The organism is Alteromonas sp. S015 (assembly GCF_036864485.1).
Lineage (GTDB): Bacteria > Pseudomonadota > Gammaproteobacteria > Enterobacterales > Alteromonadaceae > Alteromonas.
This window is the reverse complement of sequence record NZ_JAZETO010000002.1, coordinates 403,698-461,368: the sequence shown is the minus strand read 5'-3', so window position 1 is coordinate 461,368 and position 57,671 is coordinate 403,698. Positions and strand designations below refer to the sequence as shown.

Here is a 57,671-nt window from a genome sequence, read left to right as displayed (position 1 = left end):
ATCCAAACAGAATATAAATGTGACAATTTGTAATCGGGTACTGTTTCATTCGAAGCAGTTTGATAATCTTAGTAGCTTAATTTTGATAAAGGGGCTTTTTGTGTTTTCGCGCTTTTTTCTTATTTTATTGTTCGCGAGCGCTTACCATGCCTCAGCACTGGCCTGTGAAAACAAACTTGTATGTATTGAAGAAGGTAATTGGTCGGTTGGCGTGGCCTTCGGCGCTGGCGTTCGCACCAATCCGTTAGTAGATGGCGATGCTATTCCCTTAATTATATTGCCAGACGTTGCATGGTATGGTGAACACGCATACTTTGACAACGGGGAGTTTGGTTATCAGTGGCAGCCCAATCAAGATTTAACAACCGAAGTGTTCCTTCGTGTCAATACCGAACGGGCTTACTTCTCATTTTGGCAACCTAGCAATGTCTTTTTACTAACAAACAGTGTCGATAGTGTCAGTACGCCAAGACCAGGCGAAGATATACAAGGGCCATCTCGATATATTTCTGTTAATGATATAGCACGACGGGATTGGTCTCTGGATGCAGGTTTTCGAACTAATTGGTTTAACGGCAGAGATAGATGGTCGTTTACTTTAAGTCATGATGCGCTTAGTGTTCACAAAGGTTTTAGCGCGACAGGCCGATATCAGCATGATTTCAAGTGGCAAGACTGGGTGTTAACTGCGCATTTTTCCGTTACATATAAAAGCAGTAACTTAGTAGATTATTATTATGGCATCAAGCAACGTGACACCGAAGATAAAACACTTTGGTATAGCGCCGGTAGCACTCTCCAATTTAGCGGAGGTTTGCTTTTCATTAGGCCCATAAACCAGCAGTGGCACTGGCTAGGTAGAACCCAAATCTCGTCATTGGGCAGTGGGATGACTAATAGCCCACTGGTTTCGAAACGTTTTGTTGCTAATATATTCTTTGGCGTCGGTTATCGGTTTTAAGGTTAGTAATGCGTATTTTCTTGTTAGCAATTCCATTATTGCTTCATTTCCCGATTTACGCCAAAGATAAGAATTCCGCGCGCTTTTCAGCATACCCCAATGAGTGTATTACTGCTCAGAAAGGTGAAATTTGCATTTTACCCATTACACTAACCTACCCAGAAATGAGTTCGAGAGAACACTGTTTACACATAAACAATCGCCTATTAGGTTGTTGGTTGCCCGATAAGCTCCCCACTGACTTAAGCATAGAGTTATACGCCGATTCTACGCTCACACTTATGAGTGAAGATGAAAATAAAGCCCCTTTTGTCACATTAAAGGTCAAATACCGACAGGCCTCTACACACCGACGGCGTGTTAGAAATCCATGGAGTTTATTCTGATGAAGAAGCTAGTTTTGGTTGAAGATGACGAACGTTTAGCAGCATTAGTCGTTGAGTACCTCGAACGCAATGGTTTTAATGTTTCCCGTCTAGCCTGCGGTGAAGGCCTTATAGAGTTAGTAAAAACAGTGGTTCCCGACATAGTTATACTTGATGTCATGTTGCCCGGGGAAGATGGATTTGCTTTGTGTAACCGATTGCGACAATTTTATACCGGCCCTTTGCTCTTTATGACCGCAAAAAATGAAGACTTTGACCAAGTAATAGGGCTTGAAATTGGTGCAGATGACTACGTTGTTAAACCGGTAGAGCCTCGTGTGCTTTTGGCGCGGATCAATGCGTTGTTACGACGAGCAATGCCTTCTTTGTCCCAAGAAAATAATAGCGATGTGTTGCGTTTTGGTTCGCTTTCCATCGATAAAGCATCTCGTAGAGTAACGTTAGCGGATAAAGTCATTGCATTGACAAGTCACGAATTCGACTTACTGTGTTTACTTGCTGACAATGCCTCACAAGTAGTGGACCGAACAACCCTCTATAAAGAACTTATTGGTCGTGAATACGATGGTCTTGACAGATCAGCTGACGTACGTGTATCCCGCCTAAGAAAGAAGCTTTCTGATAACCCGCAAAATCCTTATCGTATTAAAACAATATGGGGAAAAGGCTTCTTTTTTGTCAGCGATGCCTGGGAATATAAATGACACGCTTATTTGTCAGCTTTTACCTCTTCGTTGCTATCGCGCTTGTACTTATTAGCAGCATACTAGAGCTTGTGTTGCCGAATGAACGTTACGAAAAAACCAGAGAAGCGCTAGTCTTAGAAACAATGTTACCACTCGTTACCTCAGACAGGTCATCGCTGATAGAGCGACTACGAGCAACAGGTGTAGACTATGAAATAAAGTCCATTAACTCGATCGGCTGGTCTGACGCCGAGCGACACTCGTTTGCCAATAAACGGGCCATAACACTATTTGACGAAGAAGCCAAATATATCTATGCACCGATAGGCAATGACGAATTTATCGCACTTACGCTGCCATACGAAAAGGTATCGACCCCCTATCTCATTGTTTACCTATTCGTATTTCTCGTATTACTGGGTTTAGCGATGGCAGTATGGTTAAGGCCACTATGGCGGGATCTTTCGCATATTACGCGCGAAGTAAGTCACCTGGGACAAGAGAGTGAGGTACTTTCTATTTCGTTAAAAAAACGTTCGATTATGCAGCCTATTGCTAACAGGCTTAACTTACTAAGTGATCGCGTTCACAGCCTGCTTCGAGACCAAAGAGAGTTGACTGGGGCCGTGGCGCACGAATTTCGAACCCCTATTGCACGTTTAAAATTCGCTTTGGAAATGAATCCCAATCCAAATAGTGAAGCATGGAACGGGATCCTTGCTGATATTGACGAACTAGAAAGCTTAGTGCAAGAAATGTTGGACTACACCCAGTATGACGCCGTTGTCCCAGAACTGAGTATCTCAGACATTCCTACAAAGGAGTTATGTGAAAACTTGGTCGAGCGCTTGTCTCTAACCACGGGCAAATCTTTAACTGTCATAGGGGAAAACCTCTTATTACGAGGGGATGGTCATTTTGTAGAGCGAGCGGTGTCAAACCTCCTTACTAACGCCATTCGTCATGCACACAATAAGGTGGTTATCGAAATACGGTCAAATCCAGAGACTGTTACCATTTCAGTAAGTGACGACGGAGACGGTGTGGCTGAAAATCTCGCAGAACGTATATTTGAACCTTTCTATCGTCCTGATAATAGCCGTGTTCGATACTCTGGAGGCGCGGGCTTGGGCTTAGCCATCGTCCAAAGAATTCAGCTTTGGCACAAAGGCACCGCAAGCGTAAAGCCTAGTCGGTTAGGTGGTGCGTGCTTCGTCCTGACTTACCCCAAATAAATAAAAAAACCGCTTGGATACATCACCAAACGGTTTTTCACGGCGTTGATTCGCTTAATAAAGAGAAAGACTGCTATCTGAATAACACTTTTTCTTTATTGAACCAATGGATACAAAAGAAAATCAGACCCGCTGCAATCACTGCGGTAGACGTAAAAATGCCGACGAGTGCAAAGTAGTCCATGGTGCCTTTGAATAATTCTTTCATCGCAAGAGCAACATTAGTAAGCGGAACCCAAACCCAGCCACCTTTAAGCTCGACACCCGGCATCATGGCTATGATTACGGGGAAAATAACCACCATTATTAGCGAGCCCATGTAGCTTTGTGCTTCTTTAAATGAGCGTGCATAAATTGAAAGTGATAGCAGAATGGCGGCGAACACGGCTACTACCGGCACTAACATCAGGAATATCAGCAAGAAATCCACTAGACCAATCATAGACATGATCTTGACCACAAACTCAACGGCCATGCCTTGCGACAACACCAGCCCCCATATGGCCATGGAAGAAACTGTGATAAGCGCTGTGATAATGCCTGCCGTTGCGATAGTAAGAAACTTGCCCAGAACCAATTTATGGCGGTCCATCGGCGATATTAGCAACGTTTCTAATGTACCACGCTCTTTCTCACCAGCGCCTAAGTCAGCCGCTGGGGCCATGGCACCTTGAAGGCACAAGATGAAGATGAAATATGGCAGCATACCGCCTAAGCGTTCACCCCACACTTCACGATCGTCAGCGACATTTTGCTTTTCTATCTGGATTGGCTTCAGCAAGGCCTCTTGCTGAGTTTCATCTAAATTAAGCTGCGCAAAAGCGGTTTGTTGGAATGCATCGGTATATTCATCAATGATATCGGATACACGCCCCATCACCTTATTTAGACCAGCATCGTTGAGATACAGCGCAATCTTATGCTGACCTGAACGTAAAACATCGCTATCAAAGGTTTCAGGAATAACCAGAACAAAATCCAATGTTTCGTTTTTGATAAGTTTGGCGTAGTCAGACTCATCGCCAATCGCAACCGATTCAAATTTATCTGATGCGTCGTTAAAAGACTGAACAATTGCAGGCGCATAAGCTTCACCAACAATCGCGTATTTCAGCACCTTGTTTTCAGCTTCGTCTGCCGCTGAACTCATAAAAAAGAACGCAACGCCAAAAATGGCAGGGAATAATAAAAGCGGTAAACCAATCATAAATATGATGGTTTTTTTATCCCGTAATAGCTCTTTGAATTCCTTTTTAAAGATTAACCACATTACCCATCTCCTCAGAATCCATTGATAGTGTTTTTAGGAAGCTCTTATGCATTTGCCCGCCAGCCGTGTCATTACCAGACAAAGCACTAAAGGCGACAAGCGAATCGTTAAATACCGTTTCACCTTGGTTAATAACCGTCACCTTGTCGCATAGGGTCTGCACTTCGTCAAGATGATGGGTAGAGAAAATAACTGGGGTACCTTTATCTTTAAGGCGTTGAATGAATTCCATCACGGTACTGGTAGCCATAATATCAAGGCCGGTAGTAGGTTCATCAAGAACTACGAGTTCAGGCTCGTGTATAACAGCGCGGGCAATAGAGACTTTCTGCTTCATTCCAGACGAGAAACTCTCGGCTCTTCTATCAAGGAAGGTTTGCATATCGAGCAAGTCAGCTAACTCTTCAATACGAGCATTAATCACGTTTTTTGAAATACCGTGCAATTCACCGAAATAGCTAATATTTTCCCGGCCACTTAAACGGCCATATAGGCCCGTTGAACTAGATAGAAAACCAATTTTTTTGCGTGCAATATTGGGGTTGGAAAGCACATCTTCACCACCAATAATAACTTTGCCACTGTCTGGTTTTAGCGCAGTTGAAAGCATGCGAAGTGTGGTTGTTTTACCCGCACCATTTGGCCCTAACAGTCCAAGTACTTGTCCTTTTTCGCAAGTAAACGACACATCCCTTACCGATTGGAAATAGCGCCCTTTTAATCGTGGGTCCTTTTTTTCCTGTTCACTAAGCTTTTTCGGGTTCTCCACCTCAAAACGCTTAGCAAGGCCCGATATTTCAATCATTTCCCTTCCCTCTTCTCACGTGTGAACAGTAGCACCGTTCATTATTGTTGTAGGCTTGCTTTGCTGTAGCCGCAAATTACACCGCTCTAATTGTTTAAAATTGTTTTAGCGTACTTAATCAGCTTTGGCTGTGATTGCCATTGCATCTTAGTAGTCTGTACTTATAAATATTTATTACAGCATTTCTTGTTTTTATTTGTTGTACAAGTTTCAGTCTAACATTAAGTGTTAATAAATATTTCTCAATATAACCTTTGACGAAGCCATAAAAAAACCCACCTGGCGGTGGGTTCTTAATATGCGGTTAAGCGCTAATTTTACTCAGGAAGCACATCGTCTTCTTGCTGAGGTATCGCTTCCTCTGCTTTCATTGTTTTAGAAAGCAAAAGTTCTTGGCGGATCTTGGTTTCAATCTCGTTTGCGATCTCAGGGTTCTCTTTCAAGAACTTCATCACGTTCGCTTTACCTTGACCAATGCGGTCGCCCTTGTAGCTATACCAAGCACCCGCTTTATCAACTAGCTTTTGTTTTACACCAAGGTCAATAAGCTCAGCTTCTTTGCTGATACCTTCGCCATAGCGGATCATAAATTCAGCTTGCTTAAACGGAGGCGCAACTTTGTTTTTCACTACCTTCACGCGCGTTTCGTTACCCACAACTTCGTCGCCTTCTTTGACAGCACCTATACGGCGAATGTCTAAACGCACTGAAGAGTAGAACTTAAGCGCGTTACCACCGGTTGTAGTTTCTGGGTTACCAAACATTACACCAATCTTCATACGAATTTGGTTAATGAAGATACACAGTGTATTTGAACGCTTGATGTTTGCAGTTAACTTACGCAACGCTTGCGACATTAGACGCGCCTGAAGACCAACGTGAGAATCACCCATGTCACCTTCAATTTCCGCTTTAGGTGTAAGCGCCGCTACCGAGTCAACAATAACAACATCTACCGCACCTGAACGTACAAGCATGTCGCAAATTTCTAGCGCTTGCTCACCAGTATCAGGCTGGGATACCAATAGTTCGTCGATGTTTACGCCAAGTTTTTCAGCATATACCGGGTCTAGGGCATGTTCAGCATCAACGAAAGCACAGGTTTTACCCTTGCGCTGGGCTTCAGCAATAACTTGAAGTGTTAGCGTGGTTTTACCTGATGATTCTGGCCCGTAGATTTCAACAACACGTCCACATGGCAAACCGCCTATACCTAGAGCGATATCAATGGTAAGTGAGCCAGTAGAAATCGCTTCAATATCCATGGCTTGGTTATCGCCTAAGCGCATGATTGCGCCTTTACCAAATTGCTTTTCAATTTGGCCAACTGCGGCGGTTAAAGCTTTTGATTTGTTATCGTCCACGTATGTATCCTCTAGGATTTGCGGTTAAATTCTGTTTTGGTGTTTTCCATATTTTGTATGAAAGTACCAAATAATGATCACATTCTATACTGTACAAGCATACAGTTTCAACCCGTGTTTTTAATTTTCACTCAACATTTTAACTAAGTGAGTAATAGCAAAGCTAATAGCGTGTTGACGTACTTCGTCGCGATTGCCGCTAAACACCTGTTTAATTTGCGCTTCGTGCTCCCCACATAAAAAGCCGAACCATACAGTGCCCACTGGTTTTTCTTCGCTACCACCGCCAGGACCGGCAATGCCACTAACCGTTACAACAAGTTGCGCTCCGCTATTACAGCGCACGCCGTCTGCCATTTCTTTTACCGTTTGCTTCGACACCGCGCCGTACTTTTTTAGCGTCTGTTCTGTTACACCCAGTATGTTTTTCTTTGCGTCATTAGAGTACGTCACCCAAGATTGGTTAAACCAATCAGAACTGCCAGCTACGCTGGTAAAGGCAAACGCAATGCCGCCGCCTGTGCAGGACTCCGCGCTAGAAACAGCCCAACCTTTTTCCCTTAGTGCGTCGCCTAACACCTGAACTTGCGCAGATAATGCGCTATCAAGCGTTAAAGGGGTGGCGTTTGCTGTCGAATCAGTTGAAAATGTTGTGCTCATTTGGATATACCTAATTACACCTGTTGTGCTTTATCAGATCTTCGCTTGATCTTAGTGGGCGTGAGTTTATCATTTATTCCCCTCAACAGGCATTAAACCCAGCAACAAATTCGCAGAGGCATTTTTTGGAATCACATACTCCTATGATGCGCCAATACCTGACTATTAAGGCGCAGCATCCGAATATTTTACTGTTCTATCGCATGGGCGACTTTTATGAGTTGTTTTACGACGATGCCAAAAAAGCTGCTGAATTACTGGATATATCATTAACAGCAAGAGGCAAATCTGGCGGTGAGCCTATCCCAATGGCGGGTGTGCCCTATCATGCAGTGGAGAGCTACCTCTCGCGCTTAGTCAAGATGGGCGAGTCGGTGGCAATTTGCGAACAAGTAGGTGATCCCGCTACTAGCAAAGGGCCCGTTGAACGCGCCGTACAGCGCATTGTTACACCGGGCACCGTAACCGACGAAGCATTGCTTGAAGAACGTCGCGACAATATTCTAGCCGCCGTTTGTGGTCACAGTATGCACTATGGTCTGGCAACCCTAGATGTTACAAGCGGTCGTTTTGTTGTGTTTGAATGTGACAGCGATGAAAGCTTACTTGCTGAAATTCAGCGCATTAACCCGGCTGAATTGCTCTACCCAGAAGGATTTGAAAGCTTAGCTCTTGTTGAAAATCGTAAAGGACTTAGACGCCGTCCTGAATGGGAATTCGACATAGACACCGCTAACGAACAGCTTAACGCTCAGTTTGAAACCAAAACATTAGATGGCTTTGGAATAAAAGGCGTCACTAAAGGCTTAGGCGCAGCCGGCTGCGTTTTACAATATGTAAAGGATACCCAGCGCACTGCGCTGCCCCACATTCGCCGCATTCAGACCGAACAGCAAGGCAGCCGCGTGCAGCTTGATGCCGCCACCCGCAGAAACCTAGAACTTACCCATAATTTATCGGGTGGTCAGGAAAACACCCTATTTAGCGTGATGGATACCACCACTACAGCCATGGGTAGTCGTATGCTGCAGCGCGTTATTCACTCGCCTTTAACAGACCAACATGAACTGCACAGCCGCTTAGATGCTGTTGAAACGTTTATTAATGACGACCCTGAAGATATTCGTACCGCGTTAAAGCACATTGGTGACATAGAACGTATTATGGCGCGCTTAGCCCTTCGTTCAGCGCGGCCACGCGACTTTGCTCGCCTAAAAAATGCGTTTAATGCGCTGCCTGATTTACAAGATGCTCTAGCTCGATTCGACACAGGCCAAATCAGAAGTATCTGCGAAACCATTGGCACTTACCCTGAGCTTCAAGCCCTGTTAAACGATGCCATTATTGATAACCCGCCAGTGGTAATACGGGATGGCGGCGTGATTGCCGAGGGCTACAACGCCGAACTTGATGAATTGCGCAAGCTATCACAAGGTGCTACCGACTACTTAGACGCTATGGAACAACGTGAGCGCGAGCGCACCGGCATTTCTACGCTAAAAGTGGGCTATAACAAAGTTCACGGGTTCTTTATTGAAATTAGCCGGGCCAACAGTGCATTAGCGCCTGCTGAATATATTCGAAGACAAACGCTTAAAAATACTGAACGTTATATAACGCCAGAACTGAAAGAGCACGAAGATAAAGTGCTAAGCAGTCAGGGTGCTGCACTTGCTCTTGAAAAGCAGCTTTACGAAGCCTTGTTCGACAACTTTGCGCCGCACTTAAACAACTTAATTGAGACCGCCGCGGCGCTAGCCAAATTAGACGTGCTGTGCTGTTTTGCCGAACGCGCAGTCTCCCTTGATTGGTATCGACCTCATTTGAGTCAAGAATGCGCGCTTACTTATGATGCCGGTCGCCACCCTGTGGTTGAGAATGTAATGAAAGACCCCTTCATTGCTAACCCGCTTCAACTAGACACCGAGCGCCGTATGCTGATTATTACCGGTCCGAACATGGGCGGTAAGTCGACCTATATGCGCCAAACTGCGCTGATTGCCCTGTTGGCTTGCATAGGCAGTTTTGTGCCTGCAGAAAATGCACACATAGGAAAGCTTGATCGTATATTTACCCGTATTGGTGCATCAGATGACTTAGCCTCAGGTCGCTCTACCTTTATGGTTGAGATGACAGAAACGGCGAACATTCTCAACAATGCCACAGAAAACTCACTGGTATTAATGGATGAAATAGGCCGTGGCACCAGTACCTATGACGGATTGTCTCTGGCGTGGGCATGCGCGAGTTATTTGGCAAAGCAGCTAAATGCTTATACGCTTTTTGCTACGCATTACTTCGAACTTACTGAACTTCCAGAAACACAAAGTGGCGTAGTGAATGTGCACTTAGACGCGATGGAGTTTGAAGATACCATACGCTTCATGCATACCGTATCAGAAGGCGCAGCGAGCAAAAGCTTTGGTTTACAGGTTGCCCAACTTGCAGGCGTACCGAAGGCGGTAATAAAAGCGGCGCAACAAAAGCTTGCGGTGTTGGAATCATCACACCTTATGACCTGCACGGAAAATGGATCAGAGAAAGCCAACAATGAGTCTTTTGTAGCGAAGAGCTCGACAAAAGATGTAAATAAAACAAGCGCATCAGGTAAAGCCACATCAAATACTATAGGCCAAGCTGAAATGCTGTTCCCTGATAAGCCACACCCGGTTGTAGAAGCCCTAGAAAACTTATCACCCGATGAGTTATCACCGCGCCAAGCGCTAGACCTAATCTACACACTCAAGCGCCTGAGCCAATCTTAAACGCGTATAAATTGTGCATCATGTGGGCAAATTGATTGTCTGCCCACATGAATTTGCGTATACTATCGCCCCGTCCAAAGTGTAGCTAGTTTTGTTCTAAACTCAGCCTATATTTACCATACAACCCAAACGTTCTAGGTTTCGCATGACAAATTATATTTTCGTCACCGGTGGTGTAGTTTCATCGCTAGGTAAAGGTATTGCTGCAGCATCGTTGGCCGCAATTCTGGAAGCTCGCGGTCTCACCGTAACCATGTTAAAACTCGACCCTTACATCAATGTCGACCCGGGCACTATGAGCCCTATCCAGCATGGTGAAGTATTTGTTACCGATGACGGCGCTGAGACCGACCTTGATCTTGGTCACTATGAGCGTTTTATTCGCACCCGCATGACCAAGCGCAACAACTTCACTACCGGCCGTGTATATGAGGAAGTGTTAAAGCGCGAACGTCGCGGTGATTACCTTGGTGCAACCATTCAGGTTATCCCTCATATCACTAATGAAATTAAGCGCCGGGTAATTGAAGGTGCTGAAGGTCACGATGTAGCTATTGTTGAGGTGGGCGGAACCGTAGGTGACATCGAGTCACAACCTTTCTTGGAAGCTATTCGTCAGCTTGGTACAGAAGTAGGCCGTGAGCGCGCTATGTTCATGCACTTAACCCTTGTGCCTTATATGCCAGCATCAGGTGAAGTAAAAACTAAGCCTACCCAGCACTCGGTAAAAGAGCTTCGCTCTATCGGTATTCAGCCAGATATTCTTGTGTGCCGTTCGGTAGGTGCATTGCCAGCCAGCGAGCGCTCTAAAATTGCCTTATTCACAAACGTTGCTGACAAAGCAGTTATTTCACTTAAAGATGTAGACAGCATTTACCGCATACCTGCTGCACTTAAAGCACAAGGCATGGATCAGCTAGTAGTAGACCGCTTCGGTCTAGAGTGTGAAGAAGCCGACTTATCTGAGTGGGAACAAGTACTTTACGCTGAGTCTAACCCGACGGCTGAAGTAAATATCGGAATGATTGGCAAATACGTTGAATTGCCTGACGCCTATAAGTCGGTAAATGAAGCGCTTAAACACGCTGGTCTTAAAAACCGTCTTACCGTAAACATCCATCACATTGACTCACAAGATGTGGAAAGCAAAGGTACCCAAATTCTAGAACAACTAGATGCTATTTTGGTACCCGGCGGCTTCGGTGAGCGCGGTATTGAAGGAAAAATTGCGGCTGCTCGCTATGCCCGTGAAAACAAAGTGCCTTACTTAGGTATTTGTTTAGGTATGCAAGTCGCGCTTATCGAATACGCACGAAACGTTGCAGGCATGGAAAACGCGAACAGTACTGAGTTTAACCCCGAAACACCTTATCCGGTGGTAGGCCTAATCACTGAATGGTTAGATGCCGCTGGCACTACGGAAACTCGTACCGAAAATTCAGATCTTGGCGGCACTATGCGTCTAGGTAGCCAGCTTTGCCACCTTATTGAAGGAACCAAGGTTCACGAGATGTATGGCAATGCTGAGATTTACGAGCGTCACCGTCACCGTTACGAGGTAAATAACAACCTGCGTGACCAGATTGAAGCAGCGGGCCTGAAAGTAAGTGGTTTGTCCACTGACAAGCGACTTGTAGAAGTGGTGGAAATCCCTGATCATCCATGGTTCATTGCGGGCCAATTCCATCCTGAGTTCACATCAACTCCTCGGGATGGACACCCACTATTTACTGGTTTCGTTGCTGCGGCAGGAAAGTACCAGAAAGAAAATCACTAATTACTAATAAAAGGGGCGCTCTCTCCCGTTGCGCCCCATTCAATTGTTGAGGAAAAAACATGGCGAAAATTAGTCGCATTATCGGGCGCGAAATCTTAGATTCACGCGGTAACCCTACTGTAGAAGCAGATGTATATTTAGAATCGGGCGTAATGGGCCGAGCTGCAGCACCATCTGGTGCCTCTACTGGTAGCCGCGAAGCACTAGAACTACGCGACGGCGACAAGTCTCGTTACCTAGGTAAAGGTGTAACAAAGGCAGTTGCAGCAGTTAACGATACCATCGCGCCAGCGCTTATCGGCAAAGACGCACTAGCGCAAGCTGATATCGACGGCATCATGATTGACCTTGATGGCACAGAAAACAAAGAAACTCTTGGTGCGAACGCAATTCTTGCAGTTTCTCTTGCTGTAGCTAAAGCGGCTGCGGCGGAAAAAGGCGTAGCGCTTTATGAGCACATTGCAGACCTAAACGGTACATCTGGCCAATACTCAATGCCAGTACCTATGATGAACATCATCAACGGTGGTGAGCACGCTGACAACAACGTAGACATTCAAGAGTTTATGGTTCAGCCTGTTGGCGCGAAGAGCTTCAAAGAAGCACTACGTATGGGTGCTGAAATCTTCCACGCACTTAAGAAAGTACTATCTGCTAAAGGCCTTAACACAGCAGTTGGTGACGAAGGTGGTTTTGCCCCTAACCTTAGTTCAAACGCAGAAGCACTAGCGGTAATCGTTGAAGCCGTTGAAAATGCTGGCTACAAAATGAATGAAGACATCACGCTAGCACTAGACTGTGCAGCGTCTGAATTCTACAAAGAAGGCAAATACGTACTTTCTGGTGAAGATAAGAGCTTCGATTCAGAAGCGTTTGGCGACTATCTTGCAGACCTTTCTTCACAATACCCAATTGTATCAATTGAAGACGGCCTAGACGAAAGCGACTGGGACGGCTGGGCAAGCCTAACTAAGAAGATTGGTGACAAAGTACAGCTAGTTGGCGACGACTTGTTTGTAACTAACACTAAAATTCTTAAGCGCGGTATTGATAACGGTATTGGTAACTCAATCCTTATCAAGTTCAACCAAATCGGTTCACTAACTGAAACCCTTAACGCGATTAAAATGGCGAAAGACGCTGGCTTTACCGCAGTTATCTCTCACCGTTCTGGTGAAACAGAAGATGCGACTATTGCCGATCTTGCAGTAGGTACAGCGGCGGGTCAAATCAAGACGGGTTCACTATGCCGTTCTGACCGTGTTGCTAAGTATAACCAACTTCTTCGCATTGAAGAAGCGCTTGGTAGCACAGCGGCTTATAAAGGCCGTAGCGAAATTAAAGGCCAATAAGCTCAATTTTTGGCAAGACCAAAATAGGCTAATTACTTTTACCGCATTAGCGTAAAAGAAGGCGCTAGCGTCAATGCTAAGCGCCTTTTTTGTAACTTGCGATCCATACTGAATATGTGTGTAACGTTGTCATTTATTTTCCTTGAAGAGTCAGAGCACCGAGGTATTGACATAGAAAACAGACGGCGAAAATAAAGCGAAAAAAAACCCTAACTGCAGTTAGGGCTAATGCACACATCACGATTAACGTTGTTGTTCAGGTAACGATATTGCCGATAGCCTCGGCGGTTGCTTTACTAATTAGAAACGATAGTTTGCACCTACAGTAATTCTTCGGTCAGTCAGACCTTGGAAGCACAGAAGCGCACCTTCGTTAACACAGTACTGCTCAACCTCAGACTCGGTAATGTTTACTGCCTCAACACCAATATTCAGATTTTCGTTCACATCGTAAGTTACACTTGCGTTCAACTGACCACGGTCAGCTTGTACCGCAGGGAATCCCCACGGGAAGCTAGACGTACTTCCGAAGTCATCGGTACGGTAAGCTTCACGCCATGTGTAGCGCATCCGAGCAGATAAACCAAATTTCTCGTAATAAAGCGTAATGTTGTAGGCGTTTTCTGAAAGGTTTAGTAAACCTTGCACCGCACTAACCTCTTCATCGCTTCCAGTCGTAGCCGCAAAGACTTGGCCAGCTCGGCTTGTCGCCGTATTTTCAGCTTCACCACCATCAAACTCTTGAATAGTATAGTTAGCAAGCACGCCGAAACCTGAAGCCCAACCAAGCTCGCTTTCAAAGCTCGATAAATCATATTGAATAGCGAACTCAATACCTTTCTGCGTGGTTTCTCCAGTATCGTTAATTTTCGTTTCTGTGCCCACACAAACGCCCGTACCGAGTTCAGGCCCAAACACGTTTATATCTGCAATGGGATTGAAAATACCCCCACCTTCACAAGGGTCAGTCAGGTCGCGGTATCCTGTAGCCGGGTCTTCAAATGGACTTACTATCTGGTCTACGAACAGATCTTTACGGGTTTTATGGAAAATGCCCACACTCACTACACTGGCTTCAGCAAAGTACCATTCAGCCGCCAAATCATAAGAAATAACTTCCTCTGGCGTTAGGTTTGGGTTACCGATAGCCACATTAGGGTTAGGGCTTGTACTGAAAGTGACCGACGTTGACAGGTCATTAAAATTAGGGCGACGGATGTCTTTACCCGCACCAAATCTCAATACAACATCATCTGCTACATCCGCCACTAAGTTGAAGCGAGGCAAAATAAAATCATAGTCACCCGTATTTGTCACACGGGAAACCAATTCGTTACCTTCATCATCTACGGTTATCGAGTTACCTACAGACGTCACGTCTGTTTGCAAATAACGAACACCGAAGTTACCGCGGAACATTTCATATTCAAAGTTGGCCTGTGCATATATTGCATGGGTTTCTTCTTCGATATCAAAAAAGCCTGAAGAGCTAGCGGTAGGCGCACTTAACGAACGCGTAGAACCATGCGCTTCCATTGCCGCTTGAAGCGTAGCTAATACTGCATCAGGGTCAGACGACACTTGCTCTGGGTCAATCAGTAAGAAGTCACGAACGTAGAGCTCACGTCCGTCTGCATCGTTGAAGTTATCAGGCCCAGCAGTCAACAAGTCACTAAATAAACTGCCTCGCGGGCTATCTTCCATTGTACGCAAACCAACACTTGTACCAATATCTTCACGTTTGCTACCTGATTTATTGTATCGGTAACCAAAATCAACTGACGTAATCATGGTGTCTACAAAATAGGTGAAGTCGACGCGGAAAGCATCTTCGAAGTTTTCAGTAGTGTCGCGACCAATATTCACATCGCGAAGCACTACATTGTTTGGATCAAGTAATTGCGCAGCCGTTGGGGCGTACTCTGCCCCATCAGCAATACCAAATGTTAATTTGCCACCAGATAAGTCATATGCGAATGGCACTGCATTGTCGTTCGCGCCACCAGCATCTAGAGGCACATTTGGGTTGATAAAGTTAAGCGTTGTATTAAAACTTGGTGTAGTAGTATCAGAAGACGTAGACGCTACTTCTGCAAACACACTCCATTTTTCTCCCTGCCACTCACCCCCTAAGCGGAAAATCTCGCTTTTCGTTACACGAGAATTAGTATCACTTGAAAAGCGTAAATTAGGGTCGTCATCGTCGTTTTCTAAATTTACCGGGATGACGCCACGTAGTGCCGCCTGAATAGAGCCTAGGTCTGTACCTCCTAGTGAACCAAAGTTGATGGTTTCAAACTCACTTGGAACAGAAATATCGTTTAGCGCACTTACACCAGATGCTTGAACGCGAGAACTCTCTTGAAGACGTTCTTGATCATTAATAATCGCGTCAAAAAAGAATTTAGTATTATCGTTTGGGGCCCACTCTATAGTGCCTACTAGGTTTTTCGTTTCGTACTCAAAGTTGTCGTAGTCTTGAACAAAGAATTGGATAGGCAAAAAGTCAAAAGATTGTGCGCTCGCTACACCACTGTCTGAGGTAATAATATTATCTCTATCAGCACGAGGTCGAAACGCGGTTACGTCTTGTTCAGCATAGCTCCCACTTATAACAATACCAATGGTACCGTGATCGGTATCCCAGTTATCACCAAATGTGCCCGAGATACGCGGTTGTAAGTTACTATCTGTCGTCAGGCTGCTGTTTTCACCCTGTACGCGAAACGCTGCAAGCTGCTCGTTAAGCTGTAAGGGACGAATAGTTTTAAGATTAATCGTACCGCCTACAGAACCTTCAATCGTTTTCGCGTCCGGCGATTTAGTCACTTCCAAGCCAGCAATAATAGCCGCCGATACATCTTCAAAATCTATACCGCTTCGACCAGCGCCTGAGCCCACGGTTGAAACACCGTTTATTTCAGTACGGTTGGCATCAGTACCACGAATTTGTACGCCTGTCCCCACGCCCGCTTCACGGGTGATCTGGATACCAGTAATGTTTTCCAGTACTTCTGCTAAGTTTTGGTCAGGTAGCTTACCAATATCTTCAGCTTCGATAACTTCAACAAGATTATTCTTGAAGCGTTTTTCATTCATCGCGCTAGCCAATGACGCTCGGATACCAGATACCTCAATTATCTCAACATCTTCATTGGGCTCTTGTTGAGATTCTTGTGCGCCTGCAGTTGCAGTAAGGCTTAGTGTCGTAGCCGAAAGTACCGCAAATGTAATTTTAGATAATTTGTGTGCCATGTGTGTTTTCCTCTTAAGGATTGAGGAATGCCTCATTACTCATTCCTTACCGCTTAATTGATTTGCAACCTACTTGCCCTGCAAATTTCCTTCACACCTATTTTACAAGACCATTACAAAAGTAAGACAACTTTAAACATTGGTCAACACAAAATATTAATAAACAGTAAATTTTACTATAAATTTTGGCCTTACCAATAACACAACCAACCACAAACAACTAAAAAAAAACAAAATAAAACGCAAAATCATATTAAAAAACAAACATTTAAAAATAACAAGCCCAGCTATCCAATGATAAACCTATATTTTAAGATCAACCTCACAAACACATAAATTGGTAATACACCCAAATCTATTTATAGTAGTAAACCGGCAGCTTGGTCTGTAAATTCAATCAAGTGAAAGGAAGAGCAGCTTTTGCAACCCTATGTGGCGCTTGTTTCTGTTTCTTGGTACGGTTAATCAACAGTCAGAAAATATGCGTAGATAGGTAATGACATCAGAGAACTCTTCTTCTCGATCTCAAGCGGGCTTTTTTAGTGAATCGGGCGAGTTAGGTGGAAGCCACGCACAGTTCACCGAAATTTGTACCGCGCTTTATGAAAGAGAGTTATTGGCGCTGTCACATGTAAACACAGTTAATGTTTCAATTTTAAAGCGTCGAATTGGGGGACTGCCCTATCATGTCAGAAGCGTAGCGCGCTTTATGGTTACACAGGCTCAATCATTTCCTACTTTGAAAGTCGATACACACAATGGCAGTTGGTACAGCAAACAACCAAGTAAATGTCCCGGCTTAAATCAGGACAACCAAAAGTGTATTCAGTGGTATAAGAAAAATACTAACTATGGACTAGTCGTTCCTGTGCTTATTCAAAATATTGAAGGTATAGCGGTTGAACTCGACTCTATTGACATGTTTCGCGAACACACTAATGAGATTCATTTAAACAAATATGGTTGGTTTAATGTAGGCGAAGACCAATTAACGAAAACAACAACATCGGATAATATTGTTATTCCAAAGAATGGTGATGTGATACCCGACTTGTATTCGTCCTCTACGTTATCAAGCGTCACCCTGACGTTACTCAAACCAACTAAAGCCATCATGAGCAGTGCGTGCTGTGGACATATGTGGAACTATAAAACGAAAACGAGCCCACGTTCACTTTCTATAAGAGAGATGCGCTTGTCAACGCAATTAAATTGGAAGAATTTTACTTTAAGCCCCAAAAATAGATAAAAAACCAAAAAATAAGCATAAAAAACCAATCAGACAGCAAACGCCCAACCCCACTTGTTAGTACACACATCCTAAAAAAACAACTTACCTTACTCTCAACGCTTGCCCCCACCCCTTATCGGCACTAAATTCGCGCACCGAACACCAAAAATTAGGATGAACATCCTAAATAATAAAAAAAACAGCTTTTATACGCGAAAAATATACTCATTATCGTAAACAATGGTTGACCTCTTCGTGCCACATGGGTACATTGTCGCTATCAACTTGGTCAGCAAAGAAACAACAGCAAATGCGTATTCGTTTTCTTCTTCTATCTCTACTCCTTATGGCAGCCAGACTGCACGGGTAGATTGCGACCAGCGATTTAAATTCATAAAAACCCGTGCCAAGCACGGGTTTTTTTTTAACTATTCAACTGAGAGAGCGTCATGACAAATCAAGTGAAGATCTTTGATACCACATTGCGAGACGGTGAACAGGCCTTACCTGCAAGCCTAAGTGCCAAAGAGAAATTACAGATCGCGCTGGCGCTCGAACGTTTAGGCGTAGATATTATTGAAGCGGGTTTCCCTGTGTCTTCTCCAGGTGACTTCCGCTCTGTACAAATGATTGCGAAAGAGGTTAAAAACTCTGTCGTTTGTGGTCTATCTCGTGCTTTGCCAGGCGATATTGATGCCTGTGGTCAAGCGTTAAGCGTTGCCGAACAATTCCGAATTCACACCTTTATTGCGACCTCTGAAATTCACGTTGGCGCTAAGCTTCGCAAGTCACAAGATGAAATTGTTGAAATGGCAGTGAAGGCGGTTAAGCATGCTCGCCAGTACACAGATGACGTAGAATTTTCCTGTGAAGATGCCGGTCGTACTCACATCGACTATCTATGCCGCATGGTAGAAGCTGCTATTAATGCTGGTGCGACTACTGTCAACATTCCCGACACTGTGGGCTATACCACACCTACTGAATTCGGCGGAATCATTAAGCAATTGTTCAATCGCGTTCCTAATATCGATAAAGCCACAATCTCTGTTCACTGTCATAACGACTTGGGCTTAGCCGTTGCGAATTCATTGGCCGCCGTTGAGCAAGGCGCAAGACAGGTAGAATGTACGATTAACGGAATTGGAGAGCGTGCCGGTAATGCATCGCTTGAAGAAATTGCGATGATCTTGCAAACCCGTAGGGGCATGTTGGGCATTGACACCAATATTAACTCAACCGAAATTTCTCGCACCTCAAAATTAGTAAGCCAGCTTTGTAATATGCCGGTTCAGGCCAACAAAGCCATTGTAGGCGCGAATGCGTTTAGTCACTCATCGGGTATTCACCAAGATGGTGTCTTAAAAGCGCAAAATACCTATGAAATTATGACCCCAGAGAGTGTGGGCATTAACAAAAACAATCTAAACCTGACGTCTCGCTCAGGTCGCCACGTTATTAAGCACCGCTTGACTGAGCTGGGTTATAAAGCCGAAGACTACGATTTAGAAGCAGTATATGACGCCTTCTTAAAGCTAGCGGATAAAAAAGGCCAAGTATACGATTACGACCTTGAAGCCTTGTTGTTCTTCGATAAGCAAAAACATGACCAAGCACATTTCCAGTTGCTTTATCTTCAAGCGAATTCAGGACGCGAAATCATTCCAAGTGCCACCGTTAAAATGAAGGTGGGCACTGAAGAAATTACTCAATCGAGCATTGGTAATGGCCCTGTAGATGCTGCGTATAAAGCCATAATGTCTATACTGGGTCACGAAGATTTAGAAGTGGTGGACTTCAAGCTAGACTCAAAAGGTGAAGGTGCTGACGCCCTAGCACAGGTGAGCGTAATCGCTACCTATAAAGGCCGCCGTTTCCACGGAATAGGTCTTGCTACAGATATTGTAGAGGCTGGTGTGAAAGCCCTTATCTTCGTATTAAACAACACTTATTTGGCCGATCAAATTGATCAGCAAAAAAATCAACAAGAACGCGTTGCAGGAGTATAAATGAGCCAGTATTCAATTGCCGTATTAGCCGGAGACGGTATCGGCCCAGAAGTTATGCAGGAAGCCAATAAGGTTTTAGATGCTGTTGAAAAAAAATTTAACGTAACCCTAAACCGCACTGCATATCCTGTGGGTGGCTACGCCATTGATACTGAAGGTGAAGCCCTGCCCTCAAAAACGCTGTTGGGTTGTGAGCAAGCCGATGCAATTTTGTTTGGCAGTATCGGCGGCCCTAAGTGGGACACTCTGCCACTAGAACAACGCCCAGAACGCGCGGCATTACTAACCCTACGCAGCCATTTCGACTTGTTCAGTAACTTACGACCTGCGCGTATTTATCCTGGCCTTGAGAGTTTGTCTCCGCTTCGCGAAGATATCGCAAAATCAGGCGTAGACGTTTTAGTTGTGCGCGAACTAACCAGCGGCATTTACTTTGGTCAGCCAAAGGGCCGTGAAGGTGAAGGCGAAGAAGAGTTCGCGTATGACACCATGCGCTACAGCAAACGTGAAATTCGCCGTATTGCTATTGCTGCGTTTGAAGCAGCACAGAAACGTCGCGGCAAAGTGACGTCAGTAGACAAAGCCAATGTATTGGTAACCAGCCGTTTATGGCGTGAAATTGCAGAAGAAGTGTCAAAAGACTATCCAGATATAGAACTTGACCACATCTATATCGACAACGCCACCATGCAAATAATGAAGAACCCAGCACAGTTCGATGTAATGCTATGTTCAAACTTATTCGGCGATATCGTTTCTGATGAATGCGCGATGATGACAGGCTCTATGGGCTTGTTGCCATCTGCAAGTATGAACGAAGAAGGCTTTGGCCTTTATGAGCCAGCAGGCGGTTCGGCCCCTGATATTGCTGGCCAAGGCATTGCTAACCCTATCGCACAAATTTTATCAGCCGCTATGATGCTTCGTTTTAGCATGAACTTAGGCGATGCAGCAGACGCTATCGAAAAAGCAGTGGTAGCGACACTAGAAGCAGGTGTACTTACGGGCGAGTTATTACCTGCAGATAAACGCAGCCAAGCGGCAAGCACGTCGCAAGTAGGCGATGAAATCGTTAAACAATTAATGGCGCAGGAGTAAAAACATCTCATGGCCAAGACCTTATATGACAAAGTGTGGCAAGCCCACATCATCGACCAAATCGGTGAAGACAGCTTAATTTATATCGACCGTCACTTAATTCATGAAGTGACATCACCTCAGGCATTCGCTGGCCTTAACGAAAAAGGCCGTAAAGTACGACGCCCTGATCGAACGGTTGGCACCATGGATCACAGTATTTCAACGCGTTCACTGGCAATTGATGCCTGTGGTCCGGCAAATGCGCTTCAGCTACAAACCTTGGCAAAAAACTGTGAAGAACACGGCATTCAGCTATTTCCAGTGGGCCACCAAAAGCAAGGTATTGTGCACGTCATGGGCCCTGAATTAGGTTTAATTCAGCCTGGTATGACGGTGGTGTGTGGTGACTCACACACTGCAACCCACGGTGCATTTGGTGCGCTAGCGTTTGGTATTGGTACCTCTCAGGTAGAGCATGTGTTGGCAACGCAAACGTTGAAACAAAGCCGCGCTAAGAGCATGCTTATCAATGTAAATGGCAAGCTTCCTGTCGGGATTACCGCAAAAGACATCATTCTTGCCATTATTGGAAAGATTGGCCACGCCGGCGCTACTGGTCATGTTATCGAATACGCAGGCGAAGCTATCCGCGGTTTAAGCATGGAAGAGCGCATGACGGTGTGCAACATGAGTATTGAAGCTGGCGCGAAAGCCGGTCTTGTTGCACCAGACGAGAAAACCTTCGCCTACCTTGAAGGCCGAGAATACGCACCTAAAGGCCAAGACTGGGAAAACGCCGTCGCTTATTGGAAAACCCTTTATACTGAAGAGGGCGCAACCTTTGACACTGTGGTTGAACTTGAAGCGGCGGATATCGCTCCACAAGTTACTTGGGGTACCAACCCAGGTCAGGTTATTGGCGTAAACACGCCGGTACCTGCACCTGAAGATTTCAGCGACCCGATAGAAAAAGAGAGCGCGGTAAAAGCCCTTGAGTATATGGGCTTGAAGCCAGGCGAAAAGCTTTCTGATGTTGCTGTTAACCACGTATTTATCGGTTCATGCACCAATGGACGTATTGAAGATATGCGCGCAGCTGCGCAAATCGCTAAGCGTGGCAAAGTAGCCGAAACAGTGACTGCTATTGTGGTTCCGGGGTCTGGTAACGTTAAACGCCAAGCAGAAGCTGAAGGCTTAGATAGAATCTTTATAGACGCTGGCTTTGAGTGGCGCTTACCTGGCTGCTCTATGTGCCTAGGTATGAACGACGACAAGCTAGTGGCAGGCGACAGATGTGCCTCTACCAGTAACCGTAACTTTGAAGGCCGTCAAGGCCGTGGTGCGCGCACTCACTTAGTAAGCCCAGCAATGGCTGCCGCTGCTGCAATTACCGGTCGCTTTGCTGACGTTAGAGATTATCAGGAGTAAGTTATGTCTGAACAAGGTTTTACACAACACACAGGCATTGCTGCGCCGCTTGATCAGGCCAATGTCGATACCGATCAAATTATTCCAAAGCAGTTTCTGACTGGCGTAACTCGAGCTGGCTACGGCAAACATTTGTTCCACGACTGGCGCTACTTGGACTTAGAAGAAAAAGAGCCAAACCCGGCATTTGCATTGAATAAGCCAGAGCACAAAGGTGCCAGTATTTTGCTAGCTCGCGAAAACTTTGGCTGTGGCTCAAGCCGAGAACACGCGCCATGGGCGCTTGCCGATTTTGGTTTTAAAACGGTTATTGCCACCAGCTTTGCTGACATTTTTTACGGCAACTGCATTAATAACCAGCTAGTGCCAGTGACGTTATCTAGCGAGCAAATGGACGTGTTGTTTGCTGCGGTGAAGGCAGATCCAGCAATTAAGATCACCGTTAACCTTCCTGCGCAAGCTGTGAGTTTTAACGACACGCGCTTCAGCTTTGATATTGCCGAACACCACAAAAACAACCTAATTAAAGGCTTAGATGCTATTGGTCAAACCTTAGAACTAACTAATACCATTGAAGCTTTTGAGGACAAACAGCCTGCATGGTTGTAAAAGCACCTTCTTTATCGCTTTAAAAACGCCTTATACAACAAAGCGCGCTGTCGTGAGATAGCGCGCCTTTTCTATACTTCCATCTAAGTATTTAATCAAACGCTCCCCCCTTAGAAAATATTTAACTTCATCAGCTGGGGGTTGAAATGTCATTGCTTTTCAAAACATTCTTCTGTTTTAACATATTAGAGTGAACTTATATGCCGTCACGCAGCAGGCTCTAGTTATACTAAAGATGAATAAAGCTCTGACTTTTTTCACTAGAATATCGTACTATTCCTATCTATTGTAGTTAAAGGCTATGGCATCGTTGTGCCTCACAGGAGAGATAATGCTAGAACAGGTACCCATTGATGATTTGCAACCTGGAATGTATGTCAATCAAGTACTTGAACAGACAGGTTCACTTAAGATGCGCTCTAAAGGCGTTGTGAAAACCCAAGCCATTATTGATAGTCTGAAATCGAAGGGCATTTTGAGTGTCGAGGTTGACCTTGCCAGATCAAAGCTTTCTAAGGCACCTATTCAACCCGAGCCATCTACACAAGCAGAGTCAGAAACCATTAAACCGGCTGTTAAGCCTGTCGGTCGCGATTCGATTAATGAAGCGTTTGAGCTATACAACAACGCAATTGCCATTCAAAGCAGCTTTTTGAAGTCGCTTAAAAATGGGGCGGTAAAAGACTTATCACCCATGGAGTCGCTATCACAAAGCTTGATAGAAAGTGTCTTTGATAATAAAGACGCGCTGAGTTGCCTGACTATGATTAAAGATACTGACCAGTATCTTCTGGAACACAGTATCAACTGTAGTGTACTTAGCGGTATTTTCTGTGAATTCCTTGGCTATGACAGAGACACCATAGAGCAAGTTAGTTTAGGCACTCTATTAATGGATATCGGCATGTCTTCGCTGCCCGATGAGATTCGCAATAACGCGGGCGAATTTTCCAGTGATGATTGGGAAGTGATGAAAACACACGTTGAAATTGGTGCTGACTTAGTTGAACAATGCGGTGATATTTCTGACTTATCGCTACGTATTATCAAAGAGCATCATGAGCGCGTAGATGGAAGTGGCTATCCTAAAGGGTTAGTTGATGAGGAGATTTCAGAATTCGCACGTATCGCTGCTATTGTGGACGCATACGATGCCATGACATCTAACCGAACACACAAAAACAGTATTACACCCACTCAGGCACTAAAACGCCTCACCGCAAGTAAGAACTTAGACCAAAAATTAGTGAAGCAATTTATCCAGTGTATTGGTGTGCACCCTCTGGGCTCATTAGTTAGATTAAAAAGCGGTAAGCTAGGCATTGTGAGTAAAATCAATCCTAAAGATCCGGTAAGCCCTCACGTAATGACATTTTACAGCCTTACGTCGCAACATTTTAATGAAGTTAAGCGCATTGATTTAAGCCAATACGACGATGAGATTATTTCAGGTGTTCGGCCCGAGGAATTTAACTTGAACTTACCTAAATTTTTTAAAGAAGTTTTTATTAATCAGATGCCATTGTAAAGAATCAGTGCTTCCAACTAAAAGGCCATTCATTCAGAAGGGCCTTTTTCATATTGCTTAACGATTTTGTTCCTAAGACCGATAGCTCTAGCGATTGACATTCACCAATCAGTTAATGCTGCCATAGTAAAAAGCTCATCTTCGAAAGAAAGCACCACACGCTGCGCTTCAATGTTTACGATTTGCACCTTATCGGCAATCCAATCGCCCTCACCTATTTGACGTCCGTTTACTCTCACCCACCTATCGGATGGACGAGACGCATACATGTGTGCACTAAAATTCATTGTGGGAAGCCGCGTAAGCAGCCGAACGGGAAGCTGATCGACACGGAGTAGCTCGTCTTTAACGGTTACTCGCGTTTGCTCATCAGGCGGCGCATTATTTTGCGCATTTGAGTCTAGCGCTTCCACGGCTGCATTAAAGCGTGCCATAAGCTCAGGCGACACTGACACATCAGATTGAGGCGCTGCTTCGTTCAATACTTTTCCTTCGTAGTCTCCTGAAGCCTCAATTTGTCTTGAATCTGTTGAAGAGTTACGCTCATATCCATTACTTGGCTCGCCGCCAGAACGTTGGGAGACTTCGTTATTGTAGCGATTCTGAGTATCTGCTGTGTTTGGGTTTGTATTTGGTCCAGCAACTAAATCAGTACTTTGCGTTGCAGCTAAGTTGCCAACAGACTGGTTATTTACCATATTGTTAGATTGGGTGCCTGGCTGAGCCGCAGCGCCGTTACTAATGTTGGCATTTGCCGCCGTATTAGCAGCTTCATTTAAACCTGCGCTTCGCCCACTTCCCTGAGTGTTAGAAGATGCCTGTTCACTTTTGTTGTTTGAAGTGCCTGGTGCTTCATTACTACTTTGCGCGGTCGTAAGCGTTGAAGCGCCTCCGCTCGCTTCAGCCTGTGAAACCGGGCTTTCAGAGTCTGCCGCCGATTCTGAAGAGGGTGCAGTTAGCATTGGCCACCAGCGTTTTGCCGTAGCGGCGGAAAAGCCAATGCATAAACCACCAAGAATAACGACGGCAAAAAACGCAACTTGCTTGGTGTAAAGCTTCCATGCTGACGGAAGTCCTTCCACTGTGGGTAAGAACAAGCTTCGATTAAACTGCTCGTTAAGGGATTTATCAAATTTGGCTGTCGTGTCATGCTCGCCCCGAAGCAAAGCTTGGGTTTGCGTCCTATGATGAACTGCCGGCGCTATTTCCACGGTTTGCTCAGGGTCAATCTCAACCTCTTGAACGCCCATTTCAGCAAGGCCCTGCACCATAGCATCACTGGTCACTAAACCCGACTTTCTTATTTTTACTGGCCCATTCTGCTTAGTAATTTGGACAATCACCATGCCGGGCGTTAGGTTTTCAATGGCAACGATATTAGACATACAAACTCCCTAGTCCATAGCCGAATACGATGGCCAAAACAAACGCTGATGCTAAATACCATTTTCGCTGGCTTCGCACGCGCTGACTGACGACATCTTCACCTAGAATTTGCTCTGCCGCGGCCAAAAAAATTGGCTTTTGTACTACCGCATGCTGCTTAGTAAAAGATAAGGTTAACGCTCTGTCGCACAGCAGATTAATTACCCTTGGAATTCCGCCGGTAATTTGATGCACCGCGCGTAAGGTAGACTTACTGAAAATACTGATATCACCTTCGGCCACGCTTAAGCGGTGTGCTATGTAAGCACTAACTTCTGGCGCAGTTAAGGGCAGCAGATGATAACGAGCGGTAATACGTTGAGCCAGCTGACGTAATTCGTTACGCTTTAACAACTGCTGCAATTCAGGCTGACCTATCAATACTACCTTTAACAGCTTTTCACGATTCGTTTCTAGGTTGGTCAATAAACGAAGTTGTTCTAGTACTTCGGGCAACAGATGTTGCGCTTCATCAACCATAAGTACCGTATTCATGCCTGACTGGTGATTCTCTGCTAACTTAGACAAAATCAAATCGGTGAAGTACTTAAGGCTTGCTTTTTCAGGTGTATAAGCCAAGCCTAGCTCATCGCATACCGTTGCTAATAGCTCAAGGGCGGATAAGGTAGGATTCAATATCATGGCCACCTGTGTATTATCAGGTAGCTGCTGCAATAGTTTTCTTGAAACCGTTGTTTTTCCTGTGCCCACTTCCCCGGTGAGCATGACAAACCCACCGCTTTCTCTAAGGCCAAAGGTCAAATGGGCCAACGCCTCTTTGTGCCTTGGGCTCATATACAAATAATCGGGGTTAGGCGCAATCGAAAAAGGATTGTCATTTAACCCGAAGTAGTTCAAATACATGGTTGCTAAAGCGCCTATCTGTTTTAATTTTTACGACGATTAAACTACCAGACGCAACCTTGAAGTGAAAGCGCATAACGATGTGGCTACGAATTTTATTTGTAACATTGCTATACTGCGCCACTATTATGTTGGGAGTATTGATTTTTACGACACGCCAAAAGTCGGCACATCCCTAAACTGAAAAAAGTATTACTGACTAAAAATTGTTGGAAGAGCATGCAAGTATATCTCGTTGGTGGCGCAGTACGTGACGCACTTTTAAATAGAAAAGTTATTGAACGCGACTATGTTGTGGTGGGCGCCACACCAGAAGAAATGCTTAACCAAGGTTTTACCCAAGTAGGTAAAGACTTCCCTGTTTTTTTACATCCTAAGACACAAGAAGAATACGCACTTGCACGCACAGAGCGTAAGTCAGGAAAAGGCTACACCGGTTTTGTGTGCGATGCATCAAGCTCGGTCACGTTAGAAGAAGATTTGTTACGCCGGGACCTTACTGTTAACGCGATAGCGCAAGATAACTTTGGAAACCTTATCGACCCCTATGGTGGTAAAAAAGATCTAGAAAACCGCGTACTTCGCCACGTATCTGACGCCTTTAGTGAAGACCCTTTACGCGTATTTCGCGTGGCTCGATTTGCCACCCGCTATGCTTATTTAGGGTTTACTATCGCCACTGAAACCATGGCACTTCTGCAGAATATGGCCGAAAGCGGCGAGTTAAGCACGCTAAGTGCAGAGCGGGTATGGCAAGAAACAAAGCGCAGTCTTTTAGAGAAAACACCGCATGTTTTTTTCATTGTATTAAACCAAGCCCATGGCCTCAATGACTGGTTTACTGAGCTTGAAAGAAATTTAGATACTGCTCTGGAAACGTTAAAAACGGCGGTGGAGCTAGAAAAGGCTGCAAGTAAACACCTCGTTAAAAATACTGATTCAGAAACCGCTAGACTGATAACACGATTCACTGCCCTACTCTCTCATCTTGGTGAGGAGGAAGCGAAACGCCTATGCGGCCGTCTCAAAGTGCAAAACCAAGTCAGTGAAATTGTCAGCCTTGCCTGTAAGTTTAAAGATCTTCTATTAAACACGCAGAGCTCGCCCGCTGACTTACTCGCCTTGTTCAATGGCTGTGATGCATGGCGAAGAGAGGAACGTTTCACATTATTACTTAGCGCTTTTGCGCCTTATGCCCATAACAAGGGCGTAGATTGGCAACACCAACAAAAGCGCATAGAAGATGCGTTGGCATCCGCCAACCAAGTGAATGTGCAAGATATCATTGCCACCGGCGTTAAAGGCCCTGAAATAAAAGACGCACTCAACCAGGCAAAGCTATCCGCAATTGCTTCTATTAATACATAATTGTGCTAAGGCAATGATTGAAAGGAAACTACTTAACAGCATCAACCAAATCAGTGGTGACGCTATGGAATGCCAACTCTGGCGAAGAGATAGCCTCATGGGAAATTAAACGCAACTCAAGCGAAGCCACCAATCACGCTATTACACTTAACGAGGATGGTGATGTTGTTACCCTCTCCTCTGATGGCGTGCTTCAAAGCTGGGTTTACCGCGCACTGGTTACACCACTCTGATATATCTAATGCTGATACCGTCCCTCACAGCCTTTACCCCATTTTTTTGCTAACAAGTTTTCGTTTACATAGTTGAAGCATGTCGCTAATATCACACCAGGATTACAAATGTAATCTTAAAATGTATTTGTGCGAAACGTTTGCAACAGTTGCTCACTAGATATTTGTTGCTTGTTCGCAGCTCGTTAAATAACGACTTCGAAGCGAGATTCGTTTTGAGTAAACGGCTCGTCCTTTTAAATGAAGAAATCTGGCATCGGCTTGGAGATTCTTAAGTGAAAAAAATAATAATAACGTACCTTATAACTTTAGCTTTTATCCTTGTAGTTAGTGGATGTGCAAGCCACCCAACCGTCTATCTTTACGGCAAATATCTTGAGCCGTCCAAGGTTCAAGCCCTATCTGAACAGTTAACGAACCAAGGCTTGAATGTTGAAGTAAACGACTTTGATTTTCCTACATCCGTGTCTACCAATACGTTGCTCTATTCTTTGCTGCTACAATCACCAGAAGCAATCGACAATACCACTACCATCGCAGAGAATGCGGGTTACTCTGTAAACAGTATCCAATCGCTCACTCAAGGCAATCATTGGTATACTAAAAACTCTTTGGCGCTATTCGTGTTTCCTGACGGCAATCGCCCCAGCGGAACCCTACTTGCCCAAGATCTTATCCATAGCTATATCGCCAAAGGATGTGGTAACGGCCAGCGCCTCACGCTGCATAAAGACGGAGCATATACCCTAACACTTCAAACGCCCACATCTTTAGAAAACGCAAAGGGTAAATGGAAGTTTCGCCAGTTTCCTTACCTAGAACTTCAAGAACCAAATTCACCGTACGCCAACTACTACTTCGAAATTTCACGGGTTGAAAGTGAGGATAAAGTGAGTAAGCTCGATTTAACGCACTTGCATTTACTTAACGCTAACAGCGCCAACCCGTTAGCGTCAGAATGTGTATTTACCTACGGTGTGCGAATTTAACGCCAGTTTTTCTCAATGTTTTGGTATAGCAATGCTACAATACGCCCCATTCATCTAGAGCGTTTTTTATACTATGACTTTCGAAGAACTCGAATTAGACGAGGCACTGTGTCACGCAGCTGCCGATATGGGGTTTGAAACTCCAACTAGCATTCAAGAACTGGTTATTCCGCATGCGTTGGATGGTCGAGATATCTTGGCCTCTGCTCCTACAGGTACAGGTAAAACAGCCGCTTTCTTATTGCCTGCATGCCAGTTTTTACTTGATTATCCGCGCAGACAGCCTGGTGCTACACGTATTTTGATCCTAACGCCTACCCGCGAATTAGCGTTGCAGGTTTACGAGCAAGCCCTAGCTATTACTAAACATACACAAATTGTGTGCGGCGTAATAACCGGCGGTATTAACTACGGTACCGATAAAGAAACCTTAAGCAAGAATCTCGATATTCTTGTGGCCACGCCAGGTCGTTTGCTTGAGCATATCGAAAAAGAAGCCGCAGATTGCCGTGATATCGAGTGTTTAATTCTTGATGAAGCTGACCGCATGTTGGATATGGGTTTCTCAACAGTCGTTAACCAAATTGCTGCGGAAGCTCGCTGGCGCAAGCAAAACCTATTATTCTCTGCCACGCTTGAAGGCAAAGGTGTTAAGACCTTCGCTCATGACATCCTTAACAATCCTGAAGTGATTGAAGCGAACCCGTCGCGCAAAGAGAAGAACAAAATTCATCAGTGGTATCACCTTGCTGACGACATGAATCACAAGCAAGCTTTGCTGGTGAATATTTTGAAGCAAGAAACCACGACGTCAGCGGTCGTGTTTGTGAAAACCCGCGAACGCCTGCAAATGCTTAAGGACTTCTTAGCCTCGAAAGACATTCCAGTGTGCTGGCTACAGGGTGAAATGCCACAAGACAAACGCATTGCAGCGCTAGCCCGTTTCAAAAGTGGTGAAGTACCTATCTTGCTGGCAACGGATGTTGCTGCCCGCGGTATCGACGTACCTAACGTGAGCCATGTTATTAACTTCGACATGCCGCGCAAAGCCGACGTTTACGTGCACCGCATTGGCAGAACCGGCCGCGCTGGCGCCAAGGGCACTGCAATATCTTTGGTTGAGGCCCACGATTTTGACATGGTAGCCAAAACCGCACGTTACATGGGCGAACCACTTAAAGCTCGCGTCATCGACGAGCTACGCCCTAAAAACAAAACGCCTAAAATTGGCCCAAAAAAGAAAAAAGTGAAGGCCAAAGACAAAGCCAAGGCAAAAGCTAAGCCTAAAAAGAAAAAGTAAAACTCGAGCACGTAGAGGGTGAGCGATGCGATGGCCGAAGGTAACCCGATGAATGTCTTCGAGCTTATTTCAGGAGCAAAGAAACAACGAGGAGTCTGGCACAATGAAATTCCCAGAAAAAATTGTTTTAGCCACAGGTAATCAAGGCAAGGTGCGTGAGTTTGCATCCTTGTTTGTAGATTACGGAGTAGACGTTGTGGCGCAAAAAGAATTAGGTGTATCTGATGTGCCTGAAACAGGCACAACATTCGTTGAAAATGCCATTATTAAAGCGCGTCATGCGGCACAAGTAACAGGCCTTCCTGCTATTGCTGACGACTCAGGCTTGGTGGTTGACGCCCTTGGCGGTGCACCCGGTATTTATTCAGCCCGCTATGCTGGCGCTAATGCAACTGACGATACTAATATCGACAAGCTATTAGCTGCCCTTGACGGCGAAACTCAGCGTAAAGCACACTTTTTCTGTACATTAGTGTTGATGCGACACGCCGACGACCCAGTACCATTAGTTAGCCAAGGTAAATGGCAAGGTGAAATTTTGACTGCTCGCTCTGGCAATGACGGTTTCGGCTACGACCCCGTATTTCACGTACCGACGCACGGCTGTACCGCAGCCGAATTAGAAAAAGCCGAAAAGAACCGCATAAGCCATCGCGGCAACGCCCTTGCGATTTTGCTTGATAATATGAGAGCGACTTTTGCGTAATCCACCGCTTAGCCTTTATATCCACATTCCCTGGTGTGTTCAAAAGTGTCCGTACTGTGATTTTAACTCTCACGGGCTTAAGTCTGATTTACCCGAAAAAGAATATGTGGCGCACCTGCTGGACGATTTAGCCATTGATGCCAAACGCATTGGCGACCGCCCTATTGAGACAATCTTTATAGGCGGTGGCACGCCCAGTTTATTTTCAAGCGAGGCCATGGCAGACATTTTAAACGGCGTTAAACAGCGGGTTAACTTAAGCGACACTGCAGAAATCACCATGGAAGCCAACCCAGGTACCGTTGAAGCAGGCAAGTTTGCAGGCTTTTATCAGGCAGGCGTAAACCGAATATCGGTGGGTATTCAAAGCTTTCAGCCTAAGCATTTAAAAGTGCTAGGCCGTATTCATAATGAAAGCCAAGCTGAAAATGCGGTAAAACAAGCTCACAGTGCGGGGCTACCCACGTTTAATTTAGATCTCATGCATGGTCTACCTGAGCAAAGCGTAGAGAATGCCATGGCAGACTTACGCCAAGGTATAGAGCTAGATCCCTACCATCTGTCGTGGTACCAGCTTACTATCGAGCCAAACACGCCTTTCTATTCAAAGCCGCCAGAGCTACCTGACGACGATATTCTGTGGGAAATACAGGAAAGAGGCCACAGCCTCCTAGAGCGTGCAGACTACCACCAGTACGAGATTTCAGGCTATGCCAAAGCGGGGCATCAATGCCGTCATAACCTGAATTACTGGCGCTTTGGCGACTACTTAGGCATAGGCTGCGGTGCCCACGGAAAGATTACTGATGCCACTAATGGCACTATTCACCGCACCGTTAAAGTGAAGCACCCAAGGGGCTATATGGAAATGAGCCGCCCGTATTTAGATACGCAAACGCAGGTAAGAAGAGACGATCTGCCGTTTGAGTTCTTCATGAACAGATTTCGTCTAGTAGAGCCTTGCCCGATAAGTGATTTTAACGATTTCACAGGTACTGAGTTAACAGATGACGTTAAGCGTGCATTGTCTGATGCTCACCACCAAGGTTTACTTTCTATTTCAGATAGCCACTGGCAGGTAACCGCAAAAGGACGTAGATATCTCAACTCGCTGCTGTCGTGTTTAGTTTAGCCTTGCCCTGCGAAGCGCAATCCAAAAGCCAGATCGAAAAAGCCTGCTCACGCAGGCTTTCTATTTTACTCAGTCTGTATTCGACCTTACATTAACTCTTCTTCATCAATTCTTAATCATCGCTTTTATCGTGAAGCGTAATAATATTGTAAGGTTTAAAAGCTGGCACATTTGCTCTAAGCTTTTCTTCCGCCACATCTAAGCGCTTAAGCTTTTCACAAAACCATTCTGCTTTTTTGCGCAAGGTCGTAGCTTTGTCACCCACATCTAGATGCTCGCCCACGTTGTTAAGCTGGCGGGTAATTTCTGCCACCTTCTCTTGGTTTACCTCACCGCTTCCTGTATTGATGCCACTGATAGCAGATAATATACCGCCAACTGAGGTAGAAATAGCTTCCTCAAGCTGCGCTTCTATTTCACTATCGACAAACTCATCAACACTTTCCAGCGATCCGGGGCCGATAAAATAATGATTACTGGCATGCCTGAATTTATCCTTCACGCGGTTTTGAACACGCTTCATCGCAGCATTCAAACGTTCATAGCTATCGTGATCACTGCCCACTAAACCTAAGTAAACATGCTCAATGGTATCAATGGCTAAATCTACACCTTCGGTAGCCAAAATAATCATTTTTGGAACGACATAGTGTAGTCCTGAAGAATACTCTTCTAGCCACTGCCGTTCCTGTTCATTTAAAGTTTGCCAGCGACCGCCTACAAACAGCTGATTTTGATCGTTAATTTGGACCACAGTGCGGGTTTTATCCATTACTCGCAACTGCTGATTGTTAACGGCAATGCCATAAGCAAAATCGATGTTGCAGGTATATTCGGCTTGCGCTGATGCACTTAGTCCAGCGAATAAGCAAATTGTGAAGAAGAAAGCCTTAAGGCGCGATATCATTTTCATACCATCATTGTGGCTAGCTAACTGAGAAATAAAAAGCCAACATGAGTCTAACGTGCTAAAAATCAGGTTGAACTTGTCGAGATTATCAATTTACACAAAGCATAATGGCATCATGAGCGAGAAGCATATATATCTGCGTTCAAACCTAAAACAACAAAGCACGCATTATAGAGCGTGCATTGTTTATAAAAAGTCTTAGCGTCAGATATTAGACGAAAGATTAATATGAGGCGGCGTAAAATTTTACTTTTTCCTACTCGTTGGTGTTAGTGCGCACGAGTCGTACATATATGAATCGGTCTTTTCCTTTGATGGAGTGACTAGCATTAAAAAATGCAACAACCCAGGCTCTATCAGGATCGTCTGCTGAAGGGGTGGACGTCCAAAAATCATCAGGTGGCGTTGCGGGAAAAAGTGTACTGTTAATAGCTGGACGCACACAATCGCGTTCCGTCAATGTTGCCAACTCTTTGACGTTGGGCAAGCGCCATCCCAAGAGATCCTCATTGCTCGCCCGGTGCGCGAGTTGCAACGCCTGCTGCCACGTATATTTCACCGCTTCACCGCTGCATGTAGAACCATCCCACATTTGCCCTTCGGCACAGCGTCTCCACACCAAATCTGTGGTGGTATCCAGCAATGTACTAGAGGTTAGCTCTTCAAAGTTATCTTGTGGTGTAGTCTCTAATCCATCAGATAAGCATTCTTGGGCGTAAACTGAAACTGATAAACTGGCAAGTAGAGTAGAAGCAGCAAAGACTTTACATGTAGACAATACCGCGTTTTTTATCGCTGATTTGGCGTTCCTATTATTTGGTTTACTCATGTCTATCTCCCTGCTCTAACTAGACGAACACGCGCCGCTGACGATTTGTTGAGAAAGTTATCTACACCGGAATCAAAATCTAGCGCCCATGCATTTCGAGCATCGTCACTGTTTACTCCGTCAGCACTGGGCACTGAGGTCCAATACCATAAGGGCTCGGTAGAGGTTACGCCGGTGTTGGGGAAATAATCCTCATCAATCGCCACGTCGTCGGTAATACCTAAATGCATCAATGAAAAGAGTTCATGATGTGTAGGAAGGCGCCAATCGTAAAAACCACATAACCCTTGCGCATTAACCGCTTGTACATACGCAGAGGTATTGCAATTGGTTAATAAACACGTGGCATTTGCGCCGAACTGGTCGCCCACAAAACCACCGTTTACTTCGTCGCTGTACCACGAGTAGGTGTAATCTTTGTCTTGAAATGCACCATCGTCGGTTTTCACCTCCCATACTAATCCAGTGACGTTATCGCGAACGCACGACCACACTTCCCCATTCGTGTCTTGTTCGTCGCCATTGGCATTTAAGCGCGTGAAGTCAAAGCCAGCTTTTCCACGCCCTGCTTTTTCTATAAGACCATTTTGCTCAATGATATCAGCGCCTCGCTGTCCGTCTTGACCAGGAAAGTCATTCTGATGCGCCACAGTTAACTCGTTGTTGGTTGCTTGCTGCAAAAAGCCTGTGTCGTTCAAGAGTGCCGTTGGCATTGGGCGTATATTCACATTAATGGTATCTTCGACTCTGTTACCGTTGGCGTCGGTAACGGTAAGGGTATAAGCCACAACAGTAGAAGACGACACTGAAGGTGCAATAGCAAATGTAGAAAGCGCATCGCTGTCATCAATGGCGAGATTTGCTGCGCCAGACGTTGGCGCACTGCCTGAAGAAATATTGTTACTGCGCTCCCACGAATAAGTAAGTGGTAAAGCATTGGGAATACTGGTGGTGGCCTCACCATCAAGAATAACCACTTCCCCACTGAAGACGCCCTGCGAGAACCCTGCGTCAACTACAGGCAAAGTCTCAGTTTCAGATTGAACAGAAATTGTAACGGTATCGGTATCAGTGGCCCCTTCACTGTCTGTGACTTCCAACTGAAAGGTCAGCTGTTGTGCATCGCTCGCCACGGGGGTTACGATAGTCAACGTGGAAAGATTAGTTTCAACCTCCGTAATAACATTGGTACCACTAGCTTGGGTCCACATGTAATTAGCTATTTCACTATCTGTCGCGTTGGCGTCACCGTCACTACTTGCCGATCCATCTAATACAATTTCAACACCGCCAGGAAATGTATTCGCTGGTAAGTTTTCCCACTCAGGGATATCTATACGGGCTTCTGGGGCAATGTTAACCGGAGCGACCGTAATAACCGTAAAATCACTGGCTGTATTCCCGCTTTGATCGTTTGCCGTGACGGTAAGCGTATACTCAGTGGCGTTATTAACAAGTGGCGCCACAAAACTCGCCGCAGAAGCGCTGGTGTCTTCGTGCGTAATTGTCAGTGAAGGAGACGCACTCCAATTATAGGTGTACGTGCCATCACCACCACTGATTTGCGCACTTAGTGAATAGGTAGCCCCTTCGGTTACGGTAGCGTCAGGGCCAGCATTAATAACTAAGCTGCTGACTTCCTCACCATTAGTGTCATCACCGCTGCCTCCACCACAGGCTGCAAGCATGAAAGCCCCTCCAAGAATTGCCAGTCCACGGATCACCCTAAGCGGAAAATTGCTTGAACATGAAGACGAACTTAAATGCATACGTACTCCCATCGCACTCTGCGCCAAAGCCTTATACCGAGTGCGAGTAAAAATTTGATGAAGGTTCAGCGGCGAGATAAAGAATGTCTTCTCGCGTATTTTATGTAGCGGTTATAAGAGGGTTTTATTAGCTCTATCTGATTGTGAACTCGCTTCTTGCGCTTCAGATACCGTCACTTGTAGCGCTTCTAGCTGTTTTTTACCTACCGCTACGTCAGTCATGTCGTAAATCATCATACTAATAAAATCGACCTTACCCGTCGCCGATGTAAGAGGAGAAAGTGTGATGTTTTGATACATGAATGACTCACTACCTGTAATCGGCCGGTAGTTAGGAAACTTGAATAAATAAGGACGTTGCTCCCATGTCATAAAGGCACGGGTTTTTAAGTCAAAAACCGGTTTAGCTTTTTTAATAAACCAGTCTTGCTTGATGGCGGGAAATAGCGAAAATAGCGTTTTGTCCCTTACTTCACTGGGCAAGAAACCACTGTGACTCTCCATAAAGCCGTTCCACACTTGCACCGTAAAGTTACGGTCTAGTACGACAATGCCAACGTCTACCGTTTGTAGCATGTCCATCATCCAGTGGAATTCTTGTAACTCATCTAAATGCTGGCTCATTAAAAATCCTCCAACAAGTGGGCGAGTTTAGAATTCATCATTTTCATAGACTCTTCCGTGAACAATAAGATTAAATCACACTGAACATTGTAGCCTTCCAGACCATAACTAAGTTCTATCGCCAACGTGCGCTTCCACTTAATTTGGTTCATGCTGATAATTTCAGTGATAGCACGATGCTGCCCAAGCACAATGGGGTGACCTTGGCTGAAGTTAATGTCCATTTGGTTAGCTAACCCTGTTAAACACGTACCAATCAAAATACTCGCCGCGTCCATAAGTAGCTCTAACTGAAGCTGATCGTCGACCTCTCCTTCTACATTGAGTATTTTGGCCACATCATCAAAGCTTGAATCGCTTAAAATACATAGCGCTTCACCACTGACACCTGGCCCCAAAAAGCCTTGGCACACCGCAGTGACTTGCTCGTGGCCTTCAATATCAGAAAGCATCATATGAAGTTCCGAGACTTCAATTAAATTAACGTTAGGTATTGGCAACTCAACAAACACGTTCATGGTGCGCGCTAAATGGTCGCCCGCTTGCCCCATGGCAATATTAGTAATTTCTTGATAACAATCGCGAATATCCGGGTCTAGTGGTGAAACTTCTTCAGGCTCTTCCTCTTCAACGTGAAGAATATTGAATTTATCGAGAACCTCGGCCAGTTTCTGGGGATCCACAGGCTTTCGAATAAAATCTAAAGCGCCAAGTGACGTTACTCTTTCATGAGCTTCAGGCTGGATGTCACCCGATACAACAATAACTTTGGTTTTGAGACCTTGTTTCTGAATCGCTTCTAATGTGCCATATCCGTCTAAAACAGGCATATTAAGGTCGAGCAATAGAAGATCGCCCTTTCCTTCGGCGAGCGCCGATAGAGCATCTTGACCATTTTTAGCAAAATGTACGGCTACTTCCCAATCTTGAGGAAGGCATTTAGCCACTTGCTTGCGCGCAACTAACGAGTCGTCACATACGAGTACAGAAAACATTAAATTCTTTTACCACCTAGCTTTTGAAACCAGTTACCACTGGTATTTTCTAGCAATTTCAATTGTATCGGCATAACCATTGGGAACTGAAGTATCAATTCAACCGAGCTTTCGCTCATCAACAAACACGATACTTTTTGTTTGAATAGATTCCATGTATATAGTGATACGAAACACTCCACTAAGAAATAGCACTTTTGGTGAATATTGCCAGCACGTTTTCACTTGTAATCATTAATTACAACAAATATGAAGCACGAAAAGACGTGAAAGCACCGCTTAAACGAAAAAACCAAAAATAACGGGTAATGCCAACGCGGTAAATATACCGTTTACGCAAAGGCCCAGTGTTGCCATTGCGGCCACATCTTCCCCCATTTGAATAGCTTTCGCTGTACCAATCGCGTGAGCAACCGTGCCCATCGCAATACCTTGCGCCTGACGGTTTTGTACGTTGAGTATCGCAAACATTCCGGTGGCGACAATGGCTCCAACTACGCCCGTCACGATAACAAAAACGGCAGCCAATGCGGGAATGCCGCCAACTAGAGCGCTAGACTCCATGGCCAGAGGCGTAGTGATTGATTTAGCCAACATGGTAATTTGTATTGCATATGGTGCATCTAGCGCAAACAAGGTTAGCCACGCGGTGAAAGGCGCGAGTATGCCGCCAAAAGCAATACTTACCATTAATCGCCAACCATAGTGTTTTAGCTTGTTCCATTGCCTGTAAATAGGTAATGCTAAGGCCACGGTGATAGGGCCTAGCAACCAATGCAAAAGAGAGGCAGATTGTTGATATTCAATGACACTCGTATCGGTTAGAGAAAGTCCAATCGATACAACAAGCGTGGTAACAACAATAGGATGCGCTAGCGGATGACCTTTGCATTTCTTGTTTACCCACAGCGCCATAATGTAGCCTATGATTGAAACGCTAAGCCACAATAGTCCCGTTAAGCTGAAGGTCTGATACAGCGCCTCCTTCATTTTCGCTCAACCTTCTTACTTGCCACTTCTGAGTCGCCGCCGCTTTTACTGTTAAATAAATACTGAGCAAACCAAGCGGTTACTCCTAAACTTATTGAGGTTGTTAAAATAATCGCGATGGCGATGGCAAGTGCATTGGTCTGGATGTCTGCCCAATAAATAGATACGCCGAGTACAGCGGGAATAAATAGCAAAGGCATATGCTTTAAGGGAAAGGTAACAAAGCGCGCCGTATGCACTTCAAGCTGAGGAAAAACAAAAAGCATAGCAAGTAACAAAAATAGGCCCATCAAAGGCCCAGGAATGGGAAGGTAGCTCACATTTACGATTACAAGCCCAAGATAATAAGCAGCAAACACTAAAACTGCGCCCACTATCGTGTTTCTCACATCTCGCACTATCGCTCCTTAACAGGCTTTGCAGACCCTAGTACTTATTCCCGATATTCAGTGGATAAGTGTAACGATAAGCGACTTCAACCACCAGCAGTACCATAGTCGTATAACAGAAGGCCCCACCGCAATGCGGTTCGATGTTCAATCTGCCTGCCAAAACTGATAGTAGTACTTGTGCGTGATTTTGAACGCTTCGCCACCTTGCATCACAACTCGCCGTTGATTAAGTTTTTGTTCCAAGTGCGAAACATGTTTTGCATTTACAGCCACGGAGCGGTTACAGCGCTTGAAACTCTGCTCTTCCAATCGTTTAAGTAATTCACACAATGTTGTGCGAACAACGTAGCTCTCTGACAACGTTTGTATACACATATAGTCTCCCGCAGCCTCAATCCATTTGATCTCTGCAGGGGTTAAGCAACACCATCCATTTTCAGCGCGAAGCCCTACAACGTTTGGCAGTGCCCTTTTGCTCAATTGCTGACGTAACGTTGCCAACAGCGCAGATTCGGAAACGCCATATTGTTTACATAACCCCTTTACCAGGCTGTTAAATTGAAAGTCTCTTTCATAAATATGGTACTTGGTTTTAACCTGTTCAATAGCTTTTAATACTTGAGGTTCTTCAAGCGGTGATTTAACAAATCCAGACGCGTTGTAAGAAAACGCTAAAAGTGCTTCTTCGTCTTTATTTCCTACCGCTAACCAATATCGTGATGCAAGATTTCGGCTTGATTGTGAGACTGAGTAGAAACCAATAGACTGGGGATACTTTTCTGCCAGTGCTAGGCAATGCCCTACCGACTGAACAGGATAGACATGACTGAATACATTTAGCTTCTCTAGCATTTTGCAAAGCGAGTTTTGCATTGAAACAGAATGTAAAAAAACCAGTGCAATCATCAGTGCTCCCTTGCAAGTGCAAACATTAATAGCTGAAAGTACTACCTATCCCGATCTTTGGATGTAATTGTTTTTTTGAAGCGAAAAAGGGGCTACAAGCTACATAGCCCAATCGCCAGGGTAGAAAACGCTTTATTAACGCTGTGCGGTTAATGCGCTTGGGTTAGCGTTAACACGACGGGCAATCAGCTGAGCGTTTTTGACCGCATTATGAGTAAGTGCAAAGGTAAGCATATCTTGACCGTTGCACACTAATCCCTCATGAACGTCTCGCATAGTTAAACCTGTTGCTCTTACAGCCCGATGTAATTTCAAACGGTTATCACTTTTTACTGCTTCACACACTGCAATTAAGCGTTTTTCGAGTTGTTTGGGATATGATGCGGCATTCGCTACGGTTGCAGTAAGCGACAACGTTAAACCAAGTAAAACAAATTGGGTGACACGGCGTGACATAAACATAACAAGTTCCTCTGATAATATTCGGCAACGCGGTGACGAGCTTTTTTGTCCCCGCAACATTAAATTAGTGAAAGGTTGTAAAAATCACGCTATAAAAACGTTAAAGCACTGCTATTTGAGACGTTGCGACAGGCATACAAAAGCGAAGGTTAAATAATCGGTCTAAACTGTAATTAGTCGTGCTTAGCACACACTTTGCAACATTCTAATAAATGCATTCGTCGCAAAATAAAACATAACGAGCAAATATTCCTACCGTATAACTGTGCAGGCAAAATCTAATTCATTAACACGTAATCAAGGAAGAGCTATGTTAGAGCAACAACAGTACCACCTAATAAGAGAGCAAATGCAGCCTGGTGACATCATTGCATTTGGCGGGAACAGTTTATTTTCTCGTTGGACAAAACTCACTACGCGTTCTGCTGTCACGCATGTGGCTATTGTTATGCAGACAAAGATGCGCGATGAAGAGTCTAATCGCTATTTTAACCAAGTCATGGAAGCAACCTCATATAAAGGAAAGCGGGGGGTAATGATCAATAGACTTAGTGAACGTGTGGCGTCTTATGATGGTGATATTTGGTGGCTACCACTGTCTGGTGAATCGAGACGTATCTTCGAGCAAAATAGAAGAGACTTCTTTAACTTCATGTTTGAACAAGACGGAAAGCCTTACGACGTACTTCAGCTATTCGGCTCTGCCGTTGACGCTATTGATGAGCACCCGCTATTTGGCAGCATAAGCTACAATCAAGAAGATTTTAACAGCTGGTTCTGTTCAGAGTTAATTGCCGAAGGGTTGGAAACTGCAGGCGTTATAAGCGGAGTCAATGCATCAGAAGTCACGCCAGTAGATATCTGTAGGTTTAGTATTTTCAAAAAGCGTTATGTTCAGCTTAAAGGAAAAGGAAGAGTAATTGGAGGGTTCAATTCGCTGAAGGCAGACAACTGGGGCCAGATTGCCTGACCCCATTTATTAAAAACCTTTGTGCCCCTATGAGGGATACAATGTGTTTTAGAAAAAACTGTCTTGGTGAATTTTAATGAACATGCTCGTACCAATTTTAGAGTAATCAATTTTGTACTCTTTACCATTAAGGGTTTGTACGAACAATAATGTTTTTTCGTCGCCAAATACATCACTGGTGGTTACATCTACCAGTTCCATATCCATCATCTTGGCATCGCGTTTGTTTTCAGGCACTTTGCCTTCATACTGTTTGATACCTTTGTAAGTTACAAGAACTGGCGGATGCTCATCGCCATTGATCACCAATAGATCTAGTTTTCTTATTTTATGAATGATGGTATTTCGACCACTTGTAATGAAGGGTTTTTCAGTCATTCTCATCTCCGCGACCGCTTACCTGCTTTATAGTTGTTAACAAAGAATGTAAGTGGTTGAGTTTACCACGATGTTAACAATGAGCACATAAGCATTTGGTTTATATATGTGTGCAAAGTATAAACATAAATTACACAAAATGAGCAATAAATCGCTAAATTTTGCAGTTGGCGTATGATTTTACAAATTCCTCGTTGGATATTACTTGATCATTACGGGCGAAAGCATAGATAAACTAAAGTGCAATCAAACCTCTCACCTCGCAAACCAATGGGAAGTGAAGCAGCCATTACTGCCACTTAATCCAAGGCCTGTGCACTAAGTTCTGAATGAGCTTTTTGCAGGGCTCAGTTTCCGGAGACTCAAACACACAGCTTGGCGCTTCACTGATGTCCACTTGGGCGACAATGTTAGACACCGACACGTCGAGGTCTAAATCAGTATCGAGCTGGGTCATGGGCAGAATAAACTCCACTCGGTTGGTGAAAGCACAAGATTTTTCAGGCGGACTGTCAGCGGACTCAGCATTGCAACCCACGCTGCCTAGATGATAAGACCATTTGCGTGCTTCTTCTCCGTTTTTAGCGACATCTAATCTCAAGAATTTGTGACCGTTTTGACGATTCTGAAACATTGAACTGTCATTTAATGGCGAAGGCTGTGTAAGCCGATCAGCGTGATTTTCATCGAAAGGAAGCCCCATAGTGAAGCGCAAGTTTGTAGACAGTTTTAACAACTCTTCCGATACGTCCAATACAATTTTGCTATTGGCATCGTCAGGATTGTTGCACTTATTGTGAAACTTTAGCAACGCCACATTCTGCGTTTGCCATTGGGTTTGTTTAAACTTAACTCGCTGCCATTTTCCATCAATTCGCAGCTCTGGCTTGCTAAGATAAAAACCAAAATAATCAATATTCCATCGCTGTTGCCCAATACTCATGATCATTGGGCAAGCACCGGTATCGACGCCCACTAATTTAAACGGGATCTCACCCGGCTCCCTTCCTTTGAGGTTGATTACATCACAGCCAGCTAACGACACTAAAGCCGCTAAGAGTAACGAAGGCACAATACTCTTGCGAAAAGGCATTTTCATTTATATATCTACTTCCTTTGAATGAATGGTAGTTTTTGATACAAACCACCTTTTTAACTATGCACCTAACCGGACGACACCATGAATGCATGACCATTAACGCTAATAGTGCTGTTTTTAGCATTTATTAGTCAAGATAGATTGGCTTACTCCGACTGCTGTAAAGCACGGTTTAGTGCAGAACACGGGTATTATTCCGACACGTCTTACATACACAAGTTCTAAACGACTATGCTTTTGTGTACTAAGGAAGCTTATTTTATGAAAACACCTACCAAGCCCAAAAGCCAGCCTTGTGTAAATGTATATTTATTGATGAACTTACGTATTTATGAGAAGTATTTTTTTTAAAAATGTATGCAAACCACGGGTTAGTGAACAAAAATAAAGCAAACAAATCACAAAGCCACCAGCGAGGCGTGACAAGCTAAATAAAACTGCTTATACTTGCGCTCGTTTGTGATTGTTCTGCATAACAATTTGCACACAGCAAATACAACGCACACTTCAAAATGGCCCTATAGCTCAGTTGGTTAGAGCATCCGACTCATAATCGGCAGGTCCCCTGTTCAAGTCAGGGTGGGGCCACCATTTCTCCTACTCTTCGACGATAGTTACTACTAACCTAATTCGGTTCGAAGAGCCGTACACTGCATTTATGATTGTCTCTTGATATTAGTGCACAAAGTAACTCTTCCCGCATTGAAGATACGACCTTCACAAGCGGGAATCGTATACGCTGCGAATGCCAATTTAATATATGTAGCGTATGCAAAGGAGTCGAAAAATAATCATCATGCACAACGTATGTTAAACAGTTGATATTCATAGCCAAATTTTCACCCATAACATATTTAGCCATAGCTGTTACAAATTAGATCAGATTACATCGAGATAGTTCTATACGTTGTTGCCTTCTTAAAAAGGAGTTAACCGCATGAAAAACATGTCATTTTTATTACTTGCATTCGCACTTGGTGCGTGTAGTTCAGACGACGTAGACTTACCAGATGTCGTTGAATCGGTCACCGTCACTACTAACTTCAATGATGGTGAGCAAGGGTGGGTAGCAGGGTTTTCTGACTATCCTCAAGGCAATGCAGATATTTTTGAGTTTGAATCTGAAATCAGTGCTGTACCAACCACCGATGATCAGAGTGGTTTTTATCTTAGCGCTCACAATAGAAGTGACGATGTATTTATGTTCTTGAAAACACAAGTTACAGAGTTGGAGCCAAATCAACGATATCTTCTGGAAGGAACCATTAGCTTTTATACCAACGCAGGAGCTGATTGCGTTGGTATTGGCGGCAGTCCCGGCGAGTCTGTATATCTAAAAACTGGTGCTACTGAGATTGAACCTGCACAAGCCGACTACTATATGAATATCGATATCGGGAGTCAGTCACAAAGTGGTAATGATAGCGTAGTTCTAGGTACCATTGGTGTGCCTGAGATTGGATGCGACTCAGACCAGCCTGTTGGACAAAAAACAATGGCATTTACAGGAAGCGAAGGCTTCGAAATCATTTCTTCTGAAGAGGGTAACATGTGGCTCTATTTTGGCACTGACTCAGGGTATGAAGGCCAGACTAAAATGATTTATACAGAGGTTGAATTCACTCTTACTCCGCAATAAAACTTTAGACCTTTTGGCCACTTCGCCATTTGAGGAAGAGGACACAACTTAAGCTAGTCTGCGTTCGTCCGCAACGCAGACTAGCTTAAAGAGAAAAAAGTATACGGCTTTGATACTGATGGTCTTCATGAAAAGTGCAGTTTCAATCTAAGGAGCATAAAAACAGTTACATGGATCAGTTTAATCAAGCGAAAGATACTGTAACTATTGTTCTCGACCAATTCTGGTCGCTACTAAAAGGGAAATGACTTATGGAAGAAATCAAACTAGAAGAGCTACGGAGTATTTCTGGCGGCTATTTGGACCGAATCGCAATCGCCATAGCCATTGCAGTAGCGGCATACGACTTTTATAAAGGTTATTCAGACCACAGAAATTAACACCCAACAATAAGGAAGTTAAAGTGATTGAACTAAACACGACTCAAGTAGAATCAGTATCTGGTGCTGGTCTTTTTTACGATTTAGGCGCATTTTTTGCCCAAGTCTCAAACGCAAGTGATGCGATTTATGCGCAGTACGGAAATACAAATAGAAATCACTGGTAAATGCAGTATCTAGGGGCGAAATGCCCCTGTGTTTGGAGAGAAGCAAAATGAAAAGGAAACACGCGAGTATTGGTTTTAACATCGCATCTGGAATCTACCTTTTAAGCGCTATATGGACTTATTTTGTAATAGGAGATAAGCAATTATATTTGTTAGAACTTCAAACGGCTTTACTTTTTTTGGTTACAGGCAAGTTATATGTGTCTGCTGAGGAAACAGTTTCCAAGCAATAATCGCCCTTTCATCACGAAAAAACTCGTAGTGACGGATTTATAGAAAACGCTCATAACCACTTATTGTTTTACACTAAGCACAATACCCACCGGCTTTTACTTTATTACTTCGCGGTTATCTACGTAAAAAAGGGGCTATCTAAACAAAGATAGTCCCCTTACGTAGTCAAAATACAGCGCTTTAGTTAATCTAAATATACCTCAAATTCTGCAATTTGCGGTCTTTGTGTTGCAGAGTCGATGATAAAGTTTAGTTTATCCAGATTGGTGTTTGAAAACGAAATAGTACTTGGTATTGAGTTTCCAGACGCTAGCAAGTTTCCATTGTCATTGTTCACAAGCCGCCATGACGTTACCGCACCTTGGCTGGAAGAAGTTTCAATTATTCTTACTTTATTCACCGTCGTATTTAGGCGTTTAATACTAATTCGTCCAGTTGTGCCGCTTGGAGACCAATAAGTAGACACATTACCATCTCTAACATTACCGTAACTTGTTCCACTGTACTTTGAGCTACCGTCAGATTGTGCACTTAGTGATAAGTTGGTGCCGCTCGGAGGATTACCGCCGTTATCGCCGCCACCGTTATCGCCACCGCCGTTATCGCCGCCACCGTTATCGCCGCCACCGTTATCGCCACCGCCGTTATCGCCGCCAGTTGAACCACAGCTACCGTCAGATACTGCAAGATTTTTGTTGGCTCCCGCGGTACTCTCAAGAATATCTCGTATGCAAGACGCTCCATCGAGTGAGTAACTATAAGGGATGGAAATTGATGCTGTAGACTGAACGTTTGGTCCTGCAGGTTCATAATCGCTATCTGAGTCGCTCCACGTCACCCCACTACCGAACGTGTTTCCCGCAACCTGCCAGTAGCCATCTGTTGTTGTATAAAACGTACCTAACGGATCTTTACTATTCTCGAAATAGTTGTTTTCTACTTTTACTTCGGCGCCCGCGCGCGAGTTTATCCCCGATGCACGAATTCCATCATAATAGTTGTTGTAAATGTGAGCCGTCGCGCCCCTTACTAGGGGAACGCGCGATTTTAAATTTTCAAAGATATTGTGGTGATAAGTAATCGGACCATTGTTCACTTGAGATTCGCTTGAACCAACCAACCCGCCTCGGTCTGAGTTGCGTAAGATACTGTAAGATAGGGTAATGTATTTCGAGTTATCCTTAACGTCGAATAAGCCGTCGTAGCCGTCACTTTCGCCACCACTCGCTTCTAGCGTTACATGGTCAACCCATACATTGCGAACATCTTTTTCTATCCCTATCGCATCACCGCCATTTGACGTAGGCGAACCTGATTTTTTGACATTTTTAACGCGAACATTTCTTATTATTATGTTCTGTGAGTTTCTAATATGTATACCCAGCTGATCAAACGTTGCGCCATTGCCTACACCAATAAGCGTCACGTTTGCGATGTCCTTCAATTCAATTTTATCATCTGCAGTATTACAACTGTCCCCAGACACTTTTTCGGTATTACCATGGTTGATGGTTCCAGAAACCTCAATAATAATCGGTGTTTCTGAGGTGTTTCTATTGCACAGTGCTTCATGTATTTGTTTACCCGTTGAGGCTTGAACTACTTGCCCACCTTGGCCGCCAGTTGTACCGCCATTCTGCGTGTGAAAGCCTGATGCGACGACCGACGTGGAAATGGCTAATGCTATGGATGATGCGATTATAGTTGATTGAGGTACTAACAATTTTTGTCTCATTTTTGTGTCCTTAGATTGATAATTGGAAGGGCGTACAGCTTCAATTACTCAACAAGACCACATCAATTAGTTCGATTTTATATATAAACTAATTGAACTTAATCACCGCCCGAATGCCACCGGTAGCACAAAAGACAATAGCAGATATTCGAAAACATTTTTAACTTTATTTAATAACAAATTATTAATAAATATAACTTTAAATAAACAGTTTACAGTATAACATTGAAAAACTTAAGATTAATTTGTGTGCAAATTTGACTAAAACGCCCATAAATTGCCACCGGTATTTTAATTGAGCGTTGAATATCTCAGTGGTTAATAGCTAGCGTGTAAAAAGGGATTACAAGATGAGCAAACGAACACAGATCGCCTTTGGAAAAATCCTCCCTTAGCTAAAAATCATACTGTGTTGGATGGTATTGCATTTAAGACTTAGAGATCGGATTACCTGATGCCTGAGCCCCCCTCTCCTGTTCCATATTGAGCGCAGTAATTGGAAATGGAATAACTATTCCCTCTTCATCAAAACGCTTTTTAAGCATTTTTATAAAGGCACTTTTTATGAAAAAGCGGTTAAAGTACTCACGGGTTCTTAGCATAACGGTTAAATTGATGCTGGAATTATCAAAGGTATGGAAAAGCACAAAGGGCTGGTAAGTTTCAACGCCAAACTCGTGCTGTTCTAGAATAGTATTGGCTACTTCTAAACAGACCTTTTCAACATGTTCTAAGTCTGAACTGTAATGCACGCCAACTTCAACGGGCACCGACAATTCGCGTTCGGGATAGTAATAGTTTATCAGTTTTGAATTAGACAACTTACTGTTGGGCATAATAACGATATTGTTAGGCAGCATCCTAACCCAAGTAGAGCGCCATCCTATTTTTTCAACAAAGCCTTGCTCTCCCGAGTCCAATTCAATGAAGTCGCCTATGCGAATGGGCTTATCCATAACTAACTGAATACCCGAGAAGAAGTTTTCAAGTGTGGGCTGTAGCGCTAATGCCACCGCAAGTGAAGTAATGCCTAACGAGGCAACAATAGGGGTTACAGAGACCCCCATTGTACTTAATATAATGAGAATTGCTAATACAGCGAACAGCGCTCTTACAGCTCCACCGGCAATTGCACTTGTGTTCTTGACTATGGTTGACTGGTCGCGATAACGACTCAAGGAGTAGGTGACAAAACGCTCGAAAAAGAGAAATAAGGTAATGATTAATCCAGCTTCAATAACAATGGTTAATGCTTTAACGGCTCTTTCATCTTCTATTTGAAATACTGAAACAATACTTTTAACCAACTGCAGGAAGATAACCCAGATAAGCAAATTAAGTGGGGCATTAAGCGACAGCACAAGCACGCGATAAATGTCAGACATACTGCTGTTTTCTGAACGGGCCTTGGCTTTCAAGCGCACCAATATGAGGCGTTTAATGATGAAAAGCACAATAACAACCCCGACTAATCCGGCTATTGCTAGTACCTGCTTGTTTTCAAGAAGTTGAGTGCTATCCACGGCTGACGATGCTCCTGCGCAAAAAGTATGGTGCTTTTAATATTAGCTACACGTTAATACGAAAAAGAAGACGCAAAAGGTGCACCAATTGTTGTTAGGAATGTGCAGGAAGCTTTTGTTGATATTGGTTAAAGAGCCATTGATTAGCTTCTTCGTTATCTGTAAAAAACAGGTAATCCATTGAAGCAAGCTCGGGGATCCGTTGGTGCATGATTCCACGGATCACTGCCCCTTTGTATACATATGCTTTCGCGATGAGGCCCATTTCAGGGAGGCGAGTAATAATGTGCTTAACCATATCAAACGCTTCGGGCGTTGCGCCCTCTACTTGGCTAATGTCGGCAAGTAAAGCAAAAGGCTTCCCCTTTAATCCCATAACTAACTCGAAAAGCTCTTTTCGGTAGCTCTCTGCGCTACTCTCATTAAAAATGCCATATAGCTTGGTTGTAATAATGCCATTTGTATGAGATATCGATGCGTTACTTAGATTTCTTGACATGACCAACGTTAATTCTTTAAAACTTGATTAAGCATAACTGAAAAATAGCATCATTTTCGAATTAGAGGCAATATCGGGAATCAACTACTCTTTTTTCAATGCCAACAGGCTATCATTGTCTGGAAAACTTATGAGAGCGTTCACAAGAACTTTATTCGCCTGCTCTGCCCTATCGCCTTTACGAAGCGCAACAACATAGTTGTGTACATACGCTTGTTGATGTTGGCCCACGTCATACCCTTTTTCAAACCAAGTTATCGCCAGTTTGTTATTACCTTCAATGTCAGGATTTTCGAGATAATAATTGGCAATCAGAAAGTAGCTTAACCAATAGGAAGGCCAAGTCTGAGAAGCGGTTTTTAAAAACGCTAATGAACGTGCTTTGTTCCCTACTTTAAGCATGTCGTAAGCGGCACTGACGTATGTAAAAGGTGTCATTTCGGACGACGTAACACCTGGTGGAACCGGAGCCAAGTACCAGTAGTTTCCTCTTCCCCACGTTCTTTCAAAAAGCTCTAGTGACATTTCGTGATTAGGTGTAAGACCCGTATGTAAAGTAACCGTTCCCGTTTCGCTATCGAACCCAACAACGACAGCGTAGTGCCATTGGGGTAATAACTGGATGGACAAATTTTGAAATACAATCACTGGAATGTCGTCTTTCACCAACGACATTATTGACGATAATGTCCCTCGTTTAGTATAGGGCAAAAAACCAAACTGCCGAGTAGCCGTGATCATTTCTAGCTGAAGACTTCCTTCCTTATTGGGAATGAACAACTTAGGTGCGATATCATTTGGAGAGGTGCTTTCACCATAGTAACCAAACACTTCAGATAGCGTAGTAGGCCCGCAATAAAACTGCTCTTGGGGAAAAAACGGAACAGATTGAATAGTGTGGGATTCAGGTAAAGAGGCAAGTCCCTCTTGCCGCAGCTTGTCAGCTTGAGGTGTGGACTGACAGCCTGAAAGCAAAAATAGAAGCGAAAGGCCTGCTAACGCGCAGGCCTTTTTAACTGAATTGATCATTCTATTAGCTGTTCACTGGACGAATAAATGGGTAAACGTCAGTTACACCAATTAGGTCCAAAATTGCGATAATAGCAAGTACGGTAAGCACTGCACCTACAACACCACCCGCTGGAGCTTGATTAATTTCATCATTTAATTGGGCAATTTCGCTGTCGGTCATGCCGTTGATTCTCGAAATAGCTTGGTTGCTATCAACACCTAAGCTTACCAATTTGCTCTGTACGTCTGAACGGTTAACCATGTCAATTAACTGCTGCTTATTGTAGTGAGCGGCTTGGGTTTGCATTACGGAATCTGAGCTAATTGCTTCAGCGTGTACACTGCCAGACATTAAAACCGTTGCCGAAAAGCAACCAATCGCAATTTTTTTCAAAAATTTCATGATGTTTCCCTCTTTAAAATGCCCAGTTTTATTCTTCTTTTGCGTTACCTAAAACACTGTAAAGTAATGTGAAATAAAACTTCGCACTGATTCAGCAGACGCGTTTGCAGTCTGCAGATTATTTTCAGTAGATAGATGCAGCAAAAATAAGACCAACTGAAAAGGCCTTCTTTCTTATGTTAGAGAAGGTTTCATTTTTTCTATTTAACGTAATGATTTAAATAACCTTTATGCGCAAAATGGTGAATAAAGCTTTATTCGTTAATACTGCATTGATGCATCACCGGGCGCTGACTGTTATGTAATATTTTCTTTATGCTGGAATGATTTGCTTGCCGCTAATATTAAAAGAGCAACAAACGGTAAGGGGCACTCTGTGGAATGAGCAGTTGATTCGAAACGCCTATTTCACGCCTCATACCATACGGAGTTAAGTTTCAGGTGCAATTTCTGATAAAAACACGCTATAAAATACATTATCGGGGTTATTACTTTCTTTAGCGTTTGGGTGAAATGCGCATCAAGCAGAGTTTCATATATTGGGTATTGGTAGCGACTATCTGCTGTATTAGCGGATGCAGTTCAGATAAGTTTATGCGTAAAAAAGTATCTCCTTTGTCTTTGGCCAGTGCTTATGGCTATGGCTATTTGCCCGACTTAAGCCACTTCGACAACATACAACTGGTTGCTCGGTGCACATCGTACGAGCAGAGTACTACGCTAGATATCGCGCTTGCGCTCGATTGCTACATCACCTTGTTAAAAAGAGACAGTCTTTCTGAAGAGCATCGTGCTGCAGGGGTCGACGGGTACAACCTCGCAGTAAACAAGCTATTCCGTCTAAGACACACAACTGACAATTTAATTAAGGTTAACTACTCGGGCCCAAGCGAGCTCGATTTAGTTTCAGAGATAGAAGCCTTTGACGCTCGCCTCTCTCCTAAGGTATTTGGTGAACTTGGCAGTGCTGCAGTGGCTCGAATTAACAACCAAGCACAGAATGGCCGTAGTCTCGACCTCAACTATCCACTAGAAGGTATTTACTCGCCTTATTCCCTTCAAGTTGAGTCGGTTGCATTGAAAGGGCTTAGAATTCACATATCCTTACAAGCCCAACACGTCGATGTGCCCACCGAAATACTTGTTGGAAACAACACATACATGCAAAGGTACTCCCCTGCTGCCGCTTACCTTTCTCTTTTACAAAATGCCGACATCCACAATTTCAGCTGGCTGGGATTTACTAATGCACAAGACGCTGAAAAGAGAATGGGAGTCTTTAGTATTGGAGAGCTTTCTTCAGTCAAAACCCCGCTTATTATGATTCATGGCCTCAATTCAGACCCGCTAATTTGGCGCTATCTCACAATGGCTATTTTCAATGACGAAGAATTATCCCAACATTATCAGATATTGCACGTGTACTACCCGTCAGGCCCTCCCCCTTTCTATAACGCCATGCGAGTTCGCAAATTACTGAACAAGCTAAACCAGCGGATAGCGTCACCGGAAGGTGCTTCTTCATCTGCGGTATTGATAGGGCATAGTATGGGCGGAGTAATCGCAAAGCTGATTTCAACGCATTCAAATAATACGTTGTGGGATACTACTTTTACAGAGCCACCAAAAGCGCTAATCGCTGAAGGTGACGAAATGTTGCGAGATATATTTATATTTAATCCCGTGTACAAAGAGAATACGGTGTTTTTTCTCGACACTCCGCACCGAGGCTCAGAAATAGCCAATAGCCTCATAGGATCGTTAGGCTCTTCACTCATCACACTCCCTTTTAGTTTTAAAGCGCTATTTAAAAACTTTATCGACAAAGTAGGCGTGAGCAGATTAACCGCGGCTATGCTTCCATTCTTACAAAACTACGGGCCAGATAGCGTCCAAGTGTTGCGCCCCAATCACCCGCTGATGACAGCGTTAGCCGACATTCCTGTAGAAGGCGAGAGCTATTCTATTATTGGCTCAACCAGTACCTTGTATTGCCAGTCAGAAACAGAATGCGCTGCTATAACTGACTCTGTCGTCAGTTATAGCAGCGCATATTTACCTGAGGCAAAAGACACAGCAATTGTTAACTCGTCACATAACTCATTCAAAAGCCCTCAGGCAATCGAGTTTATACTTGATAAGCTTAGCCAAAAGCACATCAGCGCCAAAACTGTTCAAAATTCCCTCGACATGTAGCCCTCAATTCCTTATAGTGCGCGCGCTTTTATATATTAGTGAAGTGACAACCGCTTTCACTATTATCTCTTCTCATCGTTTTACCCCTGGATACCTGTTTTGATTACCACCGCAAATATCACAATGCAGTTTGGCTCTAAGCCATTATTTGAAAATATTTCCGCAAAATTCGGCAACGGCAACCGATACGGCCTGATTGGCGCAAACGGTTGCGGCAAGTCTACCTTTATGAAAATTCTAAGCGGTAAACTTACCCCATCGTCGGGCAACGTTTCTATGGCGCCAGGCACAAAGCTAGGTATCTTGAGTCAGGACCAGTTTGCGTTTGAAGAGTTTAGTGTAGTCGATACCGTGATCATGGGTGACCGTGAACTATGGGAAGTTAAGCAAGAGCGCGACGCCATTTACAGCAAGGCTGAAATGAGCGAAGAAGATGGCATGCGCGTGGCGGACCTGGAAACCCAATTCGCCGAGATGGATGGTTACACTGCCGAAGCGCGCGCTGGCGATATCTTAAACTCTGCTGGCATCGACGAAAGCTATCATTTTGGTCTAATGAAAGAGGTCGCACCGGGTAAAAAAGTTCGTGTGCTTTTGGCGCAAGCGTTATTTGCCGAACCAGACATTCTGCTTCTAGACGAGCCAACCAACAACTTGGATATCTACACCATCAGTTGGCTTGCTGAAGAGCTTAACAAGCGTAAGTCGACCATGTTGATTATTTCGCACGACAGACACTTCTTAAACTCTGTATGCACGCACATGGCCGATATCGACTATGGTGAATTGCGCGTTTACCCAGGTAACTACGACGACTACATTCAAGCTGCCATGCTAGTTCAAGAACAGCTTCATGCAGAGAATGCTAAGAAGTCAGCGGAAATTGAAGAGCTACAGAGCTTCGTGGCGCGATTCTCTGCCAATGCATCGAAAGCGAAACAAGCTACCTCTCGTGCCCGCCGTCTTGAGAAAATTGAATTGGCTGAAGTAAAAGCGTCTAGCCGTCGTAAGCCTTATATTGTATTTAAACAGCATAAGAAACTTCACCGCCTTGCCATCACGCTTGAAGACTTAGGCCATAGCTACCCAGATCTTCCACTATTCGACAACGCAAATTTGCTATTAGAAGCTGGCCAGCGCTTGGCGATCATTGGTGAAAACGGCGCGGGCAAAACCACCCTCTTGAAGTGTTTGGTTAACGACATTGAGCCCACCGCGGGTAGCTATAAGTGGGCTGAAAACGCTGCGATTGGCTACATTCCGCAGGACAACGCCAAATACTTTGCCGAAGATATCACTATGTTTGAGTGGATGAGTCAATGGCGCAGCCCTAAACACGACGATTTACAAATTAAAGGTATGTTAGGCCGTTTACTATTTACGTCTGACGACTTTAACAAACGTGTGCAGGTGTGTTCTGGTGGTGAGAAAAACCGTTTGTTGTTCGGAAAACTAATGCTACAAGACATCAACGTATTGGTAATGGATGAACCCACTAACCACATGGACATGGAGTCGATTGAAGCCTTGAACAACGCACTTTACAAGTTTGATGGCACGGTTATTTTTGTAAGCCACGACCGTGAATTTGTTTCGTCACTGGCTACGCAGATTATCGAAATAAAAGACAAGAAACTGAATCACTTCGATGGCAACTATGAAGAGTTTTTAGCTCATAAAGAAAACATGTAGCTAAACGTCGATACCTTCGTCAACAAGGGTTTGAGCATTTGACAGAACGGGCACCTAACTAGGTGCCCGTTTTTATTTCTGCACTTTAATGCCAGTTCGCATAGATAATTAGCAATTTCACAGAATAACTTGCTTTTCTGTCAGTAAAGTAACGTTTTACGTAGCATCATGTACCTTACATAAGTCTGTAACGCATTCTATATACGATAATACAGCTAGAAACCTGTTAGAAGAATGAAGAGCAATCAATCAAGTGAAATGCGCGAGCGAATATGATCGTAGAACGCAACTAAGCAGTATTGTGATTAAAAAGGAAATTTACCTATGAATTTAAAAAACGTTATCGGCGCAATGACCTTAGCCTGTGCAGGTGTCAGTTCTGTTCCAGCTTTAGCACAACAAACTGCTGCTCAGCAACCTCAGGGGTGGATGTGGGGTTTCGGCGTTGCAGCATCGCAAGATGTGTATACCGACTTTGATAATCGCATTGTTCCCATTCCTATCATCGGCTATACCGGCGAAAAATTGCGCGTTTATGGCCCATTTGTAGGCTACGAGCTATTTCGGGAAAGCGGCTTTACTCTTGATGCCCAGCTTGTACCGGTGTTTGCAGGTTATGAAGAAGATGACAGCGCCGTATTTACCGGTATGGACGACAGAGATTTCAGCTACGCAGCCGGAATTGGGCTTAACTACGATACGGGTAGCTGGATTTACTCGTTGTCAACTAACGCCGATATACTTGGTAAGTTCGACGGTTATCAAGCGTCAGCCAGCATTGGCAAAAGGTTTAGAATAGATAACTTCATGATTGAGCCGTCTTTGGGCGTAACCTATCAAGACAGCAATTACGTCGACTATTATTACGGGGTGCGGCCCGAAGAAGCCACAACGTTTCGAAGCGCATATAACGGCGATAGCGCAGTCAATACAGAAATTCGCGTTGCTGTTTCTACTCCTCAATTTCTGGACGGTATGACCCGCCTAGAGATTGGCGCTACTTTTTTTGATGATAGCATTAGCGATAGCCCGCTAACGGACGATGATACCGCGCTTAGCGCCATGCTGGTTTATACGCGCTTTTTCTAACATTTTGATTGACGGGTACGCGTAAACGAACATAAACGAAATCTTGTCACACTAGTTGTAATAAGCACCTATGTGAGCGCTGCTGCCACAATAACAATGCCCTCGTACTAGAGGGCATTGTCGTTATTCTTGCTTTAGCTCTTACCCTGGATTTTTAGAGGCGAGCGTTTCCCACAGTGGAACCGTTGACAAGCTATGTTTATAGCTGCCTGATGTTTCTTTAGTACTGTAAGACAAGTAAATCAGCGTTTTTGAGTCGGCATCATAAATTCTTCTAAGCTTCATGTTTTTGAAAAACACGCTCTTCGACTTTTTAAATATCACTTCACCTGAATCTGACTTATCAATGGCGTCCAACATCTCGACCGTGATCGGTCCGGTTTGTCTGCACGCGATAGAGCTATCTGATGGGTCTGACAAATCCAAGTTCGCTTCAATACTTGAAATATGACAGGTCACGCCAGTCACTACCGGGTCTTGAAGCGCATCAATTTTTATATCTTTTGTGGTAAAGAGCCCAAGAGATACGTCGCCGACTTCACTGTCGCTACAACCTGCCAAAATAAACACCGACGCAGCTAGCAAACCGAACACGGTGCTTTTCATAGAAGTACGCACCTCTTGCGAACGAACCCTACGTCCATCTGTTTTCATATTATTCCCACCTCTACTCTATTTATGATCTACCTGTGTTTACTCTAAATACCGAGCCAGTGATCATTTTAGCCTAACAGGTTTAACTGTGTCTTATCCATAAGGTCGTGCTGCTTAATTAGTTGCTTTGCCTTTTCAATATCTGGCGCAAAATAACGGTCTTTGTCGTAAAACGGCACTTGGTCTCTTAGTAGTTGCATCAACGCTTGGAGCTTTTCGCTGGTTTTAAACGGCTTCCTAAAATCTAACCCTTGGCAGGCCGCTAACCACTCAATGGCCAATATACCTGCCACGTTATCGAAAATATCTCGTAAACGCCTCGCGGCGAAGGTAGCCATAGACACGTGATCTTCTTGGTTAGCAGACGTAGGCAACGAGTCGATAGATGCGGGGTGCGCCAGGGTTTTGTTTTCACTAGCAAGCGCCGCACAGGTAACCTGCGCAATCATGAAGCCCGAGTTTACCCCACCATTTTCAACAAGGAACGGCGGCAAACCACTTAAATGCGTATCAATCATTAGCGACATTCTGCGCTCCGATAGTGCGCCAATTTCAGATAGTGCAATAGCCAGCATATCTGCCGCCATTGCCACTGTTTCCGCATGAAAGTTTCCGCCAGATAGAATATCGCCAGTTGGCGTATCAGCGTCATCATTATTTTCAACAAAAACTAACGGGTTATCGCTAACGCCATTAGCTTCCGTCACTAAAATGTCTTGGGCATAGCGCATTTGTTGTAAACAGGCCCCCATCACTTGTGGCTGACAGCGCAATGAATAGGGGTCTTGTACTTTTTCACACCGTTGATGTGAGTTACCAATCTCTGACGTATCTAATAGTTCTTTGAAGGCTGTAGCCACATCGCACTGGCTTTTATGGCCACGCACTTCATGGATACGCGCGTCGAAGGGTACGCGAGAACCTAGCGCGGCTTCAACAGTGAGCGCGCCTATACCAATAGCACTATAAAGCGCATTTTCTGTGTAAAACAGCCCCTGAAGTGCAAACGCTGTCGACGCTTGCGTACCATTTAATAATGCTAAGCCTTCTTTGGGTGCCAGCGCTATAGGCTCCATGCCAGCAATTTTTAATGCTTTAGCTGCACTTATACGTTCTCCTTTGTAAAAAGCTTCCCCTTCTCCTAAAAGCACTACACTCATGTGTGCTAAAGGGGCTAAGTCGCCGCTGGCGCCTACCGAGCCTTTTTCAGGAATGGCGGGGTAAACTTGAGCATTAAACAAGGTAATCAGCGCTTTTATTACGCTTAACCGAATGCCCGAAAAACCCCGTGCTAGCGAGTTTATTTTTAACAGCATAAGTAGGCGCACAGTATCTTCTTGCATAAAGTCGCCCGTACCAGCCGCGTGCGATAACACAATACTGCGCTGTAATAACTCTAACTCGTCAACGTTAATACGTGTGTTAGCCAATAATCCAAAGCCGGTATTGATACCATACACAGTACGGTTTTCTTTAATGACGTTCAGCACCACTTGCTCAGCGGCATTTATAGCGGGTATAGCACTGTCATCTAACAATAAATGAACGTGGCTACGATGTACTTGCCGTAACTGATCTAGCGTCAATGTACCTGGCACAAGATTAAGCTGGTTAACACCCCCGTTTTCAGTAAGAAAAGACGAATGCGACATGACTATTTCTCCCCGCCAGAGCTTTTGTTAGAGCTTGAATGAGTGCTTGTTCCAT

52 protein-coding genes and 1 tRNA gene (1 of these 53 only partly in view) are annotated in these 57,671 nt (G+C 44.3%); 27 read left to right on the top strand and 26 right to left on the bottom strand.

Annotation, left to right across the window (positions count from 1 at the left end):
* The first annotated feature begins 100 nt into the window (after window positions 1–100).
* The 4 genes from V7R42_RS06010 to V7R42_RS06000 are packed head-to-tail and all read left to right on the top strand — an operon-like array spanning window position 101 to window position 3,268.
* Window positions 101–961, top strand: coding sequence for a MipA/OmpV family protein (locus tag V7R42_RS06010; protein ID WP_334019283.1), 861 nt, complete (start codon window positions 101–103; stop codon window positions 959–961).
* An 8-nt stretch (window positions 962–969) separates the two neighbouring features.
* Window positions 970–1,347: a DUF3019 domain-containing protein gene (locus V7R42_RS19935; protein WP_438823633.1), complete on the top strand. Its 378-nt coding sequence runs from the start codon at window positions 970–972 to the stop codon at window positions 1,345–1,347.
* On the top strand, window positions 1,347–2,051 hold the full coding sequence (locus V7R42_RS06005; protein WP_334019282.1) for a response regulator: 705 nt from the start codon (window positions 1,347–1,349) through the stop codon (window positions 2,049–2,051). Before V7R42_RS19935 ends, V7R42_RS06005 begins: the two co-directional genes overlap by 1 nt.
* Window positions 2,048–3,268, top strand: a complete 1,221-nt coding sequence (locus tag V7R42_RS06000; RefSeq protein ID WP_334019281.1) for an ATP-binding protein — start codon at window positions 2,048–2,050, stop codon at window positions 3,266–3,268. Before V7R42_RS06005 ends, V7R42_RS06000 begins: the two co-directional genes overlap by 4 nt.
* A gap of 73 nt (window positions 3,269–3,341) precedes the next feature.
* Here V7R42_RS06000 and V7R42_RS05995 read toward each other — a convergent pair whose 3' ends face one another.
* From V7R42_RS05995 to V7R42_RS05980, 4 genes are all read right to left on the bottom strand, one after another.
* The gene (locus V7R42_RS05995; RefSeq protein WP_334019280.1) at window positions 3,342–4,538 is read right to left on the bottom strand and encodes an ABC transporter permease; all 1,197 of its coding nucleotides are present in this window, start codon (window positions 4,536–4,538) and stop codon (window positions 3,342–3,344) included.
* Entirely contained in the window at window positions 4,522–5,343 is an 822-nt protein-coding gene (locus V7R42_RS05990; RefSeq protein WP_334019279.1) for an ATP-binding cassette domain-containing protein, read from the bottom strand. The genes V7R42_RS05995 and V7R42_RS05990 overlap by 17 nt, the downstream gene beginning before the upstream one ends.
* A gap of 317 nt (window positions 5,344–5,660) precedes the next feature.
* Window positions 5,661–6,707 carry a recombinase RecA gene (gene recA, locus V7R42_RS05985; RefSeq protein WP_039223325.1) on the bottom strand — a complete coding sequence of 349 codons (1,047 nt, stop codon included), beginning with the start codon at window positions 6,705–6,707 and terminating at the stop codon, window positions 5,661–5,663.
* A gap of 120 nt (window positions 6,708–6,827) precedes the next feature.
* Window positions 6,828–7,367: a CinA family protein gene (locus tag V7R42_RS05980; protein ID WP_334019278.1), complete on the bottom strand. Its 540-nt coding sequence runs from the start codon at window positions 7,365–7,367 to the stop codon at window positions 6,828–6,830.
* A 143-nt stretch (window positions 7,368–7,510) separates the two neighbouring features.
* Here V7R42_RS05980 and mutS point away from each other — a divergent pair, with 143 nt between their 5' ends.
* From mutS to eno, 3 genes are all read left to right on the top strand, one after another.
* Window positions 7,511–10,132 carry a DNA mismatch repair protein MutS gene (mutS, locus tag V7R42_RS05975; protein ID WP_334019383.1) on the top strand — a complete coding sequence of 874 codons (2,622 nt, stop codon included), beginning with the start codon at window positions 7,511–7,513 and terminating at the stop codon, window positions 10,130–10,132.
* Between the two features lie 145 nt (window positions 10,133–10,277).
* The gene (locus V7R42_RS05970) at window positions 10,278–11,909 is read left to right on the top strand and encodes a CTP synthase (protein WP_334019277.1); all 1,632 of its coding nucleotides are present in this window, start codon (window positions 10,278–10,280) and stop codon (window positions 11,907–11,909) included.
* A gap of 59 nt (window positions 11,910–11,968) precedes the next feature.
* On the top strand, window positions 11,969–13,261 hold the full coding sequence (gene eno / locus V7R42_RS05965; RefSeq protein WP_334019276.1) for a phosphopyruvate hydratase: 1,293 nt from the start codon (window positions 11,969–11,971) through the stop codon (window positions 13,259–13,261).
* A 300-nt stretch (window positions 13,262–13,561) separates the two neighbouring features.
* Here the strand turns inward: eno and V7R42_RS05960 are convergent, their stop codons facing one another.
* A complete protein-coding gene (locus V7R42_RS05960; protein WP_334019275.1) occupies window positions 13,562–16,516 on the bottom strand; it encodes a TonB-dependent receptor in 2,955 nt (984 codons plus the stop codon).
* Between the two features lie 496 nt (window positions 16,517–17,012).
* Between V7R42_RS05960 and V7R42_RS05955 the strand changes: the two genes are divergently transcribed.
* The 6 genes from V7R42_RS05955 to V7R42_RS05930 all read left to right on the top strand — a co-directional run bounded on the left by V7R42_RS05955 (window position 17,013) and on the right by V7R42_RS05930 (window position 24,401).
* Window positions 17,013–17,765: a hypothetical protein gene (locus V7R42_RS05955; RefSeq protein WP_334019274.1), complete on the top strand. Its 753-nt coding sequence runs from the start codon at window positions 17,013–17,015 to the stop codon at window positions 17,763–17,765.
* A gap of 431 nt (window positions 17,766–18,196) precedes the next feature.
* Window positions 18,197–19,756: a 2-isopropylmalate synthase gene (gene leuA, locus V7R42_RS05950; RefSeq protein WP_334019273.1), complete on the top strand. Its 1,560-nt coding sequence runs from the start codon at window positions 18,197–18,199 to the stop codon at window positions 19,754–19,756.
* Window positions 19,757–20,854: a 3-isopropylmalate dehydrogenase gene (leuB, locus tag V7R42_RS05945; RefSeq protein WP_334019272.1), complete on the top strand. Its 1,098-nt coding sequence runs from the start codon at window positions 19,757–19,759 to the stop codon at window positions 20,852–20,854.
* Window positions 20,855–20,863: 9 nt separating this feature from the next.
* Window positions 20,864–22,264, top strand: coding sequence for a 3-isopropylmalate dehydratase large subunit (leuC, locus tag V7R42_RS05940; protein ID WP_334019271.1), 1,401 nt, complete (start codon window positions 20,864–20,866; stop codon window positions 22,262–22,264).
* Window positions 22,265–22,267: 3 nt separating this feature from the next.
* The gene (gene leuD, locus V7R42_RS05935; protein WP_334019270.1) at window positions 22,268–22,873 is read left to right on the top strand and encodes a 3-isopropylmalate dehydratase small subunit; all 606 of its coding nucleotides are present in this window, start codon (window positions 22,268–22,270) and stop codon (window positions 22,871–22,873) included.
* A 331-nt stretch (window positions 22,874–23,204) separates the two neighbouring features.
* Window positions 23,205–24,401 carry an HD-GYP domain-containing protein gene (locus V7R42_RS05930; protein WP_334019269.1) on the top strand — a complete coding sequence of 399 codons (1,197 nt, stop codon included), beginning with the start codon at window positions 23,205–23,207 and terminating at the stop codon, window positions 24,399–24,401.
* A 101-nt stretch (window positions 24,402–24,502) separates the two neighbouring features.
* Here V7R42_RS05930 and V7R42_RS05925 read toward each other — a convergent pair whose 3' ends face one another.
* Window positions 24,503–25,786 (bottom strand): general secretion pathway protein GspB, encoded by a 1,284-nt coding sequence (locus V7R42_RS05925; RefSeq protein WP_334019268.1) that lies wholly within the window; start codon window positions 25,784–25,786, stop codon window positions 24,503–24,505.
* On the bottom strand, window positions 25,779–26,690 hold the full coding sequence (locus V7R42_RS05920) for an ExeA family protein (protein ID WP_334019267.1): 912 nt from the start codon (window positions 26,688–26,690) through the stop codon (window positions 25,779–25,781). Before V7R42_RS05920 ends, V7R42_RS05925 begins: the two co-directional genes overlap by 8 nt.
* Before the next feature lie 219 nt (window positions 26,691–26,909).
* Here V7R42_RS05920 and V7R42_RS05915 point away from each other — a divergent pair, with 219 nt between their 5' ends.
* The 6 genes from V7R42_RS05915 to hemW all read left to right on the top strand — a co-directional run bounded on the left by V7R42_RS05915 (window position 26,910) and on the right by hemW (window position 32,418).
* Window positions 26,910–28,058 carry a CCA tRNA nucleotidyltransferase gene (locus V7R42_RS05915; protein WP_334019266.1) on the top strand — a complete coding sequence of 383 codons (1,149 nt, stop codon included), beginning with the start codon at window positions 26,910–26,912 and terminating at the stop codon, window positions 28,056–28,058.
* A 17-nt stretch (window positions 28,059–28,075) separates the two neighbouring features.
* Window positions 28,076–28,291 carry a hypothetical protein gene (locus V7R42_RS05910; protein WP_334019265.1) on the top strand — a complete coding sequence of 72 codons (216 nt, stop codon included), beginning with the start codon at window positions 28,076–28,078 and terminating at the stop codon, window positions 28,289–28,291.
* 275 nt (window positions 28,292–28,566) lie between these two features.
* A complete protein-coding gene (locus tag V7R42_RS05905; protein WP_334019264.1) occupies window positions 28,567–29,280 on the top strand; it encodes a hypothetical protein in 714 nt (237 codons plus the stop codon).
* A gap of 73 nt (window positions 29,281–29,353) precedes the next feature.
* The gene (srmB, locus tag V7R42_RS05900; protein ID WP_014948476.1) at window positions 29,354–30,580 is read left to right on the top strand and encodes an ATP-dependent RNA helicase SrmB; all 1,227 of its coding nucleotides are present in this window, start codon (window positions 29,354–29,356) and stop codon (window positions 30,578–30,580) included.
* Window positions 30,581–30,683: 103 nt separating this feature from the next.
* The gene (locus tag V7R42_RS05895) at window positions 30,684–31,286 is read left to right on the top strand and encodes an XTP/dITP diphosphatase (RefSeq protein ID WP_334019381.1); all 603 of its coding nucleotides are present in this window, start codon (window positions 30,684–30,686) and stop codon (window positions 31,284–31,286) included.
* Entirely contained in the window at window positions 31,279–32,418 is a 1,140-nt protein-coding gene (gene hemW / locus V7R42_RS05890; protein ID WP_334019263.1) for a radical SAM family heme chaperone HemW, read from the top strand. The genes V7R42_RS05895 and hemW overlap by 8 nt, the downstream gene beginning before the upstream one ends.
* Before the next feature lie 112 nt (window positions 32,419–32,530).
* Here hemW and V7R42_RS05885 read toward each other — a convergent pair whose 3' ends face one another.
* From V7R42_RS05885 to V7R42_RS05845, 9 genes are all read right to left on the bottom strand, one after another.
* The gene (locus V7R42_RS05885; RefSeq protein ID WP_334019380.1) at window positions 32,531–33,325 is read right to left on the bottom strand and encodes a YggN family protein; all 795 of its coding nucleotides are present in this window, start codon (window positions 33,323–33,325) and stop codon (window positions 32,531–32,533) included.
* A 259-nt stretch (window positions 33,326–33,584) separates the two neighbouring features.
* On the bottom strand, window positions 33,585–34,157 hold the full coding sequence (locus tag V7R42_RS05880; RefSeq protein ID WP_334019262.1) for an Lcl C-terminal domain-containing protein: 573 nt from the start codon (window positions 34,155–34,157) through the stop codon (window positions 33,585–33,587).
* A gap of 2 nt (window positions 34,158–34,159) precedes the next feature.
* Window positions 34,160–35,926, bottom strand: a complete 1,767-nt coding sequence (locus tag V7R42_RS05875) for an Lcl C-terminal domain-containing protein (RefSeq protein ID WP_334019261.1) — start codon at window positions 35,924–35,926, stop codon at window positions 34,160–34,162.
* A 111-nt stretch (window positions 35,927–36,037) separates the two neighbouring features.
* Window positions 36,038–36,550 carry a PAS domain-containing protein gene (locus tag V7R42_RS05870; protein ID WP_334019260.1) on the bottom strand — a complete coding sequence of 171 codons (513 nt, stop codon included), beginning with the start codon at window positions 36,548–36,550 and terminating at the stop codon, window positions 36,038–36,040.
* The gene (locus tag V7R42_RS05865) at window positions 36,550–37,545 is read right to left on the bottom strand and encodes a response regulator (RefSeq protein WP_334019259.1); all 996 of its coding nucleotides are present in this window, start codon (window positions 37,543–37,545) and stop codon (window positions 36,550–36,552) included. Before V7R42_RS05865 ends, V7R42_RS05870 begins: the two co-directional genes overlap by 1 nt.
* Before the next feature lie 279 nt (window positions 37,546–37,824).
* Window positions 37,825–38,535 carry an LrgB family protein gene (locus V7R42_RS05860; protein WP_334019258.1) on the bottom strand — a complete coding sequence of 237 codons (711 nt, stop codon included), beginning with the start codon at window positions 38,533–38,535 and terminating at the stop codon, window positions 37,825–37,827.
* Complete coding sequence (locus V7R42_RS05855) at window positions 38,532–38,924, bottom strand: CidA/LrgA family protein (RefSeq protein ID WP_334019257.1); 393 nt, start codon at window positions 38,922–38,924, stop codon at window positions 38,532–38,534. Before V7R42_RS05855 ends, V7R42_RS05860 begins: the two co-directional genes overlap by 4 nt.
* 147 nt (window positions 38,925–39,071) lie before the next feature.
* Window positions 39,072–39,833, bottom strand: a complete 762-nt coding sequence (locus V7R42_RS05850) for a LytR/AlgR family response regulator transcription factor (RefSeq protein ID WP_334019256.1) — start codon at window positions 39,831–39,833, stop codon at window positions 39,072–39,074.
* Between the two features lie 135 nt (window positions 39,834–39,968).
* Entirely contained in the window at window positions 39,969–40,295 is a 327-nt protein-coding gene (locus V7R42_RS05845; RefSeq protein ID WP_334019255.1) for a DUF3718 domain-containing protein, read from the bottom strand.
* Between the two features lie 310 nt (window positions 40,296–40,605).
* Here V7R42_RS05845 and V7R42_RS05840 point away from each other — a divergent pair, with 310 nt between their 5' ends.
* On the top strand, window positions 40,606–41,265 hold the full coding sequence (locus V7R42_RS05840) for a hypothetical protein (protein ID WP_334019254.1): 660 nt from the start codon (window positions 40,606–40,608) through the stop codon (window positions 41,263–41,265).
* A 48-nt stretch (window positions 41,266–41,313) separates the two neighbouring features.
* Here V7R42_RS05840 and V7R42_RS05835 read toward each other — a convergent pair whose 3' ends face one another.
* Window positions 41,314–41,643: a hypothetical protein gene (locus tag V7R42_RS05835; protein WP_334019253.1), complete on the bottom strand. Its 330-nt coding sequence runs from the start codon at window positions 41,641–41,643 to the stop codon at window positions 41,314–41,316.
* A 289-nt stretch (window positions 41,644–41,932) separates the two neighbouring features.
* Window positions 41,933–42,742 carry an MbnP family copper-binding protein gene (locus tag V7R42_RS05830; RefSeq protein ID WP_334019252.1) on the bottom strand — a complete coding sequence of 270 codons (810 nt, stop codon included), beginning with the start codon at window positions 42,740–42,742 and terminating at the stop codon, window positions 41,933–41,935.
* Between the two features lie 514 nt (window positions 42,743–43,256).
* Between V7R42_RS05830 and V7R42_RS05825 the strand changes: the two genes are divergently transcribed.
* The 4 genes from V7R42_RS05825 to V7R42_RS05810 all read left to right on the top strand — a co-directional run bounded on the left by V7R42_RS05825 (window position 43,257) and on the right by V7R42_RS05810 (window position 44,928).
* Window positions 43,257–43,333, top strand: a tRNA-Ile gene (locus V7R42_RS05825).
* A gap of 346 nt (window positions 43,334–43,679) precedes the next feature.
* Window positions 43,680–44,381 (top strand): hypothetical protein, encoded by a 702-nt coding sequence (locus tag V7R42_RS05820; protein ID WP_334019251.1) that lies wholly within the window; start codon window positions 43,680–43,682, stop codon window positions 44,379–44,381.
* 251 nt (window positions 44,382–44,632) lie between these two features.
* On the top strand, window positions 44,633–44,761 hold the full coding sequence (locus V7R42_RS05815; protein ID WP_334019250.1) for a hypothetical protein: 129 nt from the start codon (window positions 44,633–44,635) through the stop codon (window positions 44,759–44,761).
* A gap of 23 nt (window positions 44,762–44,784) precedes the next feature.
* Complete coding sequence (locus V7R42_RS05810) at window positions 44,785–44,928, top strand: hypothetical protein (RefSeq protein ID WP_334019249.1); 144 nt, start codon at window positions 44,785–44,787, stop codon at window positions 44,926–44,928.
* Window positions 44,929–45,346: 418 nt separating this feature from the next.
* Here the strand turns inward: V7R42_RS05810 and V7R42_RS05805 are convergent, their stop codons facing one another.
* The 5 genes from V7R42_RS05805 to V7R42_RS05785 all read right to left on the bottom strand — a co-directional run bounded on the left by V7R42_RS05805 (window position 45,347) and on the right by V7R42_RS05785 (window position 50,333).
* A complete protein-coding gene (locus V7R42_RS05805) occupies window positions 45,347–46,897 on the bottom strand; it encodes a pectate lyase family protein (RefSeq protein ID WP_334019248.1) in 1,551 nt (516 codons plus the stop codon).
* A gap of 428 nt (window positions 46,898–47,325) precedes the next feature.
* Window positions 47,326–48,420, bottom strand: coding sequence for a mechanosensitive ion channel family protein (locus tag V7R42_RS05800; protein WP_334019247.1), 1,095 nt, complete (start codon window positions 48,418–48,420; stop codon window positions 47,326–47,328).
* Between the two features lie 94 nt (window positions 48,421–48,514).
* Window positions 48,515–48,919, bottom strand: coding sequence for a hypothetical protein (locus V7R42_RS05795; RefSeq protein ID WP_334019246.1), 405 nt, complete (start codon window positions 48,917–48,919; stop codon window positions 48,515–48,517).
* 84 nt (window positions 48,920–49,003) lie between these two features.
* Window positions 49,004–49,948 (bottom strand): PA2778 family cysteine peptidase, encoded by a 945-nt coding sequence (locus V7R42_RS05790; protein ID WP_334019245.1) that lies wholly within the window; start codon window positions 49,946–49,948, stop codon window positions 49,004–49,006.
* A gap of 4 nt (window positions 49,949–49,952) precedes the next feature.
* Complete coding sequence (locus V7R42_RS05785; RefSeq protein ID WP_334019244.1) at window positions 49,953–50,333, bottom strand: PA2779 family protein; 381 nt, start codon at window positions 50,331–50,333, stop codon at window positions 49,953–49,955.
* Between the two features lie 594 nt (window positions 50,334–50,927).
* Here V7R42_RS05785 and V7R42_RS05780 point away from each other — a divergent pair.
* From V7R42_RS05780 to V7R42_RS05770, 3 genes are all read left to right on the top strand, one after another.
* Entirely contained in the window at window positions 50,928–52,529 is a 1,602-nt protein-coding gene (locus V7R42_RS05780; protein ID WP_334019243.1) for an esterase/lipase family protein, read from the top strand.
* 99 nt (window positions 52,530–52,628) lie between these two features.
* Window positions 52,629–54,221, top strand: coding sequence for an ABC-F family ATPase (locus V7R42_RS05775; protein WP_334019242.1), 1,593 nt, complete (start codon window positions 52,629–52,631; stop codon window positions 54,219–54,221).
* A 324-nt stretch (window positions 54,222–54,545) separates the two neighbouring features.
* A complete protein-coding gene (locus tag V7R42_RS05770) occupies window positions 54,546–55,310 on the top strand; it encodes a MipA/OmpV family protein (protein ID WP_334019241.1) in 765 nt (254 codons plus the stop codon).
* A gap of 141 nt (window positions 55,311–55,451) precedes the next feature.
* Here V7R42_RS05770 and V7R42_RS05765 read toward each other — a convergent pair whose 3' ends face one another.
* From V7R42_RS05765 to hutU, 3 genes are all read right to left on the bottom strand, one after another.
* Window positions 55,452–55,916, bottom strand: coding sequence for a CreA family protein (locus V7R42_RS05765; protein ID WP_334019379.1), 465 nt, complete (start codon window positions 55,914–55,916; stop codon window positions 55,452–55,454).
* Window positions 55,917–56,032: 116 nt separating this feature from the next.
* On the bottom strand, window positions 56,033–57,616 hold the full coding sequence (gene hutH / locus V7R42_RS05760; RefSeq protein WP_334019240.1) for a histidine ammonia-lyase: 1,584 nt from the start codon (window positions 57,614–57,616) through the stop codon (window positions 56,033–56,035).
* Window positions 57,617–57,618: 2 nt separating this feature from the next.
* Window positions 57,619–57,671, bottom strand: the 3' portion of a protein-coding gene (gene hutU, locus V7R42_RS05755; RefSeq protein WP_334019239.1) for a urocanate hydratase. It continues 1,687 nt past the right edge of the window; 53 of the gene's 1,740 nt are visible here — the last part of the coding sequence; its start codon lies off the right edge, out of view — the gene reads right to left on this strand; the stop codon is at window positions 57,619–57,621.

Bases quoted from the DNA above. Each gene is read 5' to 3' on its own strand.
- V7R42_RS19935 (WP_438823633.1), top strand. From the start codon at position 970: ATGCGTATTTTCTTGTTAGCAATTCCATTATTGCTTCATTTCCCGATT.
- V7R42_RS06005 (WP_334019282.1), top strand. From the start codon at position 1,347: ATGAAGAAGCTAGTTTTGGTTGAAGATGACGAACGTTTAGCAGCATTA.
- V7R42_RS06000 (WP_334019281.1), top strand. From the start codon at position 2,048: ATGACACGCTTATTTGTCAGCTTTTACCTCTTCGTTGCTATCGCGCTT.
- V7R42_RS05995 (WP_334019280.1), bottom strand. From the start codon at position 4,538: ATGTGGTTAATCTTTAAAAAGGAATTCAAAGAGCTATTACGGGATAAA.
- V7R42_RS05990 (WP_334019279.1), bottom strand. From the start codon at position 5,343: ATGATTGAAATATCGGGCCTTGCTAAGCGTTTTGAGGTGGAGAACCCG.
- V7R42_RS05980 (WP_334019278.1), bottom strand. From the start codon at position 7,367: ATGAGCACAACATTTTCAACTGATTCGACAGCAAACGCCACCCCTTTA.
- mutS (WP_334019383.1), top strand. From the start codon at position 7,511: ATGATGCGCCAATACCTGACTATTAAGGCGCAGCATCCGAATATTTTA.
- V7R42_RS05970 (WP_334019277.1), top strand. From the start codon at position 10,278: ATGACAAATTATATTTTCGTCACCGGTGGTGTAGTTTCATCGCTAGGT.
- eno (WP_334019276.1), top strand. From the start codon at position 11,969: ATGGCGAAAATTAGTCGCATTATCGGGCGCGAAATCTTAGATTCACGC.
- V7R42_RS05960 (WP_334019275.1), bottom strand. From the start codon at position 16,516: ATGGCACACAAATTATCTAAAATTACATTTGCGGTACTTTCGGCTACG.
- V7R42_RS05955 (WP_334019274.1), top strand. From the start codon at position 17,013: ATGACATCAGAGAACTCTTCTTCTCGATCTCAAGCGGGCTTTTTTAGT.
- leuA (WP_334019273.1), top strand. From the start codon at position 18,197: ATGACAAATCAAGTGAAGATCTTTGATACCACATTGCGAGACGGTGAA.
- leuB (WP_334019272.1), top strand. From the start codon at position 19,757: ATGAGCCAGTATTCAATTGCCGTATTAGCCGGAGACGGTATCGGCCCA.
- leuC (WP_334019271.1), top strand. From the start codon at position 20,864: ATGGCCAAGACCTTATATGACAAAGTGTGGCAAGCCCACATCATCGAC.
- leuD (WP_334019270.1), top strand. From the start codon at position 22,268: ATGTCTGAACAAGGTTTTACACAACACACAGGCATTGCTGCGCCGCTT.
- V7R42_RS05930 (WP_334019269.1), top strand. From the start codon at position 23,205: ATGCTAGAACAGGTACCCATTGATGATTTGCAACCTGGAATGTATGTC.
- V7R42_RS05925 (WP_334019268.1), bottom strand. From the start codon at position 25,786: ATGTCTAATATCGTTGCCATTGAAAACCTAACGCCCGGCATGGTGATT.
- V7R42_RS05920 (WP_334019267.1), bottom strand. From the start codon at position 26,690: ATGTATTTGAACTACTTCGGGTTAAATGACAATCCTTTTTCGATTGCG.
- V7R42_RS05915 (WP_334019266.1), top strand. From the start codon at position 26,910: ATGCAAGTATATCTCGTTGGTGGCGCAGTACGTGACGCACTTTTAAAT.
- srmB (WP_014948476.1), top strand. From the start codon at position 29,354: ATGACTTTCGAAGAACTCGAATTAGACGAGGCACTGTGTCACGCAGCT.
- V7R42_RS05895 (WP_334019381.1), top strand. From the start codon at position 30,684: ATGAAATTCCCAGAAAAAATTGTTTTAGCCACAGGTAATCAAGGCAAG.
- V7R42_RS05885 (WP_334019380.1), bottom strand. From the start codon at position 33,325: ATGATATCGCGCCTTAAGGCTTTCTTCTTCACAATTTGCTTATTCGCT.
- V7R42_RS05880 (WP_334019262.1), bottom strand. From the start codon at position 34,157: ATGAGTAAACCAAATAATAGGAACGCCAAATCAGCGATAAAAAACGCG.
- V7R42_RS05875 (WP_334019261.1), bottom strand. From the start codon at position 35,926: ATGCATTTAAGTTCGTCTTCATGTTCAAGCAATTTTCCGCTTAGGGTG.
- V7R42_RS05870 (WP_334019260.1), bottom strand. From the start codon at position 36,550: ATGAGCCAGCATTTAGATGAGTTACAAGAATTCCACTGGATGATGGAC.
- V7R42_RS05865 (WP_334019259.1), bottom strand. From the start codon at position 37,545: ATGTTTTCTGTACTCGTATGTGACGACTCGTTAGTTGCGCGCAAGCAA.
- V7R42_RS05860 (WP_334019258.1), bottom strand. From the start codon at position 38,535: ATGAAGGAGGCGCTGTATCAGACCTTCAGCTTAACGGGACTATTGTGG.
- V7R42_RS05850 (WP_334019256.1), bottom strand. From the start codon at position 39,833: ATGATTGCACTGGTTTTTTTACATTCTGTTTCAATGCAAAACTCGCTT.
- V7R42_RS05845 (WP_334019255.1), bottom strand. From the start codon at position 40,295: ATGTTTATGTCACGCCGTGTCACCCAATTTGTTTTACTTGGTTTAACG.
- V7R42_RS05840 (WP_334019254.1), top strand. From the start codon at position 40,606: ATGTTAGAGCAACAACAGTACCACCTAATAAGAGAGCAAATGCAGCCT.
- V7R42_RS05835 (WP_334019253.1), bottom strand. From the start codon at position 41,643: ATGACTGAAAAACCCTTCATTACAAGTGGTCGAAATACCATCATTCAT.
- V7R42_RS05830 (WP_334019252.1), bottom strand. From the start codon at position 42,742: ATGAAAATGCCTTTTCGCAAGAGTATTGTGCCTTCGTTACTCTTAGCG.
- V7R42_RS05820 (WP_334019251.1), top strand. From the start codon at position 43,680: ATGAAAAACATGTCATTTTTATTACTTGCATTCGCACTTGGTGCGTGT.
- V7R42_RS05815 (WP_334019250.1), top strand. From the start codon at position 44,633: ATGGAAGAAATCAAACTAGAAGAGCTACGGAGTATTTCTGGCGGCTAT.
- V7R42_RS05805 (WP_334019248.1), bottom strand. From the start codon at position 46,897: ATGAGACAAAAATTGTTAGTACCTCAATCAACTATAATCGCATCATCC.
- V7R42_RS05795 (WP_334019246.1), bottom strand. From the start codon at position 48,919: ATGTCAAGAAATCTAAGTAACGCATCGATATCTCATACAAATGGCATT.
- V7R42_RS05790 (WP_334019245.1), bottom strand. From the start codon at position 49,948: ATGATCAATTCAGTTAAAAAGGCCTGCGCGTTAGCAGGCCTTTCGCTT.
- V7R42_RS05785 (WP_334019244.1), bottom strand. From the start codon at position 50,333: ATGAAATTTTTGAAAAAAATTGCGATTGGTTGCTTTTCGGCAACGGTT.
- V7R42_RS05780 (WP_334019243.1), top strand. From the start codon at position 50,928: ATGCGTAAAAAAGTATCTCCTTTGTCTTTGGCCAGTGCTTATGGCTAT.
- V7R42_RS05770 (WP_334019241.1), top strand. From the start codon at position 54,546: ATGAATTTAAAAAACGTTATCGGCGCAATGACCTTAGCCTGTGCAGGT.
- V7R42_RS05765 (WP_334019379.1), bottom strand. From the start codon at position 55,916: ATGAAAAGCACCGTGTTCGGTTTGCTAGCTGCGTCGGTGTTTATTTTG.
- hutH (WP_334019240.1), bottom strand. From the start codon at position 57,616: ATGTCGCATTCGTCTTTTCTTACTGAAAACGGGGGTGTTAACCAGCTT.